57 protein-coding genes (2 of these 57 cut by a window edge) are annotated in these 55992 nt (G+C 67.2%); 35 read left to right on the top strand and 22 right to left on the bottom strand.

Annotated elements, in window-relative coordinates; genetic code table 11:
* The 9 genes from IAG39_RS05985 to cyoD form a co-directional block, all read left to right on the top strand.
* Positions 1 to 40, top strand: partial view of an SCO family protein gene (locus IAG39_RS05985; protein WP_059377692.1) — the final stretch only. The gene continues 584 nt to the left of window position 1, outside the view; only the last 40 of its 624 coding nucleotides appear in the window; its start codon lies beyond the left edge, outside the window; it ends in the stop codon at positions 38 to 40.
* Positions 41 to 68: 28 nt separating this feature from the next.
* Positions 69 to 563, top strand: coding sequence for a copper chaperone PCu(A)C (locus tag IAG39_RS05980; RefSeq protein WP_118934929.1), 495 nt, complete (start codon positions 69 to 71; stop codon positions 561 to 563).
* Positions 564 to 809: 246 nt separating this feature from the next.
* Positions 810 to 1169: a DUF4148 domain-containing protein gene (locus tag IAG39_RS05975; RefSeq protein ID WP_118934927.1), complete on the top strand. Its 360-nt coding sequence runs from the start codon at positions 810 to 812 to the stop codon at positions 1167 to 1169.
* A 233-nt stretch (positions 1170 to 1402) separates the two neighbouring features.
* On the top strand, positions 1403 to 2605 hold the full coding sequence (locus tag IAG39_RS05970; protein WP_059377685.1) for a HAMP domain-containing histidine kinase: 1203 nt from the start codon (positions 1403 to 1405) through the stop codon (positions 2603 to 2605).
* A 5-nt stretch (positions 2606 to 2610) separates the two neighbouring features.
* Entirely contained in the window at positions 2611 to 3162 is a 552-nt protein-coding gene (locus IAG39_RS05965) for a response regulator transcription factor (protein WP_042794894.1), read from the top strand.
* A 258-nt stretch (positions 3163 to 3420) separates the two neighbouring features.
* A complete protein-coding gene (gene cyoA / locus IAG39_RS05960; protein ID WP_054451657.1) occupies positions 3421 to 4329 on the top strand; it encodes a ubiquinol oxidase subunit II in 909 nt (302 codons plus the stop codon).
* Between the two features lie 2 nt (positions 4330 to 4331).
* On the top strand, positions 4332 to 6308 hold the full coding sequence (cyoB, locus tag IAG39_RS05955) for a cytochrome o ubiquinol oxidase subunit I (RefSeq protein ID WP_118934925.1): 1977 nt from the start codon (positions 4332 to 4334) through the stop codon (positions 6306 to 6308).
* Positions 6309 to 6311: 3 nt separating this feature from the next.
* Positions 6312 to 6926, top strand: coding sequence for a cytochrome o ubiquinol oxidase subunit III (gene cyoC / locus IAG39_RS05950; RefSeq protein ID WP_042794897.1), 615 nt, complete (start codon positions 6312 to 6314; stop codon positions 6924 to 6926).
* A complete protein-coding gene (gene cyoD / locus IAG39_RS05945; RefSeq protein ID WP_054451659.1) occupies positions 6926 to 7276 on the top strand; it encodes a cytochrome o ubiquinol oxidase subunit IV in 351 nt (116 codons plus the stop codon). The genes cyoC and cyoD overlap by 1 nt, the downstream gene beginning before the upstream one ends.
* Positions 7277 to 7362: 86 nt before the next feature.
* Here the strand turns inward: cyoD and IAG39_RS05940 are convergent, their stop codons facing one another.
* On the bottom strand, positions 7363 to 9873 hold the full coding sequence (locus IAG39_RS05940) for an ankyrin repeat domain-containing protein (protein WP_118934923.1): 2511 nt from the start codon (positions 9871 to 9873) through the stop codon (positions 7363 to 7365).
* A 170-nt stretch (positions 9874 to 10043) separates the two neighbouring features.
* Here IAG39_RS05940 and IAG39_RS05935 point away from each other — a divergent pair, with 170 nt between their 5' ends.
* Entirely contained in the window at positions 10044 to 10676 is a 633-nt protein-coding gene (locus tag IAG39_RS05935) for a nitrogen fixation protein NifQ (protein WP_118934921.1), read from the top strand.
* A gap of 9 nt (positions 10677 to 10685) precedes the next feature.
* On the opposite strand, the gene IAG39_RS05930 is transcribed toward IAG39_RS05935, so the two are convergent.
* Positions 10686 to 12770 (bottom strand): TonB-dependent receptor, encoded by a 2085-nt coding sequence (locus tag IAG39_RS05930; RefSeq protein WP_118934931.1) that lies wholly within the window; start codon positions 12768 to 12770, stop codon positions 10686 to 10688.
* A gap of 78 nt (positions 12771 to 12848) precedes the next feature.
* Between IAG39_RS05930 and IAG39_RS05925 the strand changes: the two genes are divergently transcribed.
* The 3 genes from IAG39_RS05925 (at position 12849) to IAG39_RS05915 (ending at position 14249) form a co-directional block, all read left to right on the top strand.
* Positions 12849 to 13064, top strand: coding sequence for a SlyX family protein (locus IAG39_RS05925; protein WP_059377677.1), 216 nt, complete (start codon positions 12849 to 12851; stop codon positions 13062 to 13064).
* 299 nt (positions 13065 to 13363) lie between these two features.
* On the top strand, positions 13364 to 13720 hold the full coding sequence (locus IAG39_RS05920) for a DUF4148 domain-containing protein (protein WP_042794901.1): 357 nt from the start codon (positions 13364 to 13366) through the stop codon (positions 13718 to 13720).
* Between the two features lie 148 nt (positions 13721 to 13868).
* Positions 13869 to 14249, top strand: a complete 381-nt coding sequence (locus tag IAG39_RS05915; protein WP_118934919.1) for a hypothetical protein — start codon at positions 13869 to 13871, stop codon at positions 14247 to 14249.
* Positions 14250 to 14360: 111 nt separating this feature from the next.
* On the opposite strand, the gene IAG39_RS05910 is transcribed toward IAG39_RS05915, so the two are convergent.
* Positions 14361 to 16661: an NADP-dependent malic enzyme gene (locus tag IAG39_RS05910; RefSeq protein WP_054451665.1), complete on the bottom strand. Its 2301-nt coding sequence runs from the start codon at positions 16659 to 16661 to the stop codon at positions 14361 to 14363.
* Positions 16662 to 16768: 107 nt separating this feature from the next.
* Here IAG39_RS05910 and IAG39_RS05905 point away from each other — a divergent pair, with 107 nt between their 5' ends.
* From IAG39_RS05905 to IAG39_RS05885, 5 genes are all read left to right on the top strand, one after another.
* Positions 16769 to 17737 (top strand): LysR substrate-binding domain-containing protein, encoded by a 969-nt coding sequence (locus tag IAG39_RS05905; protein ID WP_059378848.1) that lies wholly within the window; start codon positions 16769 to 16771, stop codon positions 17735 to 17737.
* A 106-nt stretch (positions 17738 to 17843) separates the two neighbouring features.
* Positions 17844 to 18392 carry a hypothetical protein gene (locus tag IAG39_RS05900; protein ID WP_118932981.1) on the top strand — a complete coding sequence of 183 codons (549 nt, stop codon included), beginning with the start codon at positions 17844 to 17846 and terminating at the stop codon, positions 18390 to 18392.
* Entirely contained in the window at positions 18389 to 18883 is a 495-nt protein-coding gene (locus tag IAG39_RS05895; protein WP_118932980.1) for a hypothetical protein, read from the top strand. Before IAG39_RS05900 ends, IAG39_RS05895 begins: the two co-directional genes overlap by 4 nt.
* A gap of 82 nt (positions 18884 to 18965) precedes the next feature.
* The gene (locus IAG39_RS05890; protein ID WP_118932979.1) at positions 18966 to 19772 is read left to right on the top strand and encodes an AraC family transcriptional regulator; all 807 of its coding nucleotides are present in this window, start codon (positions 18966 to 18968) and stop codon (positions 19770 to 19772) included.
* 81 nt (positions 19773 to 19853) lie between these two features.
* Positions 19854 to 20804: a DMT family transporter gene (locus tag IAG39_RS05885; protein ID WP_118932978.1), complete on the top strand. Its 951-nt coding sequence runs from the start codon at positions 19854 to 19856 to the stop codon at positions 20802 to 20804.
* Here IAG39_RS05885 and IAG39_RS05880 read toward each other — a convergent pair.
* Entirely contained in the window at positions 20791 to 21273 is a 483-nt protein-coding gene (locus IAG39_RS05880; RefSeq protein WP_059378842.1) for a MarR family winged helix-turn-helix transcriptional regulator, read from the bottom strand. The two genes, IAG39_RS05885 and IAG39_RS05880, sit on opposite strands and share 14 nt — an antisense overlap.
* A 130-nt stretch (positions 21274 to 21403) precedes the next feature.
* Between IAG39_RS05880 and IAG39_RS05875 the strand changes: the two genes are divergently transcribed.
* A complete protein-coding gene (locus tag IAG39_RS05875) occupies positions 21404 to 22807 on the top strand; it encodes an MATE family efflux transporter (protein WP_118932977.1) in 1404 nt (467 codons plus the stop codon).
* On the opposite strand, the gene IAG39_RS05870 is transcribed toward IAG39_RS05875, so the two are convergent.
* The gene (locus IAG39_RS05870; RefSeq protein WP_118932976.1) at positions 22804 to 23703 is read right to left on the bottom strand and encodes a LysR substrate-binding domain-containing protein; all 900 of its coding nucleotides are present in this window, start codon (positions 23701 to 23703) and stop codon (positions 22804 to 22806) included. The genes IAG39_RS05875 and IAG39_RS05870 overlap by 4 nt on opposite strands.
* Before the next feature lie 124 nt (positions 23704 to 23827).
* Here IAG39_RS05870 and IAG39_RS05865 point away from each other — a divergent pair, with 124 nt between their 5' ends.
* A complete protein-coding gene (locus tag IAG39_RS05865) occupies positions 23828 to 24241 on the top strand; it encodes a sel1 repeat family protein (protein WP_165867858.1) in 414 nt (137 codons plus the stop codon).
* The gene (locus IAG39_RS05860) at positions 24238 to 25008 is read left to right on the top strand and encodes a sulfite exporter TauE/SafE family protein (RefSeq protein ID WP_118932975.1); all 771 of its coding nucleotides are present in this window, start codon (positions 24238 to 24240) and stop codon (positions 25006 to 25008) included. Before IAG39_RS05865 ends, IAG39_RS05860 begins: the two co-directional genes overlap by 4 nt.
* 21 nt (positions 25009 to 25029) lie before the next feature.
* Here the strand turns inward: IAG39_RS05860 and IAG39_RS05855 are convergent, their stop codons facing one another.
* A complete protein-coding gene (locus IAG39_RS05855) occupies positions 25030 to 25845 on the bottom strand; it encodes an SDR family NAD(P)-dependent oxidoreductase (RefSeq protein WP_118932974.1) in 816 nt (271 codons plus the stop codon).
* A 182-nt stretch (positions 25846 to 26027) separates the two neighbouring features.
* The gene (locus IAG39_RS05850) at positions 26028 to 26177 is read right to left on the bottom strand and encodes a hypothetical protein (protein ID WP_165867857.1); all 150 of its coding nucleotides are present in this window, start codon (positions 26175 to 26177) and stop codon (positions 26028 to 26030) included.
* 245 nt (positions 26178 to 26422) lie between these two features.
* On the opposite strand from IAG39_RS05850, the gene IAG39_RS05845 reads away from it, so the two are divergent.
* A complete protein-coding gene (locus tag IAG39_RS05845; RefSeq protein ID WP_059378829.1) occupies positions 26423 to 26755 on the top strand; it encodes a hypothetical protein in 333 nt (110 codons plus the stop codon).
* A 34-nt stretch (positions 26756 to 26789) separates the two neighbouring features.
* Here the strand turns inward: IAG39_RS05845 and IAG39_RS05840 are convergent, their stop codons facing one another.
* Together IAG39_RS05840 and IAG39_RS05835 are read right to left on the bottom strand one after the other, a co-directional pair.
* A complete protein-coding gene (locus tag IAG39_RS05840; protein ID WP_059378828.1) occupies positions 26790 to 27326 on the bottom strand; it encodes a GNAT family N-acetyltransferase in 537 nt (178 codons plus the stop codon).
* 7 nt (positions 27327 to 27333) lie between these two features.
* The gene (locus IAG39_RS05835) at positions 27334 to 27906 is read right to left on the bottom strand and encodes a helix-turn-helix domain-containing protein (RefSeq protein WP_059378827.1); all 573 of its coding nucleotides are present in this window, start codon (positions 27904 to 27906) and stop codon (positions 27334 to 27336) included.
* 97 nt (positions 27907 to 28003) lie between these two features.
* Here IAG39_RS05835 and IAG39_RS05830 point away from each other — a divergent pair, with 97 nt between their 5' ends.
* The 6 genes from IAG39_RS05830 (at position 28004) to IAG39_RS05805 (ending at position 33359) form a co-directional block, all read left to right on the top strand.
* A complete protein-coding gene (locus tag IAG39_RS05830; RefSeq protein ID WP_118932973.1) occupies positions 28004 to 29548 on the top strand; it encodes a phospholipase D family protein in 1545 nt (514 codons plus the stop codon).
* Positions 29549 to 29554: 6 nt separating this feature from the next.
* Positions 29555 to 30223: a DNA oxidative demethylase AlkB gene (gene alkB / locus IAG39_RS05825; protein ID WP_118932972.1), complete on the top strand. Its 669-nt coding sequence runs from the start codon at positions 29555 to 29557 to the stop codon at positions 30221 to 30223.
* Between the two features lie 95 nt (positions 30224 to 30318).
* Positions 30319 to 31311: a formylglycine-generating enzyme family protein gene (locus IAG39_RS05820; RefSeq protein ID WP_118932971.1), complete on the top strand. Its 993-nt coding sequence runs from the start codon at positions 30319 to 30321 to the stop codon at positions 31309 to 31311.
* Positions 31308 to 32102: an AraC family transcriptional regulator gene (locus IAG39_RS05815; RefSeq protein ID WP_118932970.1), complete on the top strand. Its 795-nt coding sequence runs from the start codon at positions 31308 to 31310 to the stop codon at positions 32100 to 32102. The genes IAG39_RS05820 and IAG39_RS05815 overlap by 4 nt, the downstream gene beginning before the upstream one ends.
* A gap of 97 nt (positions 32103 to 32199) precedes the next feature.
* On the top strand, positions 32200 to 32568 hold the full coding sequence (locus tag IAG39_RS05810; RefSeq protein WP_118932969.1) for a cupin domain-containing protein: 369 nt from the start codon (positions 32200 to 32202) through the stop codon (positions 32566 to 32568).
* A gap of 44 nt (positions 32569 to 32612) precedes the next feature.
* A complete protein-coding gene (locus IAG39_RS05805; protein ID WP_118932968.1) occupies positions 32613 to 33359 on the top strand; it encodes an SDR family oxidoreductase in 747 nt (248 codons plus the stop codon).
* Positions 33360 to 33375: 16 nt separating this feature from the next.
* On the opposite strand, the gene IAG39_RS05800 is transcribed toward IAG39_RS05805, so the two are convergent.
* Positions 33376 to 33894 carry an MgtC/SapB family protein gene (locus tag IAG39_RS05800; protein ID WP_118932967.1) on the bottom strand — a complete coding sequence of 173 codons (519 nt, stop codon included), beginning with the start codon at positions 33892 to 33894 and terminating at the stop codon, positions 33376 to 33378.
* Positions 33895 to 34034: 140 nt separating this feature from the next.
* Here IAG39_RS05800 and IAG39_RS05795 point away from each other — a divergent pair, with 140 nt between their 5' ends.
* Positions 34035 to 34808, top strand: a complete 774-nt coding sequence (locus tag IAG39_RS05795) for an SDR family oxidoreductase (RefSeq protein WP_118932966.1) — start codon at positions 34035 to 34037, stop codon at positions 34806 to 34808.
* A 23-nt stretch (positions 34809 to 34831) separates the two neighbouring features.
* On the opposite strand, the gene IAG39_RS05790 is transcribed toward IAG39_RS05795, so the two are convergent.
* The 4 genes from IAG39_RS05790 to IAG39_RS05775 form a co-directional block, all read right to left on the bottom strand.
* The gene (locus IAG39_RS05790) at positions 34832 to 35521 is read right to left on the bottom strand and encodes an HAD family hydrolase (RefSeq protein WP_118932984.1); all 690 of its coding nucleotides are present in this window, start codon (positions 35519 to 35521) and stop codon (positions 34832 to 34834) included.
* 79 nt (positions 35522 to 35600) lie between these two features.
* Entirely contained in the window at positions 35601 to 36536 is a 936-nt protein-coding gene (locus tag IAG39_RS05785) for an alpha/beta hydrolase (RefSeq protein ID WP_059378807.1), read from the bottom strand.
* 2 nt (positions 36537 to 36538) lie between these two features.
* Positions 36539 to 37411: an alpha/beta fold hydrolase gene (locus tag IAG39_RS05780; protein WP_059378805.1), complete on the bottom strand. Its 873-nt coding sequence runs from the start codon at positions 37409 to 37411 to the stop codon at positions 36539 to 36541.
* Between the two features lie 28 nt (positions 37412 to 37439).
* Complete coding sequence (locus IAG39_RS05775; RefSeq protein WP_118932965.1) at positions 37440 to 38495, bottom strand: sugar phosphate isomerase/epimerase family protein; 1056 nt, start codon at positions 38493 to 38495, stop codon at positions 37440 to 37442.
* A gap of 135 nt (positions 38496 to 38630) precedes the next feature.
* Between IAG39_RS05775 and IAG39_RS05770 the strand changes: the two genes are divergently transcribed.
* From IAG39_RS05770 to IAG39_RS05760, 3 genes are all read left to right on the top strand, one after another.
* A complete protein-coding gene (locus IAG39_RS05770; protein WP_118932964.1) occupies positions 38631 to 39227 on the top strand; it encodes a TetR/AcrR family transcriptional regulator in 597 nt (198 codons plus the stop codon).
* Positions 39228 to 39322: 95 nt separating this feature from the next.
* The gene (gene acnA / locus IAG39_RS05765; protein ID WP_410469172.1) at positions 39323 to 41965 is read left to right on the top strand and encodes an aconitate hydratase AcnA; all 2643 of its coding nucleotides are present in this window, start codon (positions 39323 to 39325) and stop codon (positions 41963 to 41965) included.
* Positions 41962 to 42858: a GntR family transcriptional regulator gene (locus tag IAG39_RS05760; RefSeq protein ID WP_118932963.1), complete on the top strand. Its 897-nt coding sequence runs from the start codon at positions 41962 to 41964 to the stop codon at positions 42856 to 42858. The genes acnA and IAG39_RS05760 overlap by 4 nt, the downstream gene beginning before the upstream one ends.
* 6 nt (positions 42859 to 42864) lie before the next feature.
* Here IAG39_RS05760 and IAG39_RS05755 read toward each other — a convergent pair whose 3' ends face one another.
* From IAG39_RS05755 to IAG39_RS05725, 7 genes are all read right to left on the bottom strand, one after another.
* Entirely contained in the window at positions 42865 to 45330 is a 2466-nt protein-coding gene (locus IAG39_RS05755) for a TonB-dependent receptor (protein WP_118932962.1), read from the bottom strand.
* 96 nt (positions 45331 to 45426) lie between these two features.
* On the bottom strand, positions 45427 to 46416 hold the full coding sequence (locus tag IAG39_RS05750; RefSeq protein ID WP_118932961.1) for a FecR domain-containing protein: 990 nt from the start codon (positions 46414 to 46416) through the stop codon (positions 45427 to 45429).
* Positions 46386 to 46904: a sigma-70 family RNA polymerase sigma factor gene (locus IAG39_RS05745; protein WP_118932960.1), complete on the bottom strand. Its 519-nt coding sequence runs from the start codon at positions 46902 to 46904 to the stop codon at positions 46386 to 46388. Before IAG39_RS05745 ends, IAG39_RS05750 begins: the two co-directional genes overlap by 31 nt.
* 102 nt (positions 46905 to 47006) lie before the next feature.
* Complete coding sequence (fhuE, locus tag IAG39_RS05740; RefSeq protein ID WP_059378796.1) at positions 47007 to 49358, bottom strand: ferric-rhodotorulic acid/ferric-coprogen receptor FhuE; 2352 nt, start codon at positions 49356 to 49358, stop codon at positions 47007 to 47009.
* A gap of 211 nt (positions 49359 to 49569) precedes the next feature.
* Positions 49570 to 50568 carry a FecR family protein gene (locus IAG39_RS05735; RefSeq protein ID WP_118932959.1) on the bottom strand — a complete coding sequence of 333 codons (999 nt, stop codon included), beginning with the start codon at positions 50566 to 50568 and terminating at the stop codon, positions 49570 to 49572.
* Positions 50565 to 51068, bottom strand: coding sequence for an RNA polymerase sigma factor (locus IAG39_RS05730; RefSeq protein ID WP_059378861.1), 504 nt, complete (start codon positions 51066 to 51068; stop codon positions 50565 to 50567). Before IAG39_RS05730 ends, IAG39_RS05735 begins: the two co-directional genes overlap by 4 nt.
* Positions 51069 to 51171: 103 nt before the next feature.
* A complete protein-coding gene (locus tag IAG39_RS05725) occupies positions 51172 to 51414 on the bottom strand; it encodes a hypothetical protein (RefSeq protein ID WP_054451693.1) in 243 nt (80 codons plus the stop codon).
* Positions 51415 to 51660: 246 nt separating this feature from the next.
* On the opposite strand from IAG39_RS05725, the gene IAG39_RS05720 reads away from it, so the two are divergent.
* A complete protein-coding gene (locus tag IAG39_RS05720) occupies positions 51661 to 53766 on the top strand; it encodes a PTS sugar transporter subunit IIC/EAL domain-containing protein (RefSeq protein ID WP_059378793.1) in 2106 nt (701 codons plus the stop codon).
* Here IAG39_RS05720 and IAG39_RS05715 read toward each other — a convergent pair.
* Positions 53759 to 54640 carry a prohibitin family protein gene (locus IAG39_RS05715; protein ID WP_118932958.1) on the bottom strand — a complete coding sequence of 294 codons (882 nt, stop codon included), beginning with the start codon at positions 54638 to 54640 and terminating at the stop codon, positions 53759 to 53761. The genes IAG39_RS05720 and IAG39_RS05715 overlap by 8 nt on opposite strands.
* A gap of 292 nt (positions 54641 to 54932) precedes the next feature.
* Here IAG39_RS05715 and IAG39_RS05710 point away from each other — a divergent pair, with 292 nt between their 5' ends.
* Positions 54933 to 55406 (top strand): anti-virulence regulator CigR family protein, encoded by a 474-nt coding sequence (locus tag IAG39_RS05710; protein WP_118932957.1) that lies wholly within the window; start codon positions 54933 to 54935, stop codon positions 55404 to 55406.
* A 148-nt stretch (positions 55407 to 55554) separates the two neighbouring features.
* Positions 55555 to 55992 carry the 5' end (the start) of a M4 family metallopeptidase gene (locus tag IAG39_RS05705; protein ID WP_118932956.1) on the top strand. The gene runs 627 nt beyond the window's last position, so 438 of the gene's 1065 nt are visible here — the first part of the coding sequence; it begins with the start codon at positions 55555 to 55557; its stop codon lies beyond the right edge, outside the window.

Genomic DNA, 55992 nt, shown 5'->3' with positions numbered 1-55992 from the left:
CGCGCAGGAATGCGTGGACGACCTGCGCACCGTGCTCTGACCAGAATCTATATATAGAGGCAACCCTCATGAAAAACACCACGATCAAATCCCTGGCGGCCACCGCCTTCGCCTTCTGCGCCCTGGCCGGCGCCAGCCCTTCCGCGTTGGCCCAGGATGCCGCCCTGAAGGTGGACGACGCCTGGGTGCGCTCCACCGTGCCCAGCCAGCACGCCACCGGCGTCTTCATGCGCCTGACCTCCGCCTCCGGCGGCCGCCTGGTCGGCGTGGAATCGCAGGCCGCCAAGCACGTCGAAATTCATGAAATGGCGATGCAGGACAACGTCATGAAGATGCGCCAGGTGCCGGGCATCGCGCTGCCCGCGAACCAGACCGTGGAGCTCAAGCCCGGCGGTTATCACGTGATGCTGATCGATCTGGCCGGCCAGATCTCGCCCGGCGAGCACGTTGCCCTGACGCTCATCGTCGAGGATGCCGACAAACGCCAGCGGCGCGTGCCGGTGGACGCGGTGGCGCGTCCGCTGAACGCGGCAGCCGCCCCGACCGCCGGCCACGGCCACTGAGCCCGCAGCGTCCCCTGAAAGTGGCTTGACAGCTATGCTGCACGCCTGAAACAGCTTCATTGCAACAAGGCCGTCCTGCGTGCAACGCCGCGCCGCGCGCCGGGTCGAATTGGAAAAGGTCCGGCGCGCGCCATCGCGGCGCGCCCGGCCAGGCTTTCCCGCATCCAGGAATCGCCCGCAGGCAGCATCGCGGACGTCGGCGCGGCCGGCACGATGGCCGCAAGCTTTGATTGCCAGGAGCGTTTCATGAAGACCCTCAGCAAGACCTTATTGCTATGCGCCGGCTTGGCAGCCGCCGGGGCCGTGCAGGCCCAGACCACGCAGTACACCCACGACCTCTACGGCGACTGGCGCGTCACCTACGCCGCCCCCGCCGCCAAGACGGCGGACCAGGTCAGCGCCGAACTGGCCCAGGCCAAGGCCAACGGCCAGTACACCTTCGGCGACGAAGACTATCCTCCCCCGGTCATGTCGCACCAGTCTGAAAGCCGCGCCCAGGTTGAGCAGGAATTGCAGCAGGCGCAGATCCAGGGCCAGATGGCGTCCGACGAGGAAGACTACCCGCCGCCCGCGATGGCCCATAGCGGCACCTCTGATATCCATTGAGACAGAGGCCGGAACGGTGGCAGGTCCGGGCGTCACGCAGGCATATCAGGGACACATTGATTGCCCGCTGACCGGCGGCGGCGCCTGATTCGCCATACAATGCCAGCACATCCACCGCCGCCCTGCCTGAAGGCGCGGCGGCAGCCGGCCCAGCCGCCGCGCGCCGGATGCCAGCGTTCCGCGCAGCCGGGCGCGTGCCCGCCGGCAGCCTGCCGGCACCTCTGTGTCTGGATATGCCCGGTAGTTCCGCCTTTTCATTCCTGCGTACCCTCTGCAGCCTGCGCTGGCTCGCCATCGCGGGCCAAGCCGCCACCATTCTGCTGGCCAGCAGCGTCCTGGGCCTGGCCCTGCCGCTGGAGCCGCTGTGGATCGGCGTCGGCGCGCTGATCGGCTTCAACGCCTACGCCAGCCTGCGCCTGCGCCACCGCCGCGACCTGTCCCACGCCACCGCCTTCGGCCATCTGTTCGTGGACATGGCGGTGCTGGCCTGGATGGTGGGCTGGAGCGGCGGCATCAGCAATCCCTTCGGCATGATGTTCCTGATCCTGACCGCGCTGGCGGCCCTGGCGCTGCCGCGCAACTGGGCACTGGCCGCGGCCGTGGCGGGCATCTCGGGCTACGCGGCGGCCGCGATCTTCGGCCAGCCCCTGCGCGGCGACGTCGACACCCACACCCTGCTGCTCTGGGGCATGGGCGCCAACTTCCTGATTTCGGTGGTGGTGGTGCTGGTGTTTTCGACCCGCCTGGCCTCGGACCTGCGCGACCGCGAGCGTGAACTGGCGCGGCTGCGCGAACGCTTCACCCGCAACGAAGGCATCGTCGCCCTGGCCACCCACGCCGCGGCGATGGCGCATGAATTGAACACCCCGCTGGCAACCATGACCCTGCTGGCCGACGAGATCGCCGCCGAGGTCAAGGACGAAGACCTGCGCGCCGACGTCTCCACGCTCAGCCAGCTGCTGGCCCTGTGCCGGGAACGTATCCGCAATCTGGCGGTCCCAACCGCGGTGGACCTGGTCCGCGTGGTGGGGCAATGGCGCCTGATCCGGCCGACCATCGATCTGCAGCGCTCGGGCACCCTGCCCGGCAGCCTGCGGGTCGATCCGGCCATCGCCCACCTGCTGCAGGCCCTGCTGAACAACGCGGCGGACGCCGGCGAAGCCGCCGACGCGCCCCGCGTGGACCTGCATCTGGAGTACGGTTATGGCGCCTTGCGCGGCGAAGTCAGGGACTACGGACGGGGCTTCGATCCCGACCAGACGCTGCTGCCGGCGACCAGCCTGTTCAACAGCGGCAAGCCGGGAGGGCTGGGCGTGGGCCTGGCGCTGTCGCACGCCACGGTGGAACAGATGGGCGGCGAAATGACCATGACCGCCGCCGAAGACGGCGGCACGCGTATCCGCTTTTACCTCCCGCTGGGGAGTACCGGGACTTGAGTGCAATGAACCCAACCGATCTTGGCCTGCTGATCGACGACGACGAACTGTATGTGCGCACCCTGCAGCGAAGCCTGTCGCGCCGCGGCCTCGAAACCCGAACCGCCACCGGCATCGCCGAGGCGCTGCGCGTGGCCGAGGAAATCCGCCCCGCCTTCGCCCTGGTCGACCTGCGCCTGGGCGAAGACTCCGGCCTGACCCTGATCCGCCCGCTGCGCGCCCTGCGCGCCGACATGCGCATCCTGCTGGTCACCGGCTATGCCAGCGTGGCCACCGCCGTCGAGGCCATCAAGCGCGGCGCCGACGACTACCTGCCCAAGCCCGCCACCGCGCCGATGATCCTGCGCACCCTGGGCCTGGTGAAGCCGGAAAACGTTACGATCGAAACCACTATGACGCCGTTGCACCGCCTAGAATGGGAGCACATCCACCAGGCCCTGCACGAAACCGGCGGCAACGTTTCGGCGGCGGCGCGCCTGTTGGGCATGCACCGGCGCTCCCTGCAGCGCAAACTGGCCAAGAAACCGGGGCCGGAACGCGAAGTGCTCATCGACTGATTTGTGCGGATGCGACAAATTGTCGCAGACCCCACATGTGCGGGTGCGACATATCGTCGCACCCGGGAACCTGGCAGCAAGCCCCTGCTCCCCTAGGAAAACCCTGAATCTGTTCCCCTTGGGGCGGAATCCTCCCAGGCAATGCGACCATTCGTCGCATGCTTGACCCATATCAAGCCGATAGGATGGACGTTGCTGCCTAGCAGCATTCCAGTCTGCTGCTATGCAGCATTTTCCACCTTCCATCCAAGGCTGTACGTGAAACACCCCCTCCTTGCGACCCTTACGCGCATTCTCAGCGTCGGCGCGGTCATGCTGCTTGGCGGCTGCAACATGGAAATCCTCTCCCCCAAGGGAGATATCGGCATTCAGGAAAGGACTTTGCTGTTCACGACGACCGGGCTCATGCTCATCGTCGTGATTCCGGTCATCGTCATGATCCTGGTTTTTGCCTGGAAATACCGCGCATCCAACACCAAAGCTGACTACCAGCCCAAGTGGGCCCACTCCACGGCGATCGAAATCGTGGTCTGGACCGTCCCTTGTATCATCGTGGCCATCCTGGCCGTGATCACCTGGCGCTCGACGCATGCGCTGGATCCCTACAAGCCGCTCGTGTCCGAACACAAGCCGGTGACCATCGAGGTGGTTTCGCTGGATTGGAAGTGGCTGTTCATCTACCCCGAGTACGACATCGCCACGGTCAACGAGATCGCCTTCCCGGTCGATGTTCCGGTCAATTTCCGGATCACCTCGGCCACGGTCATGAACTCGTTCTTCATCCCCCAGCTGGGCAGCCAGATCTACTCGATGGCTGGCATGGAGACCAAGCTGCACCTGAACGCGCGCGAAGCCGGCACCTACGCTGGCATCTCGGCCAACTACAGCGGCGCCGGCTTCTCCGGCATGCGCTTCAAGGCCATCGCGATGTCCCAGGACGGGTTCGACAACTGGGTCAAGGAAGCCAAGGCCGCCCCGACCGCACTGACCCCCGAGGTCTATGCAGAGCTGACCAAGCGCAGCGAGCACAACCCGGTCGTCAAGTACTCCTCGGCGCCCCCCGCCATGTTTGATTTCATTCTTGGCAGCACCATGACCAAGATGGCCGGCGTGGACTCCGCCACGTGCACCCCCACGTCGAACAATCTGATCGCAGGAATTAACTAACAATGCTCGGGAAACTCACCCTCGAGGCCATTCCGTACCATGAACCCATCGTCATGGTTACGCTGGCCGCCGTGTGCCTGGGAGGCCTAGCGGTCTTCGGCGCCATCACCTACTTCCAGAAGTGGAAGTACCTCTGGACGGAATGGCTGACCACCGTCGACCACAAGCGCATTGGCGTGATGTACATCATCGTCGCCCTGGTCATGCTGCTGCGCGGCTTCGCCGACGCCATCATGATGCGTACCCAGCTGGCGGTCGCGTCCGCCGACTCGGCCGGCTTCCTGCCGCCGCACCACTACGACCAGATCTTCACCGCCCACGGCGTCATCATGATTTTCTTCATGGCGATGCCCTTCATCACCGGGCTGATGAACCTCGTGGTGCCGCTGCAGATCGGCGCCCGCGACGTGGCCTACCCGTTCCTGAACTCGCTGAGCTTCTGGCTGTTCGGCGCCGGCGTCGCGCTGATGATGATCTCGCTGTTCGTGGGCGAATTCGCCGCGACCGGCTGGCTCGCCTATCCGCCGCTCTCCGGACTGGACTACAGCCCGAGCGTGGGGGTGGACTACTACATCTGGGCGCTGCAGATATCCGGGCTGGGCACCACGCTTAGCGGCATCAACTTCATCGTGACCATCCTGCGCATGCGCGCGCCGGGCATGAGCCTGATGAAGATGCCGATCTTCACCTGGACCTCGCTGGTCACCAACGTCCTGATCGTCGCCGCCTTCCCCGTGCTGGCTGCAACGCTCGCGCTGCTGACGATGGACCGCTACCTGGGCACGCACTTCTTCACGAACGACATGGGCGGCAACGTCATGATGTACGTGAACCTGATCTGGATCTGGGGCCACCCCGAGGTCTACATCCTGGTGCTGCCGGCGTTCGGCGTGTATTCGGAAATCGTCGCCACCTTCGCCCGCAAGACCCTGTTCGGCTACAAGTCCATGGTCTACGCCACGGCCGCCATCGGCGTGCTGTCGTTCCTGGTCTGGCTGCACCACTTCTTCACCATGGGCGCGGGAGCCAACGTCAATGCCTTCTTCGGCATAGCGACAATGATCATCTCGATCCCGACGGGCGCGAAGATCTTCAACTGGCTGTTCACCATCTACCGCGGCCGCCTGCGCATCACGACGCCGGTGCTGTGGACGCTGGGCTTCATGATCGTGTTCGTCATCGGCGGCATGACCGGCGTGATGCTGGCCATCCCCGGCGTGTCGTTCGTGCTGCACAACAGCCTGTTCCTGATCGCCCACTTCCACAACACCATCATCGGTGGCGTGGTGTTCGGCTGCATCGCCGGCATGACCTACTGGTTCCCCAAGGCCTTCGGCTTCAAGCTGAATGAGCGCCTGGGCCGCTACTCGTTCTACTGCTGGTTCGTCGGCTTCTTCCTGGCCTTCATGCCCCTGTACATCCTGGGCTTCAAGGGCATGACCCGCCGCCTGAACCACTACGACAACCCCGAATGGCAGCCGTACCTGCTGGTCGCCCTGGCTGGCGCCGCGCTGATCATGCTGGGCATCTGGTTCCTGCTGCAGCAAGTGTTCGTCTCGATCCGCCAGCGCAAGCAGAACCAGGACATCACGGGCGACCCCTGGGATGGCCGTACGCTGGAATGGGCCATTTCTTCGCCCGCTCCTTTCTACAATTTCGCCCACGTGCCGCACGTTGACTCGCTGGACCAGTTCTGGGAAGACAAGCAGAACGGCAAGGCCTACAAGCGCCCGGCCAAGTACGAAGACATCCACATGCCGAAGAACACCGCCGCCGGCGTATTCATCGGCGCCTTTGGCCTGGTCATGTGCTTTGCGCTGATCTGGCACATCTGGTGGCTGTCCATCGTCGGTTTCGTCGGCATGATCGGTTCGTTCATCGTCCGCGCCTATGACCGCGACGTCGACTACTGGGTCCCGGCCGCGGAAGTCGAACGCATCGAAAACGCTCACTTTGACAAAATGCAGAAGGCCGCCTGAGCCATGATTCAAGCCGTAGCCACTCACCCCCACGCGGGTCACGACGATCACGCGCATCATGATGATGGATCCAAGACCGTATTCGGTTTCTGGGTCTATCTGATGAGCGACTTGCTGATCTTCTCGGTGCTGTTCGCCACGTTCGCGGTGTTGTTCAACGCCACCGCGGGCGGCCCGACGGGCAAGGAACTGTTCGATCTGAAGTTCGTGCTGGTCGAAACGCTGTTGCTGCTGTTCTCCAGCTTCACCTTCGGCATGGCCAACCTGAACGTGCACGCCAACAACAAGAGCCGCGCCATGGGCTGGTTGATGGTGACGTTCCTGTTCGGCGCGGGCTTCATCGCGATGGAAGTCTATGAATTCCATCACCTGATCTCGATCGGCGCCGGCCCGGGCCGCAGCGCGTACCTGTCGGCGTTCTTCACGCTGATCGGCACGCACGGCCTGCACGTCACCTTCGGCCTGATCTGGATCATCGTCCTGCTGGACATGATCCGCCGCCATGGCCTGGACTCGATCAACAAGCGTCGTCTGGCGTGCCTGAGCCTGTTCTGGCACTTCCTGGACATCGTCTGGATCTGCGTCTTCACCTTCGTCTATCTCATGGGAGCCATCTGATGTCGCACTCCGCTGCGGCCGCACACGGCCACGACGATCACGCCGCCGACCACGGCAGCCTGAAGTCCTACATCATCGGTTTCGTGCTTTCGCTGCTTCTCACCTTCGGCTCCTTCGGCCTGGTGATGAACGGCGGACTGTCCCACGCCATCACCATCGCCGGCGTGGTTGCGCTGTGCGTGCTCCAGTTGCTGGTGCAACTGGTGTACTTCCTGCACATGGGCGCATCGAAGTCGGCCCGCGACAACCTGGCCACGTTTGTCTTCACCGTCATGATCATCGCCATCATCGTCGGCGGTTCGGCATGGGTGCTGTACAACATGAACGTCAACATGGGCCACGCCATGTAATGACGGCTCGCCGTTGAAGCAAAAAAAACAGGGCGCCTGCGGGCGCCTGTTTTTTTTTGCGCGGCGATCCTGCGATCGCGTCGGCCTCAGCCGGCCGGCCGCAAGCTCAGCGTCACATTGGCGCGGCGCGCCAGTTCGCTTGCGCTGACCCCCACGAAAGGCTGCACCCGAGAGCGCTGGTTCAGGTCGCAGGCGGGCGCGGCCTCGGCGCCATCCAGCACCTGCTTCACCGCCCGCGCGCCTGCCGGCCCCAGCGGGCCGCCGTCCTGGCTCGCTTGCCAGGCCAGCATGTCGGCCACCGCCGCGCCGCAGCGCCAGGGCGTGCGGTACAGGCCGGCGTCGTGTTCCAGCAGCATTTTTGCCTTGGCCTCCTGGCCCAGCCTCAGCATGATGACCAGCGGCAGCGCGTCGGGGTCGGCCACGCCCTGGATGCGGATGCCTTGATCGGTGCGATCCGACACATCGGCGCCCGCCTGCAGCCATTGCAGGTACAAGTCGTCCGGCAGCCACGGCAGGCTCAGCGGCGCGATCCGGTTGGCCAGCACGCCGGTCGCGTCGGAGGCCTGCGTCAGCGGCACGCCGGCAGCCAGCAAACGCGCCGCCGTGGCGCGCAGCCGGGCGCGCAGTTCGTCCCAATCCGGGCCGCTCTGTTTGATCGCCGCACGGACCTCGACCTGGTTCCACACGCTCAACAGGCTGGACAGCGATTCCGGCGTCAGCGGCGCCTGCGGCTTGCCTGCGGCCTGGACCAACTGGTCCACCAGCGCCGGCTGCATATAGCGCGCCGCCAGGCTCAGCGCTTCGTTCAGGCCGTTGCGCTCCAGCGCCTTGCCCTCGCCGTAGCCGCCCACGGCCGGATCCGCGCCATGGGCCAGCGCGAAGCTCACCCGCTCGGGAATCGGATAGGCCACCCCAGGCGCCAGCTCGCCGCCGGGGGATTCACGCAGGGCTTCCAGCAGCGGCGTTTCCCACATCGCTCGGTTGCCGTAGTACATGCGCACGTAGGCGGCGTTGATGTCCGCGCCCTTGTCCAACAGCTTTTCGGCGTACCAGAAGTTCTTCGTGCTCTGCATGGCGGCATGCAGCAACGAGCGCCCGTTCTTCTCGCGGGCGTTCGGATTGGCCCCCTTGTCCAGAAGATAGAGCAGATTGTCCTTGTCGCCGCTGTAGTAGGAAATGCGCCGCATCAGCAGCGGCGTGCCGCCGCTGTCCACGGCATCCACGGGCGCGCCTGCGGCGATCAGCGTGTCGGCCAACGCATAGCGCTCGGCGTCCGGCCGCGAGTCCTGACCGTCCGGCAGCGCGCTGGCCAATAGCGGGTAGCCGTTGTTGGAGCCGTCGGCCCGGGCGCCTGCCGCAAGCAATATACGCACGATCTCCAGCTGCTTGCGCGCTACCGCGACGGCCAGCGCCGGCGTGCCGTTTTCGTTGACGCCGTTGGGGTCTTGCCCGCGCGCCAATTCAGCCTGCACCGCGGCGACATCGCCGGCCTGGATCGCCTGGAAGATGGCCAGGCGCGGCCGGCAGGCCGCCGCGTCCAGGGCCGGCACGCCGAGCGCCGCGCCGATGCGGCCGGCGATGTTGCCGGGAATGGGTTCCTGCGCGGCCAGCCGGCGCGAGCAATACTGCCGGTAATCCTCGCGCGCCAAGGCCTCGAAATGGCCGCGCTTGTCGCCCGCCTTTCCTGCCTGCTGCCAGCGTGCATCGGCGCGGTTCAGGTACGCCGCCGTGCGCGCCGGATCGCGCCGCAGCACCTCGCCGAGAAAGAGGTCGGCTTCCTGCGCCTCGCCCGATTCGGCCAGCCAGAAGCCGTAGTCGTTGAAGGCCGTCAACACCTCGGGATCCTTGCCGGTGGGATCGACATCCCGATAATCGTTGCGCCAGAAGAAGCTGCGCAGCTCTCCCAGCGCGCGCCGGAACTCGGCGGTCTGCGCACGCGGAATGCCGCGGACATGCCGGTGCACGTCCAGCAGCCCGGCCTTCAGGTCCGGCCGCGGCCGATGCTCGAAGCTGATGGATTCGGGAAACGTCTTCAACAAGTCCGGGTAGTCGGCCAGCGGCGGCCGCAACGCCGCCAGGATCCGGGCTTTGCGCGCATCATCCCAGGGCTGGTCGCTGCTCACGATCGCGGCGGAATTATCCGCGGTCACCTCGTAGGCACTGCCCTCCTCGTCCACCAGAAAGCCGGTCACCCACAGATCGCCATCGTAGGAATAGCCCACCCAATAATGGCTTTCCCCGTCGCGAGGCATCCTGACCCTTACGCTCTCCTTGTCGGTCTTGATTCCGGTGGGCGAGTACATCACCAACGGTCCGGAACGAAAATCCGGCCTGAATTTCCCACCCGGTTCCCGCACATAGCGGTACAGGTACAGCCGGCTCTGCAACTCTCCGACCAGCACCGCGTCCTTGAGGTTCTCGGTACCCCACACGCGCTTCTCGGGTTCCCGCAGCGGATAGCGCGACAGGCGGGCGGACTCGATGACGGCGCCGATATCGGAAGCCATCGCCCACTGCGGCGCGGCGGCCAGGCCGGCCAGCGCCAACGCGACGGCGCCGAACAGGCGGGAGACTGCGGGACGGAACGGACGCGGCATGCGGAAGCTTCTGGGGACGGATGGAAAGAGGCCGATGATACGCGCCTTCCCGGTCCCGCCACGCCCCCCCTGCGATACCGCAAAGACTGCGGACAGCTTTCGTTATATATTGAACAACATAACGACTTCATTAACAGTTTAATAATCCCGCGGACGACGCAACCCCGACCATGCACGCCGTTTCCATCGCCCCCGCACCAGCCCCGGCCGACAGCGCCGGTCCCACCTTGCAGTTCGCCGGCGCGCTGCTGCGCCATGCGCCGCCCGGCCATCCCGACGCGGGATTTTTCGCCACGGTCATCGGCAAGAGCCTGGCCTGCGGCGACCTGGGACGCTGCGGCCTGTCGACCCGGGAACTGGAAGGCCTGATCGCGCGCCTCTTCCCCGGCGCGCTGACGGGCCATGATCCCGCGCTGGCGGACTTGCGCGAGCAAGCCGCCATCTACCCGGCCCGCGGCATGGATGCCGCTCAAACCGAATTCACGCGTCTGTTGCGCGCGCTGCTGGACACCTGGGCCGCCCCCGGCGCAGGCACCACGCCCTGGGTCAGCAGCGTGCTGACCCAGGCCTGTCTGCGGCCCGACCATCTGTGGCGGGACCTGGGCCTGTCGGGCCGCGAGGACGTGACTTTCCTGCTGGCGCGCCACTATCCGGGACTGGTGGTGCGCAATGTGCGCAACCTGCGCTGGAAGCAGTTCCTGGCCTATTCCGCCTGTGAACAGGCGGGCCTGCCGCCGGCCGCGGCGCCGGGCTGTCCGGCCTGCGAGGACTATGGCTTCTGCTATCCGGACATGCCGGACTGAGGCCCGGCTTCAGAACCGGTACGTTGCCCCCAGGCCCGCTCCCAGACTGCGCCCGGCTGCCGGTTCGTAGTAGCGCCCATTGGTCTCGTTGACGATCACGGACCCGGCGTAGCGGCGGTCGAACAGATTGTCCACGCGACCATAAGCGTTCAGTTCCCAGGCCCCCGCCTTGAACACATAGCCCGCGCTCAAGGCCGCCACGAAATAGGCGGGCGCATCGCCGTCGTTGGCGTCGTTCACGTAGATCTTGCTGAGGAAACGCCCTTCCACCGTGGCCTGCCAACCTTCGGGCGGCGCCCAGGCCAGCGAGGCGAAGGCGGCCTGGCGCGCGATGCCGGGGATCTTGTTGCCGGCGCGGATGTCGCCGGGTCCGTCATCGGCATAACGCGCATTCAGCCAGGTATAGGCGAGCTGCGCGCGGCCGTGACGGGCGAATTCGCCGGACCAGCCCAGTTCCACGCCGTCGCGCCGCGTGCGGCCGGCGTTCTGGTACGTGGTCCGTCCGCCCGAGCTGCCCGCGGAGACGATCTCATCTTCGGTGCCCGTATGGAACACGGCGGCCGTCAGCAGGCCGCCTGCCAGGTTCGCCTTCACGCCGGCTTCCAGGTTGGTGCTGAGCGCGGGGGCCAGCCCGAAATTCAAGCCGGGCTGGCCCCCGGGCCGATACGAGATCTCGTTGAGCGTCGGCGTCTCGAAGCCCCGGCCATATGACGCGTAGAAGCTCAGATCGGTGTCCGGCGCATAGCGGATGGCCGCCACCGGCAAGGCCTTGCGATAGCGCGCGTCGCCGCTGTCGTCGACGTTGCCCGGCGCGAGGTAGTGGTCGTTGGAATCGAAGCTGACGGTGCTGAAGCGCAAACCCGCGTCCAGCGTCCAGCGCGGCGACACCTGCCAGGAAGCCTGCAGATAAGGATCGGCGTTGTAGACGGTATTGGTCTCGTCGCGCCGCAGCGCCCCCTGCACGCCCAGTTGGCGGCTGGCGCCTGCGCCGGTGTAGTTCTGGTAGCCCTTGCGGTCTTCGCGCATGGAATCGTAGGAAAAGCCGCCGATCACGGTCAGCGGCCGGCCCGCCATCGTCAGCTCGGAGGTCCAGCGCAGGTCCGCCCCGCCGTATTGCCGCTTCAGGTCGATGACGCCGCCGGCCTGGGTGGGCGCCGTCTGCGCGGCAGGAGGAATGGCTTGGTACTGCGTGGTGTCGCGCTGGCCGTAATAGACCATCACCCGCAAGGTATTGCGGCTGTCGACCTGGCGCTCGTAGATCGCCCCGCCCTGGGTCTGCCTGACCGTCTTGCGGGTGTCGTACTGCTCGGCCAGCGGCGCCGCGCGCGGATCGTCCTGGAACTGTTGATAGGTCAGGCCCAGCGGATCCTGGGCCTTGAGATCCACGCTGTTGGCCACGAGGGTCAGGCGGCTGGCGTCGTCCAGCTGCAGGCCCAGCTTGGCGTTGCCCAGGTTCTTGCGGGCGGCGCTGTGGTCGCGGTAGCCGTCGGTGGTGAAACGGGTCAGGTCCAGCACGTAGTCCAGTCCGCCGCTGGCGCCGTTGGCGCGGGCGCCGTAGCGCCAGGTGCCGTAGCTGGCGCCCCAGCCGCTGGCCGTGAGCGACGGCGGCGCCACGCCATCCTCGGTCGACACCTGGATCACGCCGCCCGAGGAATTGCCGTACAGCGCCGAAAATGGCCCCCGCAGCACTTCGACGCTGCCGATGGAGCCTATGTCGATGTTCGAGGTCTGCCCTTGCCCGTCCGGCATGGTGGCCGGGATGCCGTCCACGTACAGGCGCACGCCGCGCACGCCGAAGGTGGAGCGCGCGCCAAAGCCGCGGCTGGAGATCTGCAGGTCCTGCGCGTAGTTCTGGCGGTTCTGGATCTGCAGGCCGGGTACGCCGGCCAGACCCTCGGACAGGTTGATGCCGGGCTGCTGCAGGCGCATGGCCGCACCCTCCACCACGTTGACCGAAGCGGGGGTATCCAGCACCGCGGTACCCAGGCGCGTGCCCGTCACCACCACCGCGGGCAGGAGCGGTTCGGCTTCCTGCGCCCAGGCGATTCCGGTCGGCAACGACGCCAGCAGGCCATGCACGGCCCAATGCCCCACGCCCGTACGCCACCACTGCCGCTGCGCCAAACACGCCTCCTGTAGGGGCCGCGGCGGGAATCGGTTCTAATACCCGCCATGGATAACTTGCAAGACATCGAACGCCGCCTGCTGGAGCTGGAGGTCAAGGCCAGCTTCTCGGACGATATGCTGGAACAGCTCAACCAGATCATCGTGCGCCAGCAACAGCAGATAGACCGGCTGATGCGCGAAGTGGCCGACCTGCGCCAGCAGGCGCCCGAGGGCGGCGCCCCCTTCCGCAGCCTGCGCGACGAAATTCCGCCGCACTACTGACGCTGCGCCTGCGGTACGGGCGGCGCGTCCGCGCTGCCTTCCCCCTATCAACGCCCCAAACCGCATGGAATCGCCGTATTCCAGGCTTGCTCACGCCTGAAAATCCGTCCCCGATTCCATCAGTGGAAAATATATCCCAATAAATTAGCTATCTTTCCACTGATGGGAATATCTTTTACCAATATACGGGTTTATCCCTAGTCCGATTCAGCGCACTATTGAGCCATCGGGAAACAGCAACGAACCAGACGGATAGGCCGCCGATTCGCTCCCAAAGCTCTTGAAATCGGAGATTTACCATGAAGACCCTCGCTACCGCTTTGATGATGTCCCTGGCCGCGCTAAGCGCCGGCGCCTACGCCGCCTCGCCCAACATCGAACCCAACAACGTCCCGTTCCAGGGCGTCTACGGCACGCCTTATGAAGGCCCGACCCGCGCCCAGGTGCAGGCCGAACTGGCCGCTGCCAAGGCTGCCGGCCAGATGGCTGAAGTGGAACCGAACAACGTGCCCTTCCAAGGCGTCTACGGCACGCCCCACACCGGCAAGACCCGCGCTGAAGTGCGCGCCGAACTGGCTGCCGCCCGCGCTGCCGGCCAGATGGCCGATGTGGAACCGAACAACGTGCCCTTCCAAGGCGTCTACCACGCCAACTGAGCGCACGCGGATTTACCCCTCCCCTTGTTGTACCTTGGCCGCCAGCTTCTGGCGGCCTTTTTTCGCCTGCGCAAGGCATTGTTCCATCCGTTCGCGTACTATCGCCCCAAGATCAGGCATAACACTACGACTCAACAGGGAGCCCATCTTGAAACACACTCGCGTTCTCGCCTCTTTGCTGGTGGCTTGCGGCATTGCCGCGCCGGCCTTTGCCGCACCTCCGGTGATGCTGAACAATGCCATCATCACGCAGATCCCCAAGGCCGATCAGCCCTCCTACCGTGACGCCGTGGTGCAGGCGCTGAACAACTCGGCCGACGGCCAGCGCACCCAGTGGAGCAGCACGCACCAGCCGCGCAAGGCGCCGCCCATCACGGTGCAGCTGACCCCCACGCAGACCAGCAAACTCAAGGACGACCGCGTCTGCCGCTTCCTGGTTGGCGATTTCGCCCGCGGCGCCACCACCGAAAAGTGGCAGTTCTGGTTCTGCAAGCAGCCGGACGGCACCTGGAAGGCCAGCAGCAACTAAGCGCGCCGGACTCCAGCGCCCGAGCGCATAAAAAACGCGCCGCTCCATCCAGGGATGGGGCGGCGCGTTTTTTTCGCCTGGTCCGCGCGCCGCAAGGGCGCGCAAGCAGGATCAGGCCGAGGCTTCGACGCGGTTGGCGTCCAGCACCGTCATCGCGGTCATATTGATGATGCGACGCACGGTGGAGCTGGAGGTCAGGATGTGCACCGGGGCGTTGGCGCCCAGCAGGAACGGACCCACTGCCACGTTGCCGCCTGCGGCCGTCTTCAACAGGTTGTAGGCGATGTTGCCCGAGTCCACGTTCGGGCACACCAGCAGATTGGCCTCGCCCTTGAGCGAAGACGAGGGCAGGATGCGCATGCGCAGCGCTTCGTCCAGCGCGCAATCGCCGTGCATTTCACCGTCGATCTCAAGTTCCGGCGCGGCCTGACGCACCAGTTCCAGCGCGCGGCGCATCTTCGCGCCCGAGGCCGAACTGCCCGAACCGAAGTTCGAACGCGACAGCAGCGCGACCTTGGGCGCCAGGTTCATGCGCGCCATTTCCTGCGCCGCCATCACCGTGAACTCGGCGATCTGCTCGGCCGAGGGTTCATCGTTGACGTGCGTGTCCACCAGCACCACCGTGCGCTCGTTGAGCAGCAGGATGTTCATGGCGGCGTACACGTTGTGGCCAGGACGGCGGCCGATGACCTCGTCCACGAAGCGCAGGTGGTCGTGGTACGCGCCCACCGTGCCGCAAACCATGCCGTCGGCGTCGCCCAGGTGCACCATCATCGCGCCGATCAGGGTCAGGCGGCGGCGCATTTCCACGCGCGCCATTTCCTTGGTGATGCCGCGGCGGCACATCAGTTCCCAGTACGTGGTCCAGTACTGGTGGAAGCGCTCGTCGTATTCCGGGTTGGTGACTTCGACGTCCTCGCCCAGACGCAGGCGCAGGCCGAACTTCTCGATGCGCGACAGCAGGACGGCGGGACGGCCCACCAGGATGGGACGGGCCAGGCCTTCGTCCACGATCACCTGCACCGCGCGCAGCACGCGCTCGTCTTCGCCTTCCGTGAACACGATGCGAGACTTGCCGCCTTCGCGCACGATGCGCTTGGCCGCCGAGAACAGCGGCTTCATGAAGGCGCCCGAGTGGTACACGAACTGCTGCAGTTGCTCTTCGTAGGCTTCCAGGTCCGCCAGCGGACGCGTCGCCACGCCGCCTTCCATTGCGGCCTTGGCCACCGCCGGGGCGATGCGCACGATCAGGCGCGGATCGAAGGGCTTGGGAATCAGGTATTCAGGACCGAACGAAATATCGTAGGTGCCATAGGCCGCGGCCACCACTTCGTTCTGCTCTTCCTCGGCCAGCTCGGCAATGGCGTACACCGCCGCCTTTTCCATTTCGCGGGTGATGGTGGTGGCGCCCACGTCCAGCGCGCCGCGGAAAATGTAGGGGAAGCACAACACGTTGTTGACCTGGTTCGGGTAGTCCGAACGGCCGGTCGCCATGACCACGTCGTCGCGCACCGACTGCGCCACTTCCGGCAGGATCTCGGGCGTGGGGTTGGCCAGCGCCAGGATCAGCGGGCGCGGACCCATGGCCGCAACCATTTCCGGCTTGAGCACGCCGCCGGCCGACAGGCCCAGGAACACGTCGGCGCCCTGGATCACTTCGGCCAGCTTGCGGGCGTCGGTCTTCTGCGCGAAGCGCGCCTTGTCCGGGTCCATCAGCACGGTGCGGCCTTCGTAGACCACGCCTTCGATGTCGGTGACCCAGACGTTTTCCAGCGGCAGGCCCAGGTCCACCATCAGGTCCAGGCAGGCCAGCGCGGCGGCGCCTGCGCCCGAAGTCACCACCTTGACCTGCTTGATGTCCTTGCCCACGACCTTCAGGCCGTTGATGAAGGCGGCCGAAACGGTGATGGCCGTGCCGTGCTGGTCGTCATGGAAAACGGGGATCTTCATCCGCTCGCGCAGCTTGCGCTCGACGGTGAAGCACTCCGGAGCCTTGATGTCTTCGAGGTTGATGCCGCCGAAGGTGGCTTCCAGGCCCGCGATGATCTCGACCAGCTTGTCCGGGTCGGTCTCGTTGATTTCGATGTCGTACACGTCCAGGCCGGCAAACTTCTTGAACAGCACCGCCTTGCCTTCCATCACCGGCTTGGAGGCCAGCGCGCCGATGTTGCCCAGGCCCAGCACCGCGGTGCCGTTGGTGATCACGCCCACCAGGTTGCCGCGGCCGGTGTACCGGTACACATTGGCCGGATCGGCCACGATTTCTTCACAGGCCGCCGCCACGCCGGGCGAGTACGCCAGGGCCAGGTCGCGCTGGTTGACCAGCGGCTTGGACGCCACGACGGAGATCTTCCCCGGGGTGGGGAACTCGTGATAGTCCAGTGCTGCCTGGCGATCCGATTGCGTATTCATGGGGCTGAGCCTCCTAGTCTTGATATAGGAAAAATTCTAGGCTCCAATACATAAGCAGATCATTCAACTTTAATATCGTCCCATAATCTTTACCTTATGCATCGCCTATGACAGCCTTTGATCCGGACCTGGTTATCCGGAAACTGACCTCGCGGCTGAAGATGCGCCACCTGGTGCTGCTGCTGCAGATCGAGCAGCACGGCTCGCTGACCCGGGTGGCCGAACACATGGCCACCAGCCAGCCGGCCGTGACCAATGCCCTGGCCGAACTGGAAAGCATGTTCGACGTGCCCCTGTTCGAACGCTCGGTGCGCGGCATGACGCCCACGCCCCTGGGCGCGGTGGTGCTGGCGCGGGCCCGCGCCCTGGTCCACGACCTGGGCCATCTGGTCCAGGAAATGGAGGCCGTGGCGGCCGGCCATGCCGCCCATCTGCACATCGGCGTCATCCCCTTCGTGTCCGGCCAGATGCTGTCGTCCGCCATCAGCCGCACCCTGCCCCAGGGCCGCCGCATCACCGCCACCATCCACGAAGGCCAGGGGCCGGCGCTGCTGCGGCAGCTGCGCGACCACACGCTGGACCTGGTGGTGGGCTGGGCCACGCCGTCGGTGGACATGGACAACCTGGGCTTCGAGGTGCTGTACCACCAGCAGCCGCGCCTGATCGCCAGCCGCCGGCTGGCCGCCCGCCTGGGCCGCTCGCGGCTGGAATGGAACCGGCTGGCCGACCTGGACTGGATCCTGGGCACGCCGGACAGCCCGATCCGCGAACAGGTGTCCGAGATCTTCCTGCGCGCCGGGCTGGCGCCCCCGACGCCGTCGGTGCAAAGCGACTCGTCCAAGCTGATCGGCGAAATGATCGTGGCCAGCGACCGCGCCGTCGCCATCCTGCCCGCCGACATCGCCGACGAACTGGTGCGCATCGCGGGCGCGGCCATCGTGCCGTATTCCTTCGACTGGACCCTGCCGCCGATCGCGCTGTTCACGCGCGCCGACGGTCTGCGCCGCAACGTCGACGCGCTGTTCGCCGCCGCGCTGCGCGAGGCCTATACCAAGGGTGCGCGGCCGCCCGCCTGATCCGCGCCCAGCGGGAAAATTGCCAACAAATGCAAATACGCTCGCGCCGCGGCGGCGCGCCCTCCTATACTTCCCGCGCCAAGCAACAAGCAGGAGGGCACGCAGTTTGTTCACACTTCCGCCTATCAACCCGGGCCGCGGCGCAATCGCCCTCCTCACCCTCGCCGCGCTTGCCGGATTGTCCGGCTGCAATTCGCTGCTGAACGAAGGCACGGGCGCCGCGGCCGGTATCGCCGGCACCGCCATCGCCAACAAGGTCACTGACAACGCCACCGTCGCCACCGGCATCGGCCTGGGCGTGCAGGCCGGCGCCAAGGCCGCGTTGGCCTACGCCCAGCGCAAGACCCGCGGCGAAGAACAGGACGCCATCGCCATGGCCGCCGGCCCGCTGGCGGTCGGCAAAGTGGCCAACTGGCAGGTCAAGCACGAGCTGCCCATCGAAAGCGACGCGCAAGGCCAGGTCACGGTCAGCCGCCTGATCGGCGGCGTGGACCTGGAATGCAAGGAAGTGGTCTTCTCCATCGACACGCCGGCCGACAAGGCCGGCGCCGATCCGCAACGCGAGTTCTACGTCACCACCGTGTGCCGCGACGGCAAGCACTGGCGCTGGGCCAGCGCCGAACCCGCCACGGCCCGCTGGGGCTCGCTGCAGTGAGGCGCGCCGCAAGCCTGCTGGCGCTGGCCGCCTGCCTGGGCCTGGCCGGTTGCCAGAGTTCCTCCATCGGCGGCGCGGCGGGCGCCGTGGTCGGCACCGTCAGCGGCGCAGCCACCGCCAATCCGGTCGCGGGCTACGCCATCGGCGTCACGGTGCAGGCGGCGGTGGATGCCACTGTGAAATACGTGCTGCGCGAGTGGAAGAACGACCAGCAGAACGTCATGGCCAATGCGGCGGGCGCCCTGCCCATCGGCCAGGTGCGCCAGTGGGAAATCCGCCACGCGCTGCCGGTGGGCAGCGAGCGCGGCGGCATCCAGGTGGTGCGCGACATCGCCACGCCCTTGACCCACTGCCGCGAAGTGCTGTTCACGGTGGAGCAAAAGGACGCACCCGCGCCCGCCTACTCCAGCATGATCTGCCAGCAGCCGGGCGGCCAGTGGAAGTGGGCCGCGGCCGAACCCGCGGTAGCGCGCTGGAACGGCCTGCAATAGCCTGAACGCGGGGCGCCGGCCCCTTGATCGCGCCCGGGCGGGCGGGTGATACTGCCTGCAAGCCCCTTATCCCAGACTCCCCATGAACGCAGGCCAGTTCGTCATGCAGCGCAGCGCCCTCGCCGGCGTGCAGGCCGTGGCCGCGCACAGCCGGCATGCGTTCGCGCGCCACACGCACGAGCAGTTCGGCATCGGCGTCATGCGCCAGGGCGCCCAGGTCTCGCACAGCGGCCGCGGCCAGGTCGAGGCCGGCCCCGGGCACGTGATCACGGTGAACCCGGGCGAAGTGCATGACGGCGCCCCCATCGGCGATGGCGAACGCGCCTGGCAGATGCTGTATCTGAATCCCGAGGTGGTGGCGCAGGCCGCGGCCGAACTGGGCGCAAGCAGGCTCGGCTACGAATTCGAGCACCCCGCGCAGGACCGCCCCGCGCTGGCGCGCGACGTGCTGGCACTCTATGCCCAGGCCACCGCCGACGCAGCGCCGCTGGCCTGCGATGCGCTGCTGCTGCGCATCCTGGCGCAGGCGCGCGACCGCGATGCCGAGCGCCTGGCCCGGCCTGCGCGCGCCACCCCCGACGCCATCCGCCATGCCCGCGCGCTGATCGACGACGACCCGGCGGCCTCGCTGTCGCTGGCCGACCTGGCCACGGCCAGCGGCCTGAGCCGCTACCAGGTGCTGCGGGCCTTTGCCCGCGACACCGGCCTCACGCCCCACGCCTACCAGGTGCAGCGGCGCCTGCTGCTCGCGCGCAGCCTGATCCGGCAGGGCTCGGCGCTGGCCGATGCCGCCGCCGCGGTCGGCTTTGCCGATCAGAGCCACATGACCCGGTTGTTCGTGCGCGCCTACGGCGTATCGCCGCGGCGCTACGCGCTGGCCGCGGCCTGATCCCTGCAATTTCGTTCAAGACCCGGCCGCGCCCGGCCGCTTAGCCTGTGCGCTTCTCTCTGAAAGAGCGCGGATCGGATCATGAACAATCGAATGCGGGGCTATTGCTATCTGGCGGCCGCCATGGCGCTGGTGGGCAGCACGGTAGCCGCCAGCAAGATCATCGGCACGGGCTTGCCGCCCTTCACCGCGACGGCCTTGCGCTTCGCCATCGCCTTGCCCTGCTTCGCGCTGCTGATGGCGTTGACCGGCGCGCGCCTGCCGCGGCTGGAGCGGCGCGACTGGCTGCTGCTGGCCGTCCAGGCCATCGCCGGCAGCGTCGGCTACACCGCGCTGCTGATCGCTGGGCTGCAGCGCGCGTCGGCGGTGGACGGCGGCATCATCCTCGGCACCTTGCCGCTGGTCTCGGCCGCCATTGCCATCCTGCTGCTGGGCGAACGCCCGGGCAAAGCCACGCTGGCCGCCATCATCGCCGCCGCCTTCGGCGTCTGGCTGATGATGCGCCATTCGGCCGGCCAAGGCGGCGCGCGCTCGCTGGCGGGCAACGCGCTGATCCTGGGCGCGGTGCTGTGCGAAGGACTATTCATCCTGTTGAACAAACGGCTGCGCCAGCCGGTGGCGCCGCTGGCGCTATCGACGCTCATGACGGGCTTCGGCCTGGCGTTCTCGGCCGTGGCGAGCGTGGCGGAAGCGCCCTGGAACCTGGACTTGCCCGCGCCGGCGGTGGCCGCGGTGGCCTACTACGCGCTGGTGCCCACCGTGGGCGGCTTTCTGCTCTGGTATGCGGGCGCGGCCCGCGTCAACGGCGCCGAAGCCGCCTTGTTCACCGCGCTGGCGCCGGTGTCGGCGGTAGCGCTTGCCGCCGGACTGCTGGGCGAGTCCCTGGCTCCCGCGCAGTTGGCCGGCATGGCTTGCGTGCTGGGCGCGGTGCTGATGTTGGGCGGGTCCGGGCTGCGCTCGCGCGGCCGGCGGCTACGCGCCGGGCCCGCAGCCGCTGGCGAACAAGCCCCCAGCGGCCCTAGCCGCGGCTGAAGGCCAGCGCAAACTCGTCGGAAAAAATATCGGCCAGCGAACGCCGCAACGCGGCCGCGCGCTCGGCGCCGTAGGCCGCCTCGAAGCGGCGCTGCGCATCCTTCCACAGCCGCTTGGATTCCGCCAGCTTGGCGCGTCCCGCATCCGTCAGCGCCACGCGGCGGCTGCGGCCGTCCAGCGGGTCGCGCGACATCTGCACGTAGCCGTCGCGCTCCAGCGGCTTGAGGTTGTGCGCCAGCGCCGACCGGTCCAGCACCATGATGCGCGCCAGGTCCGTCATCGACGGCGTGCCCGCGCGCGCGATGTGCACCAGGATGGAATGCTGCGACACCTTCAGGCCGCAGGGAGCCAGCACCGTGTCGTACAGCTGCGACACGCGCCGGGTCGCCTTGCGCAACGCGGCGCCGTTGCAGACTAACGGATCGGGTGCAACGGAAGCGGCGGAAACGGAGGGCTGTTCGTCGGACATGACAGGCGCAGGAAGAGGAGGACGGCGAGGACTCAACGCTACCGCCGGCATGGACTCGAGTCTAGCTCAATCTTGACTTTTATTGGCATATGCACGTAAATATTCGAACGCCACCCAAGGGTTCCTTCCGATGTCCGCGCCCCCGCCGCCCCGTCCCGCCAACGCGCGCCTGCAGGCCATGCTGCACGCGCCCATCGGCCCCACGCTGGCGCGCCTGGCGTGGCCGAACATCCTGATGATGCTGGCGCAGTCTTCCACGGGATTGATCGAGACCTGGTTCCTGGCGCGCCTGGGCACGCCGGTACTGGCGGGCGTGGCCTTGGTGGTGCCGGTGTTGATGCTGATGCAGAACATGTCGCAAGGCGCGATGGGCGGCGGCATCTCGGCCGCGGTGGCAAGATCGCTGGGCGGCGGCCGGCAGCGCGAGGCGGACCAGCTGGTACTGCATGCCGTGGTGCTCAACGGCCTGCTGGGCCTGGCGTTCTGCGCACTGCTGCTGCTTGGCGGTCCGTGGCTGTACCGCGCACTGGGCGCCGAGGGAGAGGCGCTCGAGGCCGCCCTGGCCTACTCCGACGTCATCTTCGGCGGCATCGTCCTGATGTGGCTGATGAACGCGTTCGCCAGCGCCATCCGCGGCACCGGCAACATGCTGGTGCCCGGCGCCGTGATCTGCGGCGGCGCCCTGCTGCTGATCCCGCTGTCGCCGTGCCTGATCTTCGGCTGGGGGCCTTTTCCCGCGCTGGGCGTGGCCGGCGGCGGCTGGGCGCTGGTGATCTACTACGCCCTGGGCGCGCTGATCCTGGGCCTGTACTGCGCCAGCGGACGCAATGCCGCGCGGCTGGTGCCCAGCCGCCTGTATCCGGGCCTGATGCGCAACATCCTCAGCGTGGGCGCGCTGGCCACCATCAACCCGCTCCTGACCAACGCCCTGGTGGCGCTGACGGCGGCTCTGGTCGGCGCCTATGCCGGTACCGCGGCGGTCGCCGGCTATGGCATCGCGGTGCGCCTGGAATACCTGCTAATGCCCATCGCCTTCGGCTTGGGCGCGCCCATGGTGGCGATGGTCGGGTCCAACATCGGCGCGGGCCAGCCCGAACGCGCGCTGCGCATCGCCCTGACCGGCGGCGCGATGGCCTTTGTGCTGGCCGAGACCATCGGACTGGCGGCGGCGTTCTTCCCCGAGGCCTGGCTGCGCCTGTTCGGCGCGCAGGATCACATGCTGGAAGCCGGCGCCAGCTACCTGCGCACGGTCGGCCCGGTCTACGGCTTCTTCGCCCTGGGATTCTCGATGTACTTCGCCTCGCAGGGCGCCGGCCGCCTGAAATGGCCGCTGATCGCGGGGTTCCTGCGCCTGCTGCTCGGCATCGGCGCCGGCGCCATTGCCTTGCGCCTGACGGGATCGATGGGCCTGTTCTTCGCCATCGCGGCGCTGGCGATGTGCGTCTATGGCCTGGTCATCCTCGGCGCCGTCGCGTCGGGCTCCTGGTTCGACCGCCCGGCCCAGGGCTGGCGCCGGCTGTTCGCGCGCTCCTAGCGGTCCGGGCGCGCAGGCGCGTCGCGCAGCGCGTACTCCACCAGCGCTGCCGCGTAGGCCGGCAGCGTGTCGCGCACGCACAGCACCAGGTCGCGCGCGGCCCAATCGTCGGCCAGCGCCACGCGCCGCACGCCCGCGGCCCGGCCATAGCGCGCCGCCGCCACGCGCGGCACGATGGCAATACCCACGCCCTGCCCCACCATCCGGCACACGGCATCGAAACTGCGCAACCGCACGCGGTACGACAAGGCCTTGCCGCCGCGGCGCGCCTGATGCGCGATGTGTTCCTGCAAGGCGCTGCCCTCGACCAGCCCGACGAACTCCTGGTCGGCCACGTCGGCCAGCAGCACCGACTGACGGCCGGCCAGCGCGTGCTCCGGCGGCACGATCAGCGTCAGGGGATCATGCCGGAAGGTCTGCGTGCGCAAGCCCTGCAGGTCAGCGGAATCCGCCAGCACGCCGATATCGCAGGTGCCTGCCCGCAACGCGTCGGCGATCTCGTGGCTCAAGCGTTCCTCCAGGTCCACCGAGACGCGGGGATGGTCCTTGAGAAACGCGCCCAGCACCGGCGGCAGGTATTCGCTCAAGGCCGTGGTGTTGCACAGCACGCGCACCAGCCCCTTCAATCCCAGGCCGTAATGGTCCAGCTCGCCGCGCATGCGGTCCATCTGCGCCAGCACCACGCGCGCATGGTGCGCCAGCGTGCGGCCCGCCGGCGTGGGCTCGACCCCGCGCGGCTCGCGCAGCAGCAGCGGCACGCCCAGCGTGTCCTCCATGCCGCGGATACGCTCGCTGGCCGATGCCAGCGTCATGTGGGAGCGCTTGGCTCCCGCAGTGATGGAGCCGGTTTCCTGTACGTTGAGGAACAGCCGCAGATCGGTGAGATCGAATCGCATGCGAAAAGCGTAGCACGGCAACCCTCAGGCTGTGCCATAGGCCAACTACGCAAGATCCCGATACCGGTTCCAGGGCGCCGCGGATGACAATCAAGTCTCGCCCCTTCCAATCCAGGGAAATTCCATGAAAACCATCACGCCGCAGCGCCACCGGGTCCATTGGCCCGCTCTTGTCCTGCTGGCCCTGAGCCTGCACGGCTCAGGCCTGGCCGTAGCCGGCAGCCTGGACCCGCACACCACGCCCGCGCAGAAATACGCGCTGGCGCTGGAAGCCCAGACCCAGGGCGATTACGCCGCCATGACACAGTGGCTGCGCGCGGCCGCCAGCGACGGTCACGCGCCAGCGCAGCGCATGCTGGGCATCGCGCTGCTGGGCGGCCCGGCGCTCTACGGAGAGTCCCTGCGCGCCGACCTGTGCGAGGGACGGCGGTGGCTGCTGCGCGCGGCCCGCCAGGACGGCAAGGGCGCGGACGATGTTGCCTACGCCCTGTTCGGCCGTCCGCGCGACGGCCTCACCGTCCCCTGCGAGCCCGCATGAACCTCCTGGACCTGTTTCCCGGCGGCACGCCGACGCTGCTTGCCGTCACCGTATCGGTATTCATCCTGGCCGGCGTGGTCAAGGGCGTCGTGGGGCTGGGACTGCCCACCATCTCCATGGCCATGCTGGCGCTGGTCATGGCCCCGGCCCAGGCCGCGGCATTGCTGATCGTGCCGTCCCTCATCACCAACCTCTGGCAGGCCCGGCCTTGGGCCATGCTGCCCCAGGTGCTGCGCCGCATCGGCGCCATGCAGGCCGGCGTCTGCGCCGGCACGATAGGCGGTGCGCTGTGGCTCGGTCCGCCTTCGGGGCATTGGGCCAGCGTATGCCTGGGGCTGGCGCTGGTGGCTTATGCCGCCTGGGGCCTGTTCGGCTCGCCGCCCAGGGCGCCGCGGCGCCATCAAGGGCTGGTGGGCGTATCGGTCGGCGCCATTACCGGGGTCATCACTGCGGCGACCGGCGTGTTCGTCATCCCCGCGGTGCCTTATCTGCAAGCCCTGAACCTGGGCAAGGACGGCCTGATCCAGGCCATGGGCATCTCGTTCACGGTGTCCACGGTGGCGCTAGCGATCGGCCTGGGCGTCAACGGCGGCTATGCGCCTGAAGACGCCGGCGCGTCCTTGCTGATGCTGCTGCCCGCGCTGGCCGGCATGGCGCTGGGCACATGGCTGCGCGGCAGGATGTCGGCGCAGGCCTTCAAGCGCTGCTTCATGGTGAGCCTGGCACTCCTGGGCGCCTACCAGGCGGTGCAAGGCTGGACGGCCTGAGACCGGCCGTCGGACGGAAAGTCAGGCGGCCATCCGCCTTTCGTCCACGAAGCCAATCGACACGGACATCTCGCGCCAGCGCGCCAACTCCTGCTGCACGGTCTGGATCTTGGCGCGCGCCTGGTCGAAGGCGTCGCGCCCCAGGAACAGGTGCAGGGGCGCATATTGCGCCTGGGCCGCGTTGATCAGCGTGCGCGCCATCTTGGCCGGATCTCCGTCCGCGTCGCGCGCCTGCGCATTGCGCGCCGCCTGCTCGGGCGCTTGCTCGCCGTCCTCGATGCGCAGCGCGCCTGGATAGACCAGCGACACCCGGATGCCGAACGGCGCGGCCTCGGCGGCCAGGGCTTCGGTCAGGCCGCTGACGGCGAACTTGGCGGCGCTATAGGCGCCCCAATCGGCCCGGCCGCCATCAAAGCCCAGGATCGACGAGATATTGAACACGTGGCCGCTGCGCTGCGCGCGCATGCGTGGCAGGGCCGCGCGGATCACGTTCAGCGTGGCGAACACATTGATGTCGAAGGTGTCGCGCAAGTCCTCGTCCGGCAGGCTGTCCAGCGCGCCGCGCAGGCCATGGCCCGCGTTGTTCACCACCACGTCCAGCCCGCCGAAGGCAGTCACCGCGGCATCCACCGCGCGTTGCACCTTGCGCTCATCGGCCAGGTCCACCGTCAGGGGCAGGAACCGCCCCTCCAGCTTGGCGCCCACCGCGTCCAGCAGCGCATCGCCGTCCTGCGAGGTCGCCGCGACCTTGTGGCCCAAGTCCAGCAACATCTTCACCAGGACCAGGCCCAGCCCCGCGGATGCGTCCGTCACCAACCAGATTTTTTCGGTATTCATGCGATTCCCTTCCCTTGCGTGTGCTGCCGGCAACGCGCCCGGCAGCGTGGCGGAGCCAGCGCATCCGCAATGGACTCGCCGCCCCGACCCTGGAAGAGATGGTAAGAATCGCCAGCCTGCGCGTACAGGCTCGTTCTTGCGTGAAACCTGCCTATTCCTGCAATGCTGTGTTCCGCTCGCGCTCAGCCCAACGCGCTGCGGTAGTGCTCGCTATCGAATGCCGGCGCGCTTGCCGCTTGCGGCGCGGCTGACGGTTCCTGCGCCGCGCCGGGCGTCTCGACGCCGAAGAGAGAGAGTTCCGCGTTGACCAATGCCAGTATGAAATTTGCCATGATGACTCCTAGGATTTTGCGTCCGGACCGGCGCGGGCCGCGCAGGTCTTATAGAGGACATGGATGCCATGGTGCGGGCCTGGCCGCGCGCCGTCCATTTGCTTTACTCAATGGCGCCGATTGACGGGATGCAAGCCGGGAGACGCCCGGGCCTGGAATGACGGATAATTCGGGGTGTTTGCCGCAGCGCTGCGGGAAACAGCACTTTTCTTGGGCCTAGCGCCCGCCCGCATTCGGAGTCAGTCATGCATCGCGGTATCGAGGCGATCGAAAAATTCATGGAATCTGTCGGCCTGGCCTGGCGCCCCGGCTCGACCGCGCGCGCCGAACTCAAAGTCAGCTACCGCATCGGCAATACCCGTCCGCTGGGCATAGACCGCACGCTGGTCGAATTCCACTGCGATGCCAAGCGCGCCAAGGTCTGGGTGCCGGAATTCTCGCGCACCAGTTTTCATCAATGGTTCGAAGTGCCCTACCAGGAGTTCGAATTCACCCCTGGCGGCTCGATGCTGAAGATCAAGGCCCCGGCGCGCGGCAACGCCCCGCCGTACAGCGTGGGCATCAAGCCCCTGGCCTGAGGCCTGCCTCTGCCGCCCGCGGCGGCAGCGTCCATTACAGCTGCTTGTACATGATGGTGGTGCCGTCCAGCTTGGCGGCATCATGCGGATCGCGGCTGAAACCCGGTATCACTCCCACCGTCTGGTAGCCCTGCGACGCATACAGCGGCTCGGCGCTATCGCCCGTGCGCGTGTCCAGCGTGATCAGGCTGCGGCCCTGACGCACCGCCATGGCTTCCGCCTCGGCCAGCAGGGCGCGGGCGATGCCGCGGCGGCGAAAATCCGGATGCACCAGCAGCTTGCGCACCTCGGCGCGGTGGGGTTGATTGGGCGGCGTGTCCCAATCCAGCTGCACCGACCCCGCGACGCGTCCGTCCTGGCGCGCCACCCACAGCGCGGACTTGCCGCCGGCGATCGCCGGCAACACCTTGGCGCGCCAGAAGGCCTGCGCCTCGTCCGACGAATACGGCAGTACGAAGCTCACGCTGGCGCCGCCCTGCACGCAGGCGCGCAGCAGCTCGGCCAGCTCGGGCACGAGAACGTCGGCGGCATCCGCCGACAGCAGGGTCAATTCAGGATTCGGATGGGACATGATGGACTCAGACGATGAAGAGCAGATAACGGGCGCCGCAATGCGGCGGGGTTGAGAATTCGCTGGCGCCAAACAGCTGGTAGCGCAGGCAGTCGCCCTGCGACAAGCCATGCGCCTGCCCGTCGACGGTGATGGCCAGTTCGCCTTCCAGCATCAGCAGATGGTGTTCAAGCCCCGGCCGGGGCGACCGCTCGTAGGCGATGCGCGTGCCGGGCTCCAGTTCGCACGCCAGCACCTCGCCCGCCAATTGCTGCGCGGGCGGTGACACCGAGCGGCGGCGGAATCCCGCACTGGCGTCCACCCACACGGCCTGCGCCTGCTGCGGCACCAGCGGCACGAAATCGTCCTCGACCATGAGCATCAGGCGCGACATGGTCATGCCATAGGCCGCGCACAGCTTGCCCAGCGCGCTGGCGGTCGGGCTGACCTCGGCGTTCTCCAGGCGCGACAGGGTGGCGCGGCTGAGACCGGCGCGGGCGGCCAGCTCGTCCAGCGACCAGTTGCGCTCCTGGCGCAACGCCTTGAGCCGGCCGGCGATGCGCCGGTCCAGATCGGCGTCGGGTTCGTTTGAATTTTCCATATTAGAGAATTTCTCTCAAATACGGAAATACGTCAAGCGCCGCGGACGAACCGCCGCCGCAACCAACCCGCGCCGCGATTTCGGCACAATACGGGTCATGCACCTGGCCAAACCCCTGATGATGACCGCCCTTTGCCTGAGCCTCCTGAGCGGCTGCGGCTTGCCGCCGCTGGACAACCGCAGCGTATCCCACGCCCTGACGCCCGAGGCGTCGCAGGACACCGCCCTGGGCCGGGCCATCGCGCCGCTGGCCGCCGAACATCCCGGCAAATCGGGCATCCACCCCCTGCCCGACGCCTACGACGCCTTCGCCGCCCGCATGCTGCTGGCGCGCGCCGCCGAGCGCAGCCTGGACGTGCAGTACTACATCTGGCACAAGGACATGACCGGCACCATGCTGCTGGAAGCCCTGCACGTCGCGGCCGACCGCGGCGTGCGCGTGCGGCTGCTGCTGGACGACAACGGCACCTCCGGGCTGGACGAGGAACTGGCCGCCCTGGACGCGCACCCGAACATCGAGGTGCGGCTGTACAACCCCTTCGTGCTGCGCTGGCCCAAGTCCCTGGGCTACGTGACGGACTTCAGCCGCCTGAACCGCCGCATGCACAACAAGTCCTTCACCGCGGACAACCAGGCCACCATCATCGGCGGGCGCAACATCGGCGATGAGTACTTCGGCGCGGCCAGCGGCGTGCTCTTCACCGACCTGGACGTGTTGGCCATCGGCGCCGCGGTCAATGACGTGTCGACGGATTTCGACCGCTACTGGGCCAGCGACTCTGCCTACCCGGTAGACCGGCTGCTGAAGAAGACCAGCCCCGGCGAACTCGACGAACTGGAACAGGCCGCCACCCGGGTCGAGCGCTCTCCCGAAGCCGCCGCCTATGCCGACGCCATGCGCAAGCTGCCCTTCATCCAGCAACTGCTGCAAGGCCAGCTGACACTGGAGTGGGCCGACACGCGCATGGTCAGCGACGATCCGCGCAAGACGCTGGGCACCGCGCCACCCGAGGCGATGCTGCCGCATCAGCTGCATGAAATCATCGGCACCCCCACCACCGATCTCGAACTGGTGTCGCCCTATTTCGTGCCTACCGCCGTCGGCACCGAGTCCTTCGGACAAATGGCGCGCAGCGGCATCAAGGTCAAGGTCCTCACCAATGCGCTCGAAGCCACGGACGTCGCCGTGGTGCATTCCGGCTACGCCAAGCGCCGCAAGGACCTGCTGGCCAGCGGCGTGGAACTCTACGAAATGAAGCGCATGGGCGCCGAAGTCGAACGCAACAAGAGCATGGGCCCCTTCGGCAGCTCGGGCTCGAGCCTGCATGCCAAGACCTTCGCCGTCGACGGCCAGCGCATCTTCGTCGGCTCCTTCAACTTCGACCCGCGCTCGGCCAAGCTCAACACCGAACTGGGCTTCGTCATAGACAGCCCCACGCTGGCGCGCCGCATCGCCGACGCGTTCGACAATGACCTGCCCAAGTCCGCCTACCGCGTCTGCCTGGACGACAAGGGCCAGCTCTATTGGCTGGAGCAGCGCAACGGCGACACCATACGGCACGACACCGAACCCGGCACCACGGTGTGGCAGCGCCTGTCGGTCTGGTTCGTGTCGCTGCTGCCGCTGGAACCGCTGCTGTAGGCTGACATGGCTGCCAACCTGGACCTGTTTGGCGAGAACGGCGACGATGGCGCCGCGCACGGCGGGCGCGTCGTGCTCGGCCCGCAATCCGTGGTGCTGCGCGGTTTTGCCCTGCCCGTGATGGACGCCCTGCTCGCCGGGGTCGATGCCGTGACCGCCCAGGCGCCCTTCCGGCACATGGAAACGCCCGGCGGCTACACCATGTCGGTGGCGCTGACCAATTGCGGACAGCTGGGCTGGACCAGCGACGCGCGCGGCTATCGCTATGCGCGCATCGATCCGCTTTCCGGCCAGCCCTGGCCCGCCATGCCGCAGGCCTTTCTGCAGCTGGCGCAAGCCGCCGCGGCCGAGGCCGGCTTTCTCGGCTTCGAGCCCGACGCCTGCCTGGTCAACCGCTATGAGCCCGGCTCGCGCCTGTCGCTGCACCAGGACAGGAACGAACGCGACTACGGCGCGCCCATCGTCTCCGTGTCGCTGGGCATGCCCGCCATGTTCCTCTTCGGCGGCGACCAGCGCGCCGACAAGGCCAGCCGCACGCCGCTGTTCCATGGCGACGTGGCCGTATGGGGCGGCGTCGACCGGCTGCGCTACCACGGCATCATGCCCATCAAGGACCTGCCGCATCCGCGGCTGGGCAGCCAGCGCATCAACTTCACCATCCGCCGCGCCGGCTGAGCCCCCGCCGCGACATGAGGGTTCCCCGCGTCTGGCCGGCCGCGAGCGGCGGCTCTACTATTGCGCACCCCTCATGCTCCGCCTACCGGATTCCCATGCGCACACGCACCGCCCTGGCTTTGCTCTGCACCCTCGTATCGGCGCCTTGCTGGTCGGGCGAACCGCCCGCCCTGATCGAAAATTCACTGGGCATGACCTTTGTCCGCGTGCCGGCCGGCAGCTTCCAGATGGGCAGCGACGAAGCGCCCGAGGCGCTGGCGCGCGACTATCCGCTGTATCCGCCGGACCGCTACGCCCAGCTGTCCGATGAAGCGCCGGTGCATACGGTGCGCATCACCCGCCCGTTCTACCTGGAACGCACGGAAGTCACCGTGGGCCAGTTCCGCCGCTTCATCGAAGCGTCCGGGTATGTGCCGGAGTCGGAGGCCGACGGCACCGGCGGCTATGGCTACAACCCGCAGTACGACCCCGACAAGTCCGAGCGCGGCGACGCCTTCGAAGGCCGCGACCGCCGCTACTCCTGGCGCAATCCGGGCTTTGCCCAAGGCGACGACCATCCCGTCGTCAACATCAGCTGGAACGACGCCACGGCGCTGGCCCGCTGGCTGACCCAGACCGAGGGCAAGGTCTACCGCCTGCCCACCGAGGCCGAATGGGAATACGCCTGCCGCGCCGGCACGCGCACCCGCTACCAGAACGGCGACGATCCCGCCGCCATGCCCGACGTCGGCAACGGCTTCGACGCCGACGCCGCGCCGCTCTGGCCCAAATGGCAGGCGCACGCTTCCGCCCGCGCCGACGGCCACGCTTTCACCGCCCCGGTCGCCAGCTACGCGCCCAATGCCTTCGGCCTGTACGACATGCACGGCAACGCCTGGGAATGGGTCTCGGACTGGTACGGCGAGGACTACTACGCGCATTCGCCGGCGGACGACCCGCAAGGCCCCGCCAGCGGCAACGTGCGCGTGCGCCGCGGCGGCTCCTGGCATACCTGGGCGCTGTACACGCGCGCCTCCTACCGCAACTGGAACACGCAGGAAACGCGCTATCCTCTGGTGGGACTGAGGCTGCTGCGGGAGGCGGATTGAAGCAAGACTGGATACTGCGCGCAGCGCCCTCGGGCCAGCTGGAGCGCATCGAGGCCTACTTCGGCGGTCCCGGCTACGGCATGCACCGCCACGACACCTACGCCATCGGCCGCACGCTGTCGGGCGTACAGAGCTTCCACTACCGCCGCGGGCTGCGGCACAGCCTGCCCGGCGGCACCATCGTGCTGCATCCCGACGAAGTCCACGACGGACAGGCCGGCACCGAGGCCGGTTTCCATTACCGCATGATCTACGTCGAGCCTGCGCTTATCCAGCAGATCCTGGGCGGACGGCCGCTGCCGTTCATCCCCGGCGGCATCTCGGCCGATCCGCGGCTGTATGCCGCCAGCGCCAGCCTGCTGCAGGACACGCATGAGTCCATCGACCCGCTGCAGGAAGACGACGCGCTGTACGAGCTGAGCCATGCCCTGTGCGCCGCGGCCGGCGGCAAGCCCGCGCGCCGCAGCGTCGACTACGCCGCCGCCGAGCGCGCGCGCCAGTACATCCACGCCTCGCTCGAACAGTCCATCACCCTGGAACAGCTGTCAGCGGCCGCAGGCACGGATCGCTGGAGCCTGTCGCGCGACTTCCGCGCGCTGTTCGGCACCAGTCCCTACCGCTACGTAATGCTGCGCCGCCTGGACCAGGCCCGGCGCCTGATCGCCGCGGGCATGCCGCTGGCGCAAGCGGCCGCCGCGGCGGGCTTCACCGACCAGAGCCACCTGACGCGCCGCCACGCCCAGACCTACGGCATGGCGCCCGACCGCTGGCGCCGCATGCTGCGCCGCTGAGCCACTGGCCTGCGCGCAAGGCTGCACGATCGTACAAGACGGCGCCCGCCCGGCCTTCTATCCTTGGGTCTGCTCAACCCCGCCCGCAGGCCGTCCCATGCCCGATATCCTTCCCATCAATTTCGCCGAAAAACTGGCGCTGTTTTCCGAACACTGGATGCCCAAGGTCGTCGCCGAGATGAACGACTACCAGTTCAAGCTGGTGAAAATACAGGGCGAATTCGTGTGGCACAGCCACGCCGACACCGACGAGACCTTCATCGTCATCGAGGGCCGCTTGCGCATCGAACTGCGCGACGGCCACATCGACCTCGGCCCAGGCGAAATGGCCGTGGTCCCCAAGGGCGTGGAGCACAAGCCCTGTGCGGTCGAAGAAGTCCAAATGCTGCTGATCGAACCGCGCGGCGTGCGCAACACCGGCGACCAGGGCGGCGAGCGCAGCGCCCCCAACGACGTCTGGATCTGAGCCCGCCGCCATCTGCTAAGGTGTAAGCCCACCAGGAGCAAGCCATGTCCAAAATCATGCTCGTCACGGGCGGTGGCCGCGGCATCGGCGCCGCCGTCGCCAAGCTGGCCGCCCGCCGCGGCTACGCGGTAGGCGTCAACTACCATGCCAACGCCGACACCGCGCACGCGGTGGTCGCCGAAATCGTGCAGGGCGGCGGCCGCGCCGTTGCCCTGCAGGCCGATGTCTCGCAAGAGGACCAGGTGCTGCGCATGTACGGCGAACTGGATCGGCAACTGGGCCGCATCGACGCGCTGGTCAACAACGCCGGCATCCTCGAACAGCAGATGCGCGTGGACCAGATGAGCGCCGAGCGCCTGCTGCGCGTGCTGTCCACCAATGTGATCGGCGCCTTCCTGTGCGCCCGCGAGGCGGTGCGCCGCATGTCGACGCGCCATGGCGGCCAGGGCGGCGCCATCGTCAACGTCTCGTCCGCGGCCGCCCGGCTGGGCTCGCCCAACGAATACGTGGACTACGCCGCCTCCAAGGGCGCCATGGACACGATGACCATCGGCCTGTCCAAGGAAGTCGCGCCGGAAGGCATCCGCGTCAACGGCGTGCGTCCCGGCACCATCTACACCGACATGCACGCCAGCGGCGGCGAACCCGGCCGCGTGGACCGCCTGAAGGGCGTGATTCCGCTGCGCCGCGGCGGCACCGTCGAAGAAGTGGCGGGCGCCGTGATGTGGCTGCTCTCGGACGAGGCCGGCTACACCAGCGGTTCGTTCATCGACGTGTCCGGCGGCAACTGAAACGCCTGCGCCGGGTCTACTTGGCGTCGGTAGAGATGAGGCCGCGTTCCTTGCGGGCGGCGATGCGCGCCTCGACCCGCCGCAGCACCGCCAGCACGAAAAGGGCCATCAGCGTGCTGACCACGGCGGTGGCCTCGCGCCCCATGCCCGCCGCGGCGCCGATGGCCGCCGTCATCCAGATGCCGGCCGCGGTGGTCAACCCGCGGATCTCGCGCTCGCCGCTCAGTTTAATGATGGCGCCCGCGCCCAGGAAACCAATGCCGGCGATCACGCCCTGCAGCACGCGGCTCAGGTCGCCGACTTCCATGCCGCCCTGCAGCGGCACCAGCACGAAGATCGCCGCGCCCAGCGCCACCAGCATGTGGGTGCGCAAGCCCGCGTCCTTGCCGCTGCGCTCGCGCTCGTAGCCCAGCAGGCCGCCCAGCAGCATCGCCATGCTCAGGCGCAGCACGATGCGGGTCGCCTCGCCCACATCGGGGATGTCGGCGAACTCGCTGCGCGCGGTGGACCAGATTTCCAGCCAGATTTCCGTCATCGCCGTCCCCCCCTTTTTTGATGGGAAATGGTCCGGCCAGCATAGCAGGCGCCGAGCCCCGCTGGCACTAGCGGGTACGACTGGGGTACAAACTTCGAGGCGTCGCGCACGACTGCGCACGAAACCAACCGGAGGGTTATATGGATTTGCAGCTGGACGGTAAACGCGTGCTCATCACGGGCGCATCCAAGGGCATAGGCTTGGCCTGCGCGCTCGCCTTCGCCCGCGAGGGCGCCGATCCGATATTGGTGTCGCGCGACGGGGAGGCGCTGCGCGCGGCGGCCGAGGCCATACGCGAACAAACCAGCAAGCAGCCCCGGACCATTGCGCTAGACCTCGCCCAACCCGGCGCGGTGCAACGCCTGAGCCAGGAAGCGGGCGATATCGACATCCTGGTGAACAATGCCGGCGCGGTGCCCGGCGGGGCGCTGGACCAGGTGCAGGACGAACGCTGGCGCGCGGGGTGGGAACTGAAGGTCTACGGCTACATCGATCTGGCCCGGCACTACTATCCGCGCATGCGCGAAGCCGGCGCCGGCGTCATCGCCAACATCATCGGCATGGGCGGGGCGGCGCCGCGCGCCGACTACATCTGCGGCGCGGCGGCCAATGCCTCGCTGATCGGCTTCACGCGCGCCCTGGGCGGGGATGCGCCGCGCCATGGCGTGCGCGTCTTCGGCGTGAATCCCTCGCGTACCCGCACCGACCGCGTGCTGACGCTGGCCAAACAGCGCGCCCAGGCGCGCTGGGGCGACGAAAGCCGCTGGCAGGAAACGTTGTCGGACCTGCCTTTCGGACGCCTGATGGAACCCGGCGAAGTCGCAGACATGATCGTGTTCGGCGCTTCGCCGCGCGCGGGCTACCTGAGCGGCACGGTGATAGACCTGGACGGCGGCGAGCAATACGCGGGTTAAAGACCGTTCGGCGCGCCAGCCCCCTAGGCGGCCTGGCGCCACCCCGCCAACAACCCTGGCAGGGCGCCCATGTCGGTAAACACGTGGGCCACGCCCACGCCGCGCAAGGCCTCTGCGCCGCTATGGCCGTTGGCGTCCGGGCTATAGCCGAACACCGTGGCGCCGGCGGCCACCCCGGCCGTGGCGCCGGTCACCGTGTCTTCCACGATGGCGCAACGCCGGGGGTCCACGCCCAGCGCCTGCGCGGCCGCCAGGTACACGTCCGGATAAGGCTTGCTGCGCGGCATTTCATGGCCGCTGAAGACGCGCTCGCGAAAGCACTCCGCAATGCCGACCTTGGCGAGCTGCAGCTCCACCTTGCGCCGGTCCGCGCCCGAAGCCACGGCGATGCGGCCGCCCAAGGCCACATGCAGCGCCCGCACCGCGTCCGGCGCGCCGGGGATCTCGACCAGATCCCGATCCAGCGCGGCGTTGCGGCGCTGGCGGAATTGATCGAACCAGTCCGGCGTGATCGTGGCGCCCGTGCGCGACTCGATCAGCGGCAGCTCATCCCTGACGGCCTTGCCCGTGAAGATCTGCATGGTTTCCGCATGCGTGATGCCCCAGCCCAGTTCATTGAGCATTTCGGTCAGCACGCGGCTGGTGATGGGTTCGGAATCGACCAGGACGCCGTCGCAGTCGAACAGCACGGCATCGAAGGGGAAATCAGTCATTGCAGCAAGGTCGGGAATGTTCTGGAAGCCGGTAAGCATACTGCAAGCCTCCCGCACAACGCAGGAGGCTTGCGCGGCATCAGGCCCCGAAGGCCGACCGCAAAGCCTGCCCGGCTAGGTCGAATAGCCGCCGGGCCGCGGGGGTCAGGCCCAGCATATGGATGCAGGCATGCACCATGCCTTCCAGCCTGTGGGCGCTGACCGGAACGCCGGCTTCGCGCAGGCGCCGCACATAAGCCTCGGCCTCGTCGCGCACGGGGTCGTATTCGCAGGCCAGCAGCGTCGCGGGCGGCAGGCCGGCCAGCGATTCCGCCCGCGCCGGCGAGGCGTAGGGCGAGGCGCCGTCGCTCTCGTTGAGCAGATAGGTGAACCAGCAATACCGCATGACCTCCTCGGTCAGGAAGAAGTTCTGCCCATAGGTCCTGTACGACTCGGTCGAGAACGAATAGTCGAGCACCGGGTACAGCAGCAACTGATGGGCGATGGCCGGACCGCCCCGGTCCCGCGCCATCAGCGCCACCGTGGCCGCAAGGTTTCCGCCCGCGCTGTCGCCCCCCACCGCGATGCGGGCGGCATCGATGCGCAGGCTTTCGGCGTTGTCGCACACCCATTGCACGCCGCGGTAGAAATCCTCGACCGGCACGGGGAACTTGTGCTCCGGCGCCAGGCGGTAATCCACCGAAAACACCTTGCATTGCGTGGCGTTGGCCAGCGCCCGGCAAGGATTGTCATAGAGTTCCAGCGAACACTGGAACCAGCCGCCGCCATGCGCGTACACCAGGGCAGGCAGACCGGTTTCGTGTTCCCTGCCGGCCGGCGTATAGGACCTGATCCGCAACGGCTGGCCTTGCCCGCAAACGGCCTGGTGCAACTCCGTTGCCCCTACTTCTTCGTCCGGGCCCTGCAGCTTGCGCAGACTGATTTCAGTCTCTGCCCGGATCTCTTCGAGCACCATGGGCCCCGACACCGCGGACAGACGGCTCAGATAGGCATTGATGCGAGGGTCGAGCGCCACCTTCAGCCCTCCCGCGACAGGAACGGGAGCAGATGCTCCAGGAAGGCTTCGGGGCATTCCTCGGTGACGAAATGCCCGCAGTCGGCAATGATCGCCCCCTGCAGATTCCGGGCATTCTCGCGCATGGTGACGAGCGGCGCGTCGCGGGTCGCATGCTCGGCGCCGATGGCCAGCGTGGGCATTTCCAGCATGCGCTTGGCGCGCAGCGCGTTCTGCCTGATGGTCTCCGGAATGGCGCGGTAGTATGCGAATCCGCCGCGCAGTCCGCCGGGCGCCGCATAGGCGTCGATGTAGACCTCGGCCGCGACCCGGTCGCGGCGATGCGACCACTTGTCGAAGATGAAGGTCAGGTAGGCCTTTTCCCTGCCCGCGATCAGCGTCTCGGGCAGATCGTGCAACTGATTGAACATGAAATGCCACAGGAAGATGTTCTCCTGCGGCGGCGCGAAGATCGTGGGCGCGGGCGCCAGGCCTGGTATGACGGCTTCCGTCAGCGCCAGCCGGCTCACCGCCGCCGGAAAATCGCTGGCCAGCGCGTAGGCCACCCACATGCCGATATCGTGGCCCACCACCTGGTAGCGCGCGTGGCCCAGCTGCGCCATCAACTGGTGCAGCGTGGCGGCGATGGCACCGGTGTCATAGCCCGATGCCGGACGGTCGGAATCGCCGGTGCCGGGCGGATCCACCGCGATCGCCTGGTAACCGGCCTGCGCCAGCGCCGCCATGACGTGGCGCCACGTGTACCAGGTCTGGGGCCAGCCCGGAATCAGCAGCACGGGCGTGCCGGAGCCCGCCGTGGCGCAATGGATGCGGTGTCCGCCGACATGGACGTACTGGTGTGAAAAGGCGTCGAAGGAAAAGTTCTGGTGTGTCATGGATGATTTCCGATGCGGCGCGGGCCGTTCATGCGATGCCCAGCAGGGCGTTGATCTGTTGCTTGTCGATGGCCGCGCCAGCGAAGTCGTCAAAGACCTTGGAGGTAACCGGAATGATGTGGCGGTTGATGAACTCCACGCCCTCGCGCGCGCCGGTCTCCTGGTCCTTCAGGCAGCATTCCCATTCCAGCGTGGCCCAGCCCTGGTAGTCGTAATGCGCCAGCTTCGAGAAGATCGCCTTGAAGTCCACCTGCCCGTCTCCCAGCGAGCGGAAGCGCCCGGCCCGGTTGATCCAGGACTGGTATCCGCCATAGATGCCCTGCCGGCCGGTCGGATTGAACTCCGCGTCCTTCACATGGAACATGCGGATGTAGTCCTTGTAGATGTCCAGGTATTCCAGGTAATTCAGCTGTTGCAGCACGAAGTGGCTGGGGTCGAACAGAATGGCGCAACGCGCATGGCCGCCCACGCGCTCGCGGAACATCTCGAAAGAAATGCCATCGTGCAGGTCTTCGCTGGGATGAATCTCGAAGCACAGGTTCACGCCCTGCTCTTCGCACTCGTCCAGCACCGGCAGCCAGCGCTTGGCGAGTTCATCGAACGCCGCTTCGATCAAGCCTTCCGGACGCTGCGGAAACGGGAACAGATAGGGCCAGGCCAGTGAACCCGAGAACGTGCCCATATCGGTCAGGCCCAGCCTGCGCGATGCGCGCGCCGTATCCAGCAGGCCTTGCCGCGCCCACGCCGTCCTGGCTTGCGGATTGCCCCGCGCCTTAAGCGGCGCAAAGCTGTCGACCATGGCGTCGTAGGCCGGATGCACCGCCAGCGACTGGCCGTAGATATGGCTGGTCAGTTCGCTGATCACCAGGCCATGGGCGGCCAGCGTTCCCTTGATCTCGTCGCAATAGTCCTGGCTGACGGCCGCCGTCGCGCTGTCGAAAAAGCGCTGGTCCCAGGCGGGAATCTGCAAGGCCTTGAAGCCTACGCCCGCAGCCCATTCCGCGATGGCGGGCAGGCTGTTGAAGGGCGCGACGGCGTCGCTGAACTGGGCCAGGTGCAGGCTGGGTCCTTTGATCGTTTGCATGATTCTTAAACCTAATTGTTTGTCGAACGACAAAGAATAGACGATGCGAAGAATCGGCGCAAGCGCAGGCTACGCACGCCAGGCAGCGCACATGCGGCGTTACACTGCGCCTCAGTTCATTTCAACGAGACCGTCATGGCAGGCAGACCCAGAGAATTCGACCGCGACCTGGCGCTTCAGCAGGCAATGCTTGCGTTCTGGAAGCAGGGTTACGAAGGCACTTCGATGGCGGACCTGGTGGCCGCGACGGGACTGGCTTCCGCACGGCTCTATGCCGCTTTCGGCTCCAAGCAGGATCTGTTCCGCGAAGCGGTAGCGCGTTACGAAGCCGGCGACGGCGCCTTCGCCGAAAAGGCGTTGGAAGGCACGGAAAGCGTGCGCGAGGCCATCGCCAAGCTGCTGGCTGACGCAGTGGCCACCTATACCCGGCGCGGCCGTCCGCAAGGCTGCATGGTGGTGTCGGCCGCCACCAATTACGCCGCCGAAAACGAAGCGGTCATGGCGTGGCTCACCACCCATCGCAAGGCGCGCACGCAGTCCATCATCGACCGGCTCGAAGCCGCGCTGAAGGCGGGCGAACTCAAGCCCGGCACCGACGTGCAGGCCTTGGGCGACTACTACGCCGTCGTGCTGCACGGCCTGTCGGTGCAAGCCAGGGACGGCGTGGGCAAGGCCCGCCTGCTGGCCATGATTCCGCCGGCCCTGAGCGCGCTGGACTCCGTCATGCGCTAGGCCCGTGGCCGCGGTATCAGGGCTACCTCGGGACGAATTACGGGCTATCTGCCCCCAATTTTCTTAAATTGCATTTTTATATTGCAATATGCAAAATGACGGCCATGCACATCCATGCCGTCACGCCTCGCCACGCCGTCTTCACCCTCAATGGCGTCCGCCATACCTGCCTGGACCTGCCCGGCACGTACGGCGCCCAATATTTCCGGCTGCCCGTGGTCCTGCGGCTGCTGCTGGAAAACGCGCTGCGCAATATGCAGGACGCGGAGCGCGACGCGGCCGCCGCGGCCCTGTTCCGCTGGCTGGAGCACGGCACCAGCGAAGCCGAGATCGCCTTCCAGCCCGGGCGCGTGCTGATGCACGACACCACCAGCACCCCGGCCCTGGTCGACATCGCCGCGATGCGCGACGCGCTGGCCGAGGCCGGCGTGGATCCTTCCGCGCTGAATCCCGTATTGCCCGTGGACGTGTCGGTGGATCATTCGCTGGCGGTGCAGTCCTATGCGCGCGCCGATGCCGCGGCCTTGAACCTGGACCTGGAGCTGCGCCGCAACGCCGAGCGCTACCGCTTCCTGCGCTGGGCCTCCAAGGCCCTGTCCAATGTGCGCATCCATCCGCCGGGCACCGGCATCATGCACACCATCAATCTGGAGCAACTCGCGACAGTGGTCTGCGAGCGGGAAAGCGCCGACGGCATCGCCCTGCATCCGGACATGATGATAGGCACCGACAGCCACACGCCCATGGTCAACGGCATCGGCGTGCTGGGCTGGGGCGTGGGCGGCCTGGAGGCGCAGACAGTGATGTTCGGCATGCCCACGCTGCTGCGCATTCCCGACGTGATCGGCGTGCGCCTGACCGGCGCGCTGGGCGCGGGAGTCAGCGCGACCGACCTGGCCTTGACCGTGACGCAGCGCCTGCGCGAGATCCAGGTGTCCGGAGAGTTCGTGGAATTCTTCGGACCGGGCGTGGCCACGCTGCCGGCCGGCAGCCGCTGCGTGGTGGCCAACATGGCGCCCGAGTACGGCGCCACCACGGGCTACTTCCCCATCGACGGGCAGACGCTGGCCTATCTGCGCCAGACGGGCCGGCCCGAAACGCTGATCGCGCAGGTACAGACCTATGCCGAGCGCACCGGCATCGCCTACGACCCCGCCGCCGAGCCGCGTTACACGCGCGTGATCGACATCGCGCTGGACCGCGTGCAGGTGCATGTGGCCGGTCCGCGGCGGCCGCAGGACCTGCATCCCTACGGACACGCCAAGGCCATCCTGGCCGGGTTGGCGGGTGCCCCTGCGGTCCCTGCGCACGGCCTGCCCCGCTACGCCGTGGCGATCGCCGCCATCACCAGTTGCACCAACACCTCGGATCCACGGCTGCTTACCGCGGCCGGCCTGCTGGCCCGCAAGGCGCGCCAGGCCGGCCTGCGCGTGCCCGCCTGGGTGAAGACCTCGTTGGCTCCCGGCTCGCCCGCGGCGGCGGCGTATCTCGCGCGCGCCGGGCTATTGGAAGATCTGTCCGCCGTGGGCTTCGACATCGTGGGCTACGGCTGCACCACCTGCATCGGCAATTCCGGCCCCCTGCCCGAGTCCGTGCGCGCGGCCATGGCGGCGGGCGCGGTCCATCCCGTGGCGGTGCTGTCCGGCAACCGCAATTTCGCCGGCCGCATCCATCCAGACCTGGATCTGGGCTTTCTCATGTCGCCGGCGCTGGTCATCGCCTACGCGCTGGCGGGCGACGCCGAACGCGATCTGAGCTGCGAACCCGTGCAGGCCGCGCCCGACGGCCGCGCCGTCCATCTGCGCGAGCTCTGGCCTGACGACGCGGAGATAGACGCCGCGCTTGCCGCCGGCCAGCAGCCCGCCGATTACCGCCAGGCCTTCCGGATGGCCAGCGCCAACCCGGCATGGCATGCGCTGCAAGCGCCGGACTCGGCGCGCTTTCCCTGGGATCCCGCCTCCACCGCGCTGCGCCGCCCGCCTTTCGCCAGCACCGAAGCGGCCGGCCAGCTGGGCCGCTACACCGCGCATCCCCTGCTGGTGCTGGGCGACGACGTGACCACCGATCACCTGTCGCCCGCCAGCGCCATTCCGCCGGACAGCCTGATCGCCGACTTCCTGGTCGAACGCGGCGACGACCGCAACGACCTGAACGTCTTCGCATCGCGCCGCGGCAACTGGCAGGTGATGCTGCGCGCCGCCTTCTATAGCAAGAGCCTCGTCAATCTGCTCATACCCGAAGCGCCGGTAGGCCACACGCTGCATGCGCCCAGCGGCCGGGTGGAGCCGATCTGGGAGGCCGCCGGCCGCTACGCCCGGGCCGGCCAGCCCGTGGTCCTGGTGGCAGGCGAGCGCTATGGCACCGGCTCCTCGCGCGACTGGGCCGCCAAGGGGCAACGCCTGCTGGGCATCCGCTGCGTGCTGGCGGTCAGCTTCGAACGCATCCATCGCTCCAACCTGATCGGCATGGGCATCCTGCCCTTGCGCCTGCCCGCCGGCCTCACGCCGGCAACGCTGCGGATCCGGCCTGGCGACCGGATCGAGATCGATGCCCCGGCCGCGGCGCTGACGCCGCGCATGCCCGTGGCGGTCCGCATCCTGCGCGCCGGTGGCGCCGAAGAGACGCTGCAGGCCACGGCGGCGGTCGAGACCCGGCTGGAAGTCAGGCTGCTGCGCATGGGCGGCGTCATTCCCGCTATTCTCTCGGACACCATCCATTCCGCCGTCCGCAACGCATGAGCGCCCAATCCAATACCGCCGCGAAAATCCTGGCGCTGATCCAGGCAGACCGCCTGCCCGCGGGCGCGCACCTGACGGCGCAGAAGATCGCCGACCGGCTGCGCCTGTCGCGCTCGCCGGTCAACGACGCGCTGGGCATCCTGGAGCAACGCGGCGTCGTCTCGCGCAAGCCCAACCGCGGCTATTTCCTGGAACGGGATCACGCCGCGCTGGCACACATGCAAGGGGACCTGGCGCCGCCCTCCGTTGACGACATCGTCACGCACAGCTACTTCAAGCTGGCCGACGAACTGCTGCGCGGCGAACTGCCCATGCAATGCAGCGAAGCGCTGCTGCGCGCGCGCTATGGCCTGACGGCGGCGCAGACCCAAGCCCTGTTGGGCCGCATCGCGCAGGAAGGCTGGGCAGAGCGGCGGCCCGGCTATGGCTGGGAATTCTCATCCATGATGACCACGCCCGACAGCCTGCTGCAGTCCTACCGCCTGCGGCTGGCGCTGGAGCCGGCCGCGCTGCTGGAGCCGGGCTTTCACATCGACAAGCAAGTGCTGGCGCGTTGCCGCGCCGCCGAAAAGCACCTGCTGGACGGCGGCATCGCCACCGACACCGCCGACCAGCTGCACGAACGCGGCGTGCGCTTCCATGAATCGCTGGTGGAGGCCTCGGGCAATCCCTTTTTCATCGACGCCATCAAGCGCGTGAACCGCGTGCGCCGGCTGCTCTCGTACCGCTCCATGCAGGACCGCAGCCGCTACCGCCAGCATTGCGACCAGCACCTGGCCATCCTGGAACTGCTGGAACACGAACGCAACGAAGAGGCCGCAGCCGAACTGGCGGAGCACCTGCGCAGCACGCTGGACAACCTGGCCCGCATCAGCGGGCTGCTGGCCTCCTAGCGCCAGTCAGAAGTCCATAGACGCGGACAGCATCAGCGTGCGCGGCACCCCTTGGGAAATCGTGCCATACGAGGCCACGCCCGACCAATAGGCCCGGTTGAACACGTTGACCACATTGGCGCGCAGCGTGAGGTCTTTACCATAGACCTTGGTGGCATAGCGCGCGCCCAGGTCGAACGTGGTCCACGACGGCACCGACTGGGTGTTGGCCTGATTGATGTATTCGCTGCCGGTGTGCATCACGCTGCCGGTCAGGGTCAGGCCCGCGACCCAAGGCGTATCCCATTCCGCGCCCAGGTTCACCGACACCTTGGGCACGCCCACGGGCCGGTTGCCGACCACCGCCTTGCTCCCGGCGCGCGTCAGCTCCGCGTCCAGCAAGGTCACACCGCCCAGCAGGCGCAAGCCGCGCCACGGTTCACCGGCCAGGTTCAATTCCAGGCCGCGGTTGCGCTGCTCGCTGTCCGCGCCGTACACGCCGTTGGTCAGCTGGCCGCTGGGCTTGGTGATCTCGAAGGCGCTCAGGGTCAGCATGGCGCTGTCCAGGTCCACCTTCACGCCCACTTCCTTCTGCCTGGCCTTATAGGGCTTGAACACCTGGCCGGCGTTGGACGCGGTGGCAGGCGCCACGTCGCCCTTGCTCAGGCCTTCGATGTAATTGGCGTACAGCGACACATAGCTCCAGGGCTTGATGACAATGCCCGCCAGCGGCGTGGTCGCGCTTTCGTCGTAGCTGACGGTGCGCACGCCGGTCGTGGCGTTGAAATTGCGGGACTGGATGCGCTGCTGGCGCACGCCCAGGGTCAGCTGCGCGCGCTCGTCCAGGATGCTCAGCGTATCGGCCAACGCCAGGCCGGAAAGATCGGACGAGGAAATCTTGGGCACGTTGGCCGGCGCCGGGATGTACTGCTCCGGCCGCGTGATCGGATGGTAGATGTTCGACGTGAGCGGCGTGCCCATTACGCTGGCCTGCGAGTTCCGGTCGCTGTACAGGCTGCCCATGAAGCTGATGGCATGGCGCACCGGGCCTGTATCCAGCTTGGCGCGCAGGCCTGCGTTGTAGGTGCTGCGGTTGACCTCGAACCTGAAATTGTTCGGCGTGACCACCGTGTCGCCGGCCTCGTTGACGATGGTAGGCGTCTGGTCCGACAGACGCGACACGTTCGTGTCCGAGCCGCCCGCGTCGGCGAACACCGTCAGGCGGTCGCTGATGTCGTACTCGACCCGCAGCAGCGCCGATTGCCCGTCTGACTTCCACCAGCCCCAGGGCTGCGTGGCGTTGCGCCGCCCGTCCGCCGCATGCGGCACATCGATGCCCGCCGCCACCAGGAAAGGCCGCGTGGGCGCGTCGATCTTTTCATTCTGCGTCAGCAGGTCCAGCGAGGCGCGCAGCCGCTCGCCCTGGTAGTCCAGCGACAGCGCGCCGATGTCGGTGCGCGAATACAGATTGTCCAGCGGCGTATCGCCCTGCCGGTGCATGCCGTTGATGCGCACGCCCCATTCGCCGTCATTGCCGAAGCGGCGGCTCAGGTCCGCGCGCGCGCCGAATTGCGAGTCGCCCACGTAATCGGCGGACACGCGGCTCAGGTCCTGCGGCAGCGCCCGCTTGGGCACCATGTTGATCACGCCGCCCACGCCGCTATTGGGCGACATGCCGTACAGCAGCGCGGCCGGTCCTTTCAGCACTTCGACCCGCTCGATGTAGTCGGTGTAGACGTGATAGTTGGGCGCCACGCCATAGACCCCGTCAAAGGCGATCTCACCCAGGTTGCCTTCGCCGATAGGAAAGCCCCGGATGTAGAAAGAGTCGGTCACGCCGCCGATCTGCCCGGTAAAACGCACCGATGGCTCGACGTTCAGCGCATCCGCCAGCGTCACCGACTGACGGTTCGCCAGCAGGTCCGATGTGTAGTTCGTGACATTGAATGGCATGTCCATCACGTCGCGGTTGCCCAGCAATCCCAGCCGTCCACCCCGGGCCACCTGGCCGCCGTCGTACTCCGCCGGCAACGCGTAGGGCGCCGCTGCGCTAGCCGCTACGGTCACTGCCGGCAATACGGTCGCCGACGCATCCGATCCCGACGGTAGCTTGCGCAGGGAATAGGCTCCTCCGCCCTGCTCCGACAGGACGTAGCCCGATCCGGACAGCAAACGGACAAAGCCTTCCTGCACCGTGTAGGCGCCATCCAACCCGTTCGTGCGCAACCCCGACACCATGGCCGGATCGAACGACAGCGGCACGCCGGCAGCGGCGGCAAACTGAGCCAGCGCGTCGCCTAACGGACCGGCGGCGATCGCGTAGGGCTTGCGCGCAGCGGCGCTCACCGTATCGGCCGCCACCACCTGTTGCGACGCCCCCGTGGCGGCCAACAGCGCCAAGCCCATGCCGGCTGCCCGTAGCATCGCCGCCAGCGGCGTCAGCACGGCTTTGCCGCGCACGGGGCGCGGCGAACGGGAGATTCGGGAAACCATGAAACCATCCTTCGTAAGGGTCTGGGCGGCGCGCGATTCGCGGCGATTCACCCGATACACCGGACGAAGCGAAGAAAAGGTTCAGCCAGTTCGCGATTAATTTGTAACGCCGGCGCGCGGTACCACCGTCGTCCAGTACGGCGTGACCTTGCTCACCCTCACGGGCAGGGTCTTTTCCAGCAAGCGCAAGCTGGCATCGATATCGTTCAACGGAAACGCCCCGGACACGCGCAGCCCCGCCACTGCTGGATCGCAGCGCAGCATGCCGCGGCGATACCGGGCCAGTTCATCCACCAGGTCGGCCAGCCGCCAGTTGCGCGCGGCAAGCATGCCCTGCTCCCACGACGCCGCCGACGTCTTCACCGGGATCTGGGGTTGCACCTCGCGCCCGTTGAAGACGGTCTGCCGTCCGGCCGGCAGCACCGTGGCGCTGCCAGCCGCCGCCGCGGGCCAGATCTCCACCGCGCCCTCGAAGACCGCCACGCGCACGGCGTCGCCTTCGTCGCGCACCAGGAAGCGGGTGCCCAGCGCGCGGATCGCGCCTTGGGCGGTCTGGACGATGAAGGGACGGCGCAACTGCGGCGTATCGCTACCCGTGGTCAGCAGGATTTCGCCCGCCCGCAACCAGACCGTGCGCTGCTGTGCGGTGTAGTCGATGTCCACCGCGCTGGCGGTATTGAGCACCAGTTGCGTGCCATCGGCCAATTCCAGGCGGCGCTGCTCGCCGGTCGCGGTGCGCGCATCCGCGCTCCACTCGCGCCAGGGCAGCTCGCGCCAGCCCAGCCATGCCACGGGTCCCGCGATCAACAGGCCGGCCAGCGCGCGCGCGGCCTGGCGCCGACCCGGGCGATCCAGCCGGCGCAAGGTATCGCCAGCGATGCGCGGAGGCACCTGGCCGAATCCGCGCAGCATTTCTTCGGCGCGTTGCCATGCGGCGGCGTGCGCCGGGCTGCGGGCGCGCCAGCGGTCGAACGCCTCGCGCTCGGACGGCGACAAGGTCTCGGATTGGAAGCGCACCAGCCAGCCGGCCGCTTCCCTCAGAATCGCGGGGTCGATCACGCGTCGGCCTGGCTTGCGATCAGGCATGCGGTCAGCGCCGCCTGCATATGGCGCTTGACCGTGGACAGCGACACGTCCAGGCGTTGCGCGATCGCGTCATAGCCCATGCCGTCGAACTGCGACAGCAGGAAGATCTCGCGCGTTTTGGCGGACAGCGTCCGCAACGCCGTATCGATGGCATGCAAGGTTTCCAGGATCAGCGCGCGCGCCTCCGGCGACGGCGCCTGCTGCTCGGGCAATTGCGCCACCGTGGCCAGATAGGCCTCTTCCAGCGTTCGCCGGCGCCAGTGGTCCACCACCAGGCCCTTCGCGATGTGCGTCAGCAACGCGCGCGGCTCGGCGCCCGCGTCCGCCCTGCGCCGCCCGGCCATCAGGCGCACGAAGGTGTCATGGGCCAGGTCCGCCGCGTCGAAGGAATTGCCCAGCTTCCTGCGCAACCAGACCGACAGCCAGCCGTGGTGGTCACGATAGAGTTGCGCGACGTTGTCGGCGGGAGGGGAGTCGGGCGGAGGCAAGGCGCACCTGGCGATAGAATCTAAATAGGAACCATTTATATTCTATCGTATCCTTGCCCCGCTCTGGACGCGTCCCTGGCTACCGCAGCGGCGCGCCGCCAATCAGAACTTGGCGGTCAGGTTGACGAACACGCTTCTGGGCTCGCCGTAGTAGACCTGGTTGCCCACGCCGCCCAGGTAGTACTTCTTGTCGAACAGGTTGTTCAGGTTCATCTGCGCCGACAGGCGCGAATTGAACTCATAACGCGCCATCAGGTTGTAGATCGCGTAGGCCTTCTGCTTGACCGTGACCGTGGCGTCGCCGGCGCTGACTTCGGAGTAGCTCGACAGCTGCCAATTGACGCCGCCGCCCACCGTCAGGCGGTTCCATGAACCCGGCAGCCGATAGGTGGTGAACAGCTTGGCCACCGCGCGCGGACGCTCGGGATTGACCGACACGCCCTGCGCATCGCGGCTGGTGTAGTACGTGCCTCCGGCATAGGCGTTCCAGCCCTCCGACAACAGCCCGCTCACTTCCAGCTCGATGCCCTTGGTGGTGACGCCGTCGGCGGTCTTGTAGGCCTGGTCGGGCGTGCCGGGCACCAGTTTGTCTCCGTCCAGCACCGCGACCTTGCTTTGCCTGACCTTGAACAGCGCGACGGAAGTATTCAACCTGCCGTCCAGGTACTCGCCCTTCAGGCCCACTTCATAGTTCTGGCCCTGCACCGGATCCAGGTAATTGCCGCTGCTGTCCCGATTGTCCTGGGGCTGGAAGATGTCGGTATAGCTGACGTAGGCGGAGTAGGTGTCGTTCAGGTCGACCACCACGCCGGCGTACGGAATGAACTGGGAATCCTTCTGGTCGCGCGTGGGCGATTTCGATTCCCAGCTCGCGTAACGGCCGCCCGTGATGACAGTCAGATTGTCGGCCAGCGACCACCGCGCCGCGGCATAGACGCCGCGTTGGTGCGTCACCGTGTCCCGCAAGCTGGCCTCGGTCCAGGTCGGCTGCGCGTACGAGCCGTCCCACTGGTAGAAGTTGCCGGTATCCGCCAGCGTGGCGCGGTCGAAGCCGTAGCGGTAGAAGTCCTCGCCGTAGCGGCTGCGCATGGCGCCCACCACCAGCTCGTGCTTGCGGCCGAGCAGGTTGAACGGCCCCGTGGCCTGCAAGTCCAGCGAGGTCTGCTGCGCGTAGGAATTCCAGTATCCCGGCAGCGCCGCCAAGCCGGTTCCGGTTGCACGGTCCAGGTCGCCGTACAGGTACAAAAGCTTGGCGTCGTACTTGCTCTTGCGTTGCGACCAATCGGCCTTGACCGCCCAATCGTTGGCGAAGCGATGTTCCAGCGTGGCGAATACGGTCTGGTTGGTCGTATGCCAGTAGGTCCAGTCCGCCGCGGTGGTCTTGGAACGCCGCCAGTCGGTCGGCGTGCCGTCGCTGAACACCACCGGCAGGCTGCCCCAGGTGGATCCGCGCGGACGCTTGTCCTGGTAGTCCGCGCCCAGGCTCAACCGGGTCGATGGCGTCAGGTCCGCATCGATGACGCCATAGAACACCTGCTTGTTGGCATGGTACAGATCGATGTAGGAATCGCGGCCCTGGTACATCGCCACCATGCGCGCACGCACGGTGCCTTCCTGGTTCAATGGCGTGGACATGTCCACCGCGCCGCGATATTGATTCCACGACCCCGCGCCGGCGCTCACCGTTCCGGTGAATTCTCGGCTATTGGCATGCTTGCGCACCAGGTTGATCGAAGCGCCCGGATTGCCCGCGCCCGTCATCAGGCCGGTCGCGCCACGCACGACTTCGATGCGGTCGTAGATGAATGAATCGTTGTCGGATTCGCCATACATCGACAGGCCGATGGTGGTGGGAACGCCGTCGTACTGCAGGCTGTCGATGTAGAAGCCGCGCGACCAGAAGTCCGTTCGATCGGTGTCCTCGCTGACCACCTGCACGCCCACCACGCTGCCCATGACTTCGTCCAGCGACCGCAGATTCTGGTCGTCGATGCGCTGGCGTGTCACCACGCTGACGGACTGCGGCGTTTCGCGCAGCGACAAGGTCAGGCCCGTGGCGGCGGCCGATGCCGGAGTCGTGTAGGAGCCGGTGCCTTCGGTCACCGCCGGATTCATACTGCCCAGCACCGTCACTGGCGCAAGGCTGGCCACGCCGCCATCGCGCGACAAGATGATGCTGTCGCCCTGCCAACGGTACGTCACGCCCGTGCCTTGCAACAAGCTGCGCAAGGCCTCCTCGGGCGATAGCCGGCCGCGCAGGCCGTTGCTGCTTACACCGGCCACCACTTCAGGCGCGTAGAACACGCGCACCTTGACCTGCGCCGCCCATTGCATCACGGCATCGCCCAAGGGCTGTGCCGCGATGTCGATAGGCACGGCGGGCGCTTGCGGCTGAGCAATCGCCGGCGTACCCGCCGTCGCCAAGGCCACTGCCAACAGCAGGGAGGAAAACATGAACCGGGGAGATGCGCACGCAAGGCGCGCAACGGCGGGGAAATGCCGGGCTGCTGGAATAGTCACAAGTACCTGCTGTTCTGTTCGACGATACGGGGAACGTTTCCCGAGATGGAAACGCGGCGGCTGCCGCCTTCCTTCGTAGAACGAATCAGCCCAAGATAAACCTGAATCCCATTCTCATTTATTTTGTAACCGCGCCTCGATGAAGCTACTTTGCGCTGATGTCGATGGCGCCGTCCGGGCGCGGCGTCAGGCGCACCGGCGCCACCGCCGGCAAGGCGTCGACCAGGGCTTCGGGCCGATCCAGGCTGAATGACGCCGATACCCGCAAGCGCCCCGCCCTGTCGTCCGCCAGCCGCAACGGCGTGGGCAAATAGCGGTTCATATCCCGCACCACCTCGGCCAGCGGCGCGTTCTTGAACACCACCCGCCCTTCGCGCCACGCGATCGCGCTCTGGACGTCGGCGGGCGCTGGCACGCCGATCGCGCCGCTGGCTGGCACGCGGATGCCGTCCCCCCCGCGCAGCACGGCATGACCCATGTTCCACCAGCGGCCGCCCGACACCTCCACGGTGCCGGACGCCACCAGCACCGCGACCTGATCCTCGTCGCGCCGCACATCGAAGATGGTGCCGGTCACGCGCACCACGCCGCTGCCTGCGCGCACGATGAATGGCCGCGCAGCATCGGCGCTGACGGTGAACAGGATCTCGCCGCCGTCCAGCGCCACTTCCCGGCGTCCGGCGTACAAACGCACGTCGGCGCGCGTCGCGCCATTGAGTGCCAGCACGGAACCATCGGGCAAGGTCACTTGCCGGCGTTCGCCGCGCTCCGCGACCAGCGTCGCGGAGTATCCCGGAATCTCCGCCGGCAGGTTCCACCACGCCACCATGGCCGCCGCAGCCAATGCCGCACAGCCCGCGGCCATGCGCAGCGCCAGGCGGCGCTGCCGTTGCGGCCGGGGCCGGGCCGGAATCTCTCCGCCCAGCAAGGTCCGGACTTGATCGCGGGACATTCCGGCGGCGGCCTTGCCCAGTTGCTGCATGCGGTCGAACTCGCGCGCGGCCTCGGGATGATCGCGCCGCCAGCGGGCAAACTCGCGTCGCTGGCGGCGCGTCAGGTCGCCCGAATGCCAACGCGCGAACCACTGCGCCGCCGTATCGGGCGCGCCCTGCTCATCGCGGTCGTTGGTGGAAGGCATCGTCATGGATTGTGTTCACGCATGCGGTCGCGGACGAATTCGATTGCCCGCATGACGTAGCGTTCGATCATGTTCTTGGACAGGCCCATATGCTGCGCCACCTCGGCCTGCGTCCAGCCTTCGATGCGATTCAGGACAAAGGCCTCGCGGCACTTGGGTGGCAATTCTGCCAGGACTTGCGCAAGATCGTCCGCCAGACGCGACGCGCGCACCGGCGACTCCGGGTCGGTCCAGGCGGGCTGGTCAGCCTCGTCCAGCAGGTCCAGCGGCACATGCTCGGTCCGTTCCTGCCGGCGCCAGCGGTCGATCAGGCGATGTCCGGCGGCCTGGAACAGGTAGCTGCGCGCCTTCAACGCGACGCTGGCGTCGGCCTTCAGCAGGCGTTCGATGGCATCGTGCGCCGCGTCCTCAGCATCATGCCGGTTGCCGACTCTACGGCTCCATACCCCTACCAGCTCGTCGTAGTAGGCGAGCCAGCCGGAACGGGGCGGAGGGGAACGGGACATGGACCGATCGGACAACGGAGATGGCGACGCCGCGAATTTTACAAATAATTCTCATTATCGCAACTGCCTGCCACTGTCCTTGCGGCCCCTCCCGCGCGCCGCCTCAGTAATCCATGGGAACGTGGCTTTGCGCTTCTCGCAGTTCCTGGATGTGGCGCTCGGCTTCCTGTCTTTCGACGGCGGGCGGCAACGGGCGCCAGCTCACCATGTTGCCGGGCGTTTTCACCGGCATCCAACCCAGCACGCTGTAAAGCGTGATGGCCGTGCATCCTGTGTCGTACCGCGTTTCGTAGTATCCCTGCCGGTCCGGCTTGGTATCGCCGGACGTCCAATCCAACTGAGACATCCACGTCTCCTCTTTCTGAAGCTTGTAGTCCCGCCACCGGGCGAACGACGCTTGATCGTATAGCGGCCCCGTGCGCCTGTGCTGCCACCTTGCGCCCGCTTTGCAATTCTTGATAGAGGGGAATCCCTGACATTCTGATAGGCGTCGATTGCTTAACCTGGAAAAGCGGGGCTAGGATGTAGCAAAATATTCTTACAAACACGGGAGCGGGGATCTTCGCTTGCACGGACTCTTGAGCGAACCGCCATGTCGAAACTGGCGTTGATGCGTTATCCAAAGGATCGGCTGGCCGCGCTGGCGGGCGCAAGCGCCCTGCGCGCCATACGCGAGGGTCTGCTCTGGACCTTGCCGTGCCTGCTGGTCACGGCGTTGTTCCTGGTGCTGACCGTCATCGCCCGGCAACTGGGCCTGCCAGCCACCGTCGTGGAACTGTTGACCGCCGTCCACGACAAGCTGACGAACCTCATGCCTATCCTGGCCGGCACATCCATCGGCTACATGCTGTCGTTCCGCCATCGGGTGCCGCATCTGCCCACCGCGTTCCTGTGCCTGTCCTACGTGATGATCGCCGACGGCCTGATGGCGCCCTACCCCCAGGCCGCCGCCACCCTGGTACTGTTCATCGCCATCGTTTCGCCCTTGCTGACCGTGCCGTTGATGGCGTGGCTGCACCGTCGCCGCTGGACCCAGCTGGCGCCAGACGGCGTTATCAGCGATAACGTCCGCGACACGCTGAACATGGTCGTGCCCGGCCTGCTGACGGCCGGCCTGGTCGTGCTGACGCTCTCCGCCGCGCTCCAGATCCCCGCCGTGGCGCAGTTCAACATACCCTTGAGTCTGGCCTCGCTGGACAGCCCCTTCACCTCGGGCGCGTTGATCGCCGGCCTGAATTCGCTGCTGTGGTTCTTCGGCATACACGGCTACCACGCCCTGGCCCCCCTGATGAGCGTCATGGACCAGGCGGCCATGCTGAATTCCGCCACCCAGTCCGCCGGCTACGAAGGCATGTATGCCTTGAACAGCACCCTCCTGGGCGCTTTCGTCTTCATCGGCGGATCGGGCGCGACGCTGTCGTTGGCCGTGGCCATGCTGGTGTTTGCGCGCACCGAATCGCTGCGGCTGCTGGCGCTGGCCAGCCTGCCGGTGGCGCTGCTGAACGTGAATGAAATCCTGCTGTTCGGGCTGCCGCTGATCCTGAATCCGCGCCTGCTGGCGCCGTTCATCCTGGCGCCGGTGACCAACGCCATCCTCGCGCTGGCCGTCGTGCAACTGGGCTGGCTGCCTTCCGCGGCGACGACCTTGCCGCTGACCTCGCCGGTACTGTTCAACGCCTACATTGCCGCCGGCGGCAGCCTGGGCGGCGTGGCGCTGCAACTCGTGCTGGTGGCGCTGGGCGCGTGTCTGTACGCGCCCTTTGTCGTCGCACTGGAGCGGCAGCGCCAGGAAAGCGCCACCGTCTACTTCAAATCGCTGGACACGACCTTCACGCGGCTGCAAGAGGAATCGCTGCTGTACGCGCATGATCCGGTGGTGCAGACCTATGCCGACCGTGCACGCCGCAACGCCGAAAACACGCGCATCCGCGCCATCAGCCAGTACGACTTCCATCTGGAATTCCAGCCGCAGGTGTCATTGCGCAGCGGCCTGTGCACCGGCTGCGAAGCGCTGCTGCGCGCCACCGGACCCGACGGCGCGCGGCAAACGCCGGTGGAATTCCTGCGCTGGCTGGCGCAGGCCGACCTGATGCGGGAGGTGGACCTGTGGGTGGCCAGACAGGCCGTGCAGCAATGTCTGCAATGGCGCAAGCGCGACTTCCGCTTGCCGATGACCATCAACGTCACGGCCGGCACGCTGACGTCCGGCGACTACCTCGAAAAACTGATCAAGGTGCTGGCGCAGGCCGGCGGACAGATCTCGGTCGAGTTGACCGAAGACGCGCTGGTGGAGGACACCCAGGCGCTGCACACCGCCTTCGACCGTCTGCATGCGATAGGCGCCCGCATCTACATCGATGATTTCGGCACCGGCTATTCCGCCCTGAGCTATCTGCACCAGTTCGAAATCGATGCGGTCAAGATCGACCGCAGCTTCGTCGTGGCGCAAGACAGTCCCCGAGGCGCGCTGGTCCTGAACGGCTTGCTGCGCTTTTGCGAAGCGCTGAACCTGCAGATCGTGGTGGAAGGCGTGGAAACGGACCAGCAGCTGATGGCGCTGGAATCCCCCGCCGAGATCATCGTGCAGGGGTGGTACTACAGCAAGGCTTTGTCGGGCGACAGCCTCATGGACTACGCGCGCCGGCGTCAGGCTGCGCCGCCGCTGCGGGCACAGCCTGCGCCCGCGGCGCCTACTTGATGCCGATGAACGGCAGGGCCGCGTTCGGCACCTGCGTGGTCGGCAGCACGCCGTCCCACTTCTCCACCGCGTTCAGGCTCACCAGATTGGTGTTGGCGGCCAAGGCCTCGGCCTTGGCGCGGATCGCAGCCGCTTCGGCGTCGCCGCGCATGCGGATGCCGTCGGCCTCGGCCGTGAACTGCTGGCGGCGCGCGTCGGCTTCCGCCTTGGCCTTGACCACCTGGATCTCGGCCGTGATCATCGCCGTTTCCTTCTGTTGGCGGGTCGTCTCGATCTGCACCTGCGCCAACATGCGCTGTTCGATCGAGTGCTCATAGGCCTGCGAAAAACCGACTTCCTCGATCTGCACGCCCACCACCTGCACCGGTGCGCCTTCCATCGTCTTGAGCACGGCAGCATTCACGTCCTGGCCCAGCTTCTGGCGTTCCTGGATGGCGCGTACCGCCGTGTATTGGCCGAACACGTTCTTCACCGAATCCGGGGTCTTGCGCTCCAGCACGCGCATCTGCAGATTGCTGATGGTGCCGTATTCCGAGTACAGCTCGGCCACGTGCTCGGACGGCACGCGGTAGGTCACCGAAACGCGCAGCGTGGCCGGTTGCTGGTCATAGCTGTAGGCTTCCAGCTTTTCAAACACGAACGTGTGGTCGCGCACCGACACCGTCATCACGTTGTCGATGAACGGGGTCTTGAAGTCCAGGCCCGGTTCCGACACGCGCACCAGCTTGCCGTTGCGCAGCACCACGCCGCGCTCGCCCTGGTCGACCTGGAACCAGGAATCGAAGGCCAGGAACAGAATCAGCAAAAACAACACCGCCGTGATCACCGCGATCTTGAAACTACGCGGCTTTACGGCACCAATCGTCTTGACCATCTGGATATCTGTCGGCTTCACTTCGAATCCCTTTCTGATTTTGAACGTTTACGGTCCGAGAGCACGGCGGCGATGCCGCGCGCCAGCAAATAGGCGACCACGGCCGCCCCAACCAAGATCAGGAAATACCTCATCGTGCGTTCCCCCCCGGAAAATAAGCAGGGGATTCTATCGCGACTGGAACGTCAGGCGAATTGTGGCGATTGTTGCGACGGCATCGGCGAAGGACAGTGGCACGAACCCAACGACAGCGCTACGCTAGGCAACTCTCTACACTGCAGGAGCCACAACCATGCGCCGCACACCTTCAATGATCATCGCCATCCTTGCCTGTGCCGCCACGCTTGGCGCGCCGGCACAGGCCGCGCCGCCCGAGGGCAAAGGCAAGCCAGACCACGCGGGCCAAGGCAATGGCAATGGCAATGGCGGCGGTAACGGCAATGGCAAGAACAAGGGCCAGCAGAGCCAGGACAGCGGCGTCAGCGTCACGCTCAGCACCGCGGGCATCACCGTGTCCACCGCGCGCAGCTATGCCGTGCAGGCCGGGGCGACGGGCTACGGCTCGCTGCCGCCGGGCATACGCAAGAACCTGGCGCGCGGCAAGCCCCTGCCTCCGGGCATCGCCAAGAAGATGGTGCCCGGCCCCATGCTGGCGCGCCTGCCCGTGCATCCGGGCTACGAATGGCGCGTCGCGGGCAGCGACCTGATCCTCGTCGCCATCGCCACCGCCGTCGTCGCGGACGTCCTCACGGGCGTGTTCAACTAGGCGCCGCGCGCCATGGACGCCGCCACGCGGCGTCCATAGTTCCTAGCATCAGGCCGCACACTGTTACGTCCCTGCCGCGGATCTATCTGCTACCGTTGAATCGCCTCGCGCCGCGGCCCTGGCCCGGCGCCCACGACGGAGACCGCGCATGCCACGTCCTTCCGAGTCCGCGCCGCTGATCGGCGTGATCCCCCCCTACATGCTGGATCGGCTGGCGCAGCACGCCGATGCGCGGGTCAGCATGCCCGCGGTCAAGACGCTGATCATCGACCAGCAGCAGCGCAGCCTGCGCGAAATGGCGGCGCAGCCGCCGCGCGCCAAGCCCGCCCGCCCCAAGAAGGCAGCGCCCGCCGGCACGCCGCAGCGCGCCGTGCACGACGCCGCCAACACCACCACCCTGCCCGGCAAGCTGGTGCGCGCCGAAGGCGCCTCCGCCAGCGGCGACGTGGCGGTGGACGAGGCCTATGAGCATCTGGGCTCGACCTACAAGCTGTTCTGGGACGTCTACAAGCGCCACTCCATCGACGGCCAGGGCCTGCCGCTGGTCGGCACGGTGCATTACGGCGAAGACTACGACAACGCCTTC

Origin of the sequence: Achromobacter xylosoxidans, assembly GCF_014490035.1 — a bacterium.
GTDB lineage: Bacteria > Pseudomonadota > Gammaproteobacteria > Burkholderiales > Burkholderiaceae_B > Achromobacter > Achromobacter bronchisepticus_A.
Note: the sequence above shows the minus strand (reverse complement) of the source record. Positions and strands in the feature narration are given on the sequence as shown.

Coding starts and splice junctions, on each gene's coding strand:
- IAG39_RS05980 (WP_118934929.1), top strand. CDS start 69: ATGAAAAACACCACGATCAAATCCCTGGCGGCCACCGCCTTCGCCTTC.
- IAG39_RS05975 (WP_118934927.1), top strand. CDS start 810: ATGAAGACCCTCAGCAAGACCTTATTGCTATGCGCCGGCTTGGCAGCC.
- IAG39_RS05970 (WP_059377685.1), top strand. CDS start 1,403: ATGCCCGGTAGTTCCGCCTTTTCATTCCTGCGTACCCTCTGCAGCCTG.
- IAG39_RS05965 (WP_042794894.1), top strand. CDS start 2,611: ATGAACCCAACCGATCTTGGCCTGCTGATCGACGACGACGAACTGTAT.
- cyoB (WP_118934925.1), top strand. CDS start 4,332: ATGCTCGGGAAACTCACCCTCGAGGCCATTCCGTACCATGAACCCATC.
- cyoC (WP_042794897.1), top strand. CDS start 6,312: ATGATTCAAGCCGTAGCCACTCACCCCCACGCGGGTCACGACGATCAC.
- cyoD (WP_054451659.1), top strand. CDS start 6,926: ATGTCGCACTCCGCTGCGGCCGCACACGGCCACGACGATCACGCCGCC.
- IAG39_RS05940 (WP_118934923.1), bottom strand. CDS start 9,873: ATGCCGCGTCCGTTCCGTCCCGCAGTCTCCCGCCTGTTCGGCGCCGTC.
- IAG39_RS05935 (WP_118934921.1), top strand. CDS start 10,044: ATGCACGCCGTTTCCATCGCCCCCGCACCAGCCCCGGCCGACAGCGCC.
- IAG39_RS05925 (WP_059377677.1), top strand. CDS start 12,849: ATGGATAACTTGCAAGACATCGAACGCCGCCTGCTGGAGCTGGAGGTC.
- IAG39_RS05920 (WP_042794901.1), top strand. CDS start 13,364: ATGAAGACCCTCGCTACCGCTTTGATGATGTCCCTGGCCGCGCTAAGC.
- IAG39_RS05910 (WP_054451665.1), bottom strand. CDS start 16,661: ATGAATACGCAATCGGATCGCCAGGCAGCACTGGACTATCACGAGTTC.
- IAG39_RS05905 (WP_059378848.1), top strand. CDS start 16,769: ATGACAGCCTTTGATCCGGACCTGGTTATCCGGAAACTGACCTCGCGG.
- IAG39_RS05890 (WP_118932979.1), top strand. CDS start 18,966: ATGAACGCAGGCCAGTTCGTCATGCAGCGCAGCGCCCTCGCCGGCGTG.
- IAG39_RS05885 (WP_118932978.1), top strand. CDS start 19,854: ATGAACAATCGAATGCGGGGCTATTGCTATCTGGCGGCCGCCATGGCG.
- IAG39_RS05880 (WP_059378842.1), bottom strand. CDS start 21,273: ATGTCCGACGAACAGCCCTCCGTTTCCGCCGCTTCCGTTGCACCCGAT.
- IAG39_RS05875 (WP_118932977.1), top strand. CDS start 21,404: ATGTCCGCGCCCCCGCCGCCCCGTCCCGCCAACGCGCGCCTGCAGGCC.
- IAG39_RS05870 (WP_118932976.1), bottom strand. CDS start 23,703: ATGCGATTCGATCTCACCGATCTGCGGCTGTTCCTCAACGTACAGGAA.
- IAG39_RS05865 (WP_165867858.1), top strand. CDS start 23,828: ATGAAAACCATCACGCCGCAGCGCCACCGGGTCCATTGGCCCGCTCTT.
- IAG39_RS05860 (WP_118932975.1), top strand. CDS start 24,238: ATGAACCTCCTGGACCTGTTTCCCGGCGGCACGCCGACGCTGCTTGCC.
- IAG39_RS05855 (WP_118932974.1), bottom strand. CDS start 25,845: ATGAATACCGAAAAAATCTGGTTGGTGACGGACGCATCCGCGGGGCTG.
- IAG39_RS05850 (WP_165867857.1), bottom strand. CDS start 26,177: ATGGCAAATTTCATACTGGCATTGGTCAACGCGGAACTCTCTCTCTTC.
- IAG39_RS05845 (WP_059378829.1), top strand. CDS start 26,423: ATGCATCGCGGTATCGAGGCGATCGAAAAATTCATGGAATCTGTCGGC.
- IAG39_RS05840 (WP_059378828.1), bottom strand. CDS start 27,326: ATGTCCCATCCGAATCCTGAATTGACCCTGCTGTCGGCGGATGCCGCC.
- IAG39_RS05835 (WP_059378827.1), bottom strand. CDS start 27,906: ATGGAAAATTCAAACGAACCCGACGCCGATCTGGACCGGCGCATCGCC.
- IAG39_RS05830 (WP_118932973.1), top strand. CDS start 28,004: ATGCACCTGGCCAAACCCCTGATGATGACCGCCCTTTGCCTGAGCCTC.
- alkB (WP_118932972.1), top strand. CDS start 29,555: ATGGCTGCCAACCTGGACCTGTTTGGCGAGAACGGCGACGATGGCGCC.
- IAG39_RS05820 (WP_118932971.1), top strand. CDS start 30,319: ATGCGCACACGCACCGCCCTGGCTTTGCTCTGCACCCTCGTATCGGCG.
- IAG39_RS05810 (WP_118932969.1), top strand. CDS start 32,200: ATGCCCGATATCCTTCCCATCAATTTCGCCGAAAAACTGGCGCTGTTT.
- IAG39_RS05805 (WP_118932968.1), top strand. CDS start 32,613: ATGTCCAAAATCATGCTCGTCACGGGCGGTGGCCGCGGCATCGGCGCC.
- IAG39_RS05800 (WP_118932967.1), bottom strand. CDS start 33,894: ATGACGGAAATCTGGCTGGAAATCTGGTCCACCGCGCGCAGCGAGTTC.
- IAG39_RS05795 (WP_118932966.1), top strand. CDS start 34,035: ATGGATTTGCAGCTGGACGGTAAACGCGTGCTCATCACGGGCGCATCC.
- IAG39_RS05790 (WP_118932984.1), bottom strand. CDS start 35,521: ATGACTGATTTCCCCTTCGATGCCGTGCTGTTCGACTGCGACGGCGTC.
- IAG39_RS05780 (WP_059378805.1), bottom strand. CDS start 37,411: ATGACACACCAGAACTTTTCCTTCGACGCCTTTTCACACCAGTACGTC.
- IAG39_RS05775 (WP_118932965.1), bottom strand. CDS start 38,495: ATGCAAACGATCAAAGGACCCAGCCTGCACCTGGCCCAGTTCAGCGAC.
- IAG39_RS05770 (WP_118932964.1), top strand. CDS start 38,631: ATGGCAGGCAGACCCAGAGAATTCGACCGCGACCTGGCGCTTCAGCAG.
- acnA (WP_410469172.1), top strand. CDS start 39,323: ATGACGGCCATGCACATCCATGCCGTCACGCCTCGCCACGCCGTCTTC.
- IAG39_RS05760 (WP_118932963.1), top strand. CDS start 41,962: ATGAGCGCCCAATCCAATACCGCCGCGAAAATCCTGGCGCTGATCCAG.
- IAG39_RS05755 (WP_118932962.1), bottom strand. CDS start 45,330: ATGGTTTCCCGAATCTCCCGTTCGCCGCGCCCCGTGCGCGGCAAAGCC.
- IAG39_RS05750 (WP_118932961.1), bottom strand. CDS start 46,416: ATGCCTGATCGCAAGCCAGGCCGACGCGTGATCGACCCCGCGATTCTG.
- fhuE (WP_059378796.1), bottom strand. CDS start 49,358: ATGTTTTCCTCCCTGCTGTTGGCAGTGGCCTTGGCGACGGCGGGTACG.
- IAG39_RS05735 (WP_118932959.1), bottom strand. CDS start 50,568: ATGACGATGCCTTCCACCAACGACCGCGATGAGCAGGGCGCGCCCGAT.
- IAG39_RS05730 (WP_059378861.1), bottom strand. CDS start 51,068: ATGTCCCGTTCCCCTCCGCCCCGTTCCGGCTGGCTCGCCTACTACGAC.
- IAG39_RS05725 (WP_054451693.1), bottom strand. CDS start 51,414: ATGTCTCAGTTGGATTGGACGTCCGGCGATACCAAGCCGGACCGGCAG.
- IAG39_RS05720 (WP_059378793.1), top strand. CDS start 51,661: ATGTCGAAACTGGCGTTGATGCGTTATCCAAAGGATCGGCTGGCCGCG.
- IAG39_RS05715 (WP_118932958.1), bottom strand. CDS start 54,640: ATGGTCAAGACGATTGGTGCCGTAAAGCCGCGTAGTTTCAAGATCGCG.
- IAG39_RS05710 (WP_118932957.1), top strand. CDS start 54,933: ATGCGCCGCACACCTTCAATGATCATCGCCATCCTTGCCTGTGCCGCC.